The 57671-nt window shown below is 43.8% G+C and carries 58 protein-coding genes and 3 tRNA genes (1 of these 61 running past the window's edge); 50 read left to right on the top strand and 11 right to left on the bottom strand.

The genetic code is table 11. From position 1 onward, the window contains the following. The 11 genes from spoIIP to mtaB form a co-directional block, all read left to right on the top strand. Positions 1-866, top strand: partial view of a stage II sporulation protein P gene (gene spoIIP, locus ACE1TF_RS18035; protein ID WP_375018861.1) — the 3' portion only. The gene continues 274 nt to the left of window position 1, outside the view; the window shows 866 of its 1140 coding nt (coding positions 275-1140); the start codon falls outside the window, past its left edge; it ends in the stop codon at positions 864-866. Beyond that, positions 863-1132, top strand: coding sequence for a hypothetical protein (locus ACE1TF_RS18030; RefSeq protein WP_042401061.1), 270 nt, complete (start codon positions 863-865; stop codon positions 1130-1132). Before spoIIP ends, ACE1TF_RS18030 begins: the two co-directional genes overlap by 4 nt. A gap of 127 nt (positions 1133-1259) precedes the next feature. Next, positions 1260-3086, top strand: coding sequence for a translation elongation factor 4 (lepA, locus tag ACE1TF_RS18025; RefSeq protein WP_375018859.1), 1827 nt, complete (start codon positions 1260-1262; stop codon positions 3084-3086). Positions 3087-3104: 18 nt separating this feature from the next. Beyond that, on the top strand, positions 3105-4262 hold the full coding sequence (gene hemW / locus ACE1TF_RS18020) for a radical SAM family heme chaperone HemW (protein ID WP_375018857.1): 1158 nt from the start codon (positions 3105-3107) through the stop codon (positions 4260-4262). 78 nt (positions 4263-4340) lie between these two features. Beyond that, a complete protein-coding gene (gene hrcA / locus ACE1TF_RS18015; protein ID WP_042401064.1) occupies positions 4341-5378 on the top strand; it encodes a heat-inducible transcriptional repressor HrcA in 1038 nt (345 codons plus the stop codon). Positions 5379-5422: 44 nt separating this feature from the next. Further along, positions 5423-5980: a nucleotide exchange factor GrpE gene (gene grpE, locus ACE1TF_RS18010; RefSeq protein ID WP_042401066.1), complete on the top strand. Its 558-nt coding sequence runs from the start codon at positions 5423-5425 to the stop codon at positions 5978-5980. A gap of 52 nt (positions 5981-6032) precedes the next feature. Further along, entirely contained in the window at positions 6033-7886 is a 1854-nt protein-coding gene (gene dnaK, locus ACE1TF_RS18005) for a molecular chaperone DnaK (RefSeq protein WP_375018854.1), read from the top strand. Positions 7887-8018: 132 nt separating this feature from the next. Continuing rightward, on the top strand, positions 8019-9134 hold the full coding sequence (gene dnaJ, locus ACE1TF_RS18000; protein WP_375018852.1) for a molecular chaperone DnaJ: 1116 nt from the start codon (positions 8019-8021) through the stop codon (positions 9132-9134). Positions 9135-9202: 68 nt separating this feature from the next. Beyond that, a complete protein-coding gene (gene prmA / locus ACE1TF_RS17995) occupies positions 9203-10159 on the top strand; it encodes a 50S ribosomal protein L11 methyltransferase (RefSeq protein WP_375018850.1) in 957 nt (318 codons plus the stop codon). Between the two features lie 4 nt (positions 10160-10163). After that, complete coding sequence (locus ACE1TF_RS17990; protein WP_375018848.1) at positions 10164-10916, top strand: RsmE family RNA methyltransferase; 753 nt, start codon at positions 10164-10166, stop codon at positions 10914-10916. Between the two features lie 6 nt (positions 10917-10922). Then, complete coding sequence (mtaB, locus tag ACE1TF_RS17985; RefSeq protein ID WP_375018846.1) at positions 10923-12257, top strand: tRNA (N(6)-L-threonylcarbamoyladenosine(37)-C(2))-methylthiotransferase MtaB; 1335 nt, start codon at positions 10923-10925, stop codon at positions 12255-12257. 47 nt (positions 12258-12304) lie between these two features. Here the strand turns inward: mtaB and ACE1TF_RS17980 are convergent, their stop codons facing one another. Beyond that, the gene (locus tag ACE1TF_RS17980) at positions 12305-13228 is read right to left on the bottom strand and encodes a Na/Pi symporter (protein ID WP_375018844.1); all 924 of its coding nucleotides are present in this window, start codon (positions 13226-13228) and stop codon (positions 12305-12307) included. A gap of 180 nt (positions 13229-13408) precedes the next feature. Here ACE1TF_RS17980 and rpsU point away from each other — a divergent pair, with 180 nt between their 5' ends. The 23 genes from rpsU (at position 13409) to ACE1TF_RS17865 (ending at position 35327) form a co-directional block, all read left to right on the top strand. After that, positions 13409-13582 (top strand): 30S ribosomal protein S21, encoded by a 174-nt coding sequence (gene rpsU, locus ACE1TF_RS17975; protein WP_042401074.1) that lies wholly within the window; start codon positions 13409-13411, stop codon positions 13580-13582. A 206-nt stretch (positions 13583-13788) separates the two neighbouring features. Beyond that, positions 13789-15084 (top strand): NfeD family protein, encoded by a 1296-nt coding sequence (locus ACE1TF_RS17970; RefSeq protein ID WP_042401077.1) that lies wholly within the window; start codon positions 13789-13791, stop codon positions 15082-15084. A gap of 32 nt (positions 15085-15116) precedes the next feature. Continuing rightward, positions 15117-16130, top strand: coding sequence for a flotillin-like protein FloA (gene floA, locus ACE1TF_RS17965; RefSeq protein WP_375018842.1), 1014 nt, complete (start codon positions 15117-15119; stop codon positions 16128-16130). 31 nt (positions 16131-16161) lie between these two features. After that, positions 16162-16758 (top strand): hypothetical protein, encoded by a 597-nt coding sequence (locus tag ACE1TF_RS17960; protein ID WP_375018840.1) that lies wholly within the window; start codon positions 16162-16164, stop codon positions 16756-16758. A 109-nt stretch (positions 16759-16867) separates the two neighbouring features. Continuing rightward, the gene (yqfC, locus tag ACE1TF_RS17955; protein ID WP_375018838.1) at positions 16868-17161 is read left to right on the top strand and encodes a sporulation protein YqfC; all 294 of its coding nucleotides are present in this window, start codon (positions 16868-16870) and stop codon (positions 17159-17161) included. 1 nt (position 17162) lies between these two features. After that, positions 17163-18350 (top strand): sporulation protein YqfD, encoded by a 1188-nt coding sequence (yqfD, locus tag ACE1TF_RS17950; protein ID WP_375018836.1) that lies wholly within the window; start codon positions 17163-17165, stop codon positions 18348-18350. A 5-nt stretch (positions 18351-18355) separates the two neighbouring features. Beyond that, the gene (locus ACE1TF_RS17945) at positions 18356-19318 is read left to right on the top strand and encodes a PhoH family protein (protein WP_375018834.1); all 963 of its coding nucleotides are present in this window, start codon (positions 18356-18358) and stop codon (positions 19316-19318) included. Positions 19319-19354: 36 nt separating this feature from the next. Continuing rightward, positions 19355-21508 (top strand): HD family phosphohydrolase, encoded by a 2154-nt coding sequence (locus ACE1TF_RS17940; protein WP_375018832.1) that lies wholly within the window; start codon positions 19355-19357, stop codon positions 21506-21508. Then, on the top strand, positions 21505-21969 hold the full coding sequence (ybeY, locus tag ACE1TF_RS17935; protein WP_375018830.1) for an rRNA maturation RNase YbeY: 465 nt from the start codon (positions 21505-21507) through the stop codon (positions 21967-21969). The genes ACE1TF_RS17940 and ybeY overlap by 4 nt, the downstream gene beginning before the upstream one ends. Before the next feature lie 82 nt (positions 21970-22051). Beyond that, complete coding sequence (locus tag ACE1TF_RS17930) at positions 22052-22339, top strand: diacylglycerol kinase family protein (protein WP_375018828.1); 288 nt, start codon at positions 22052-22054, stop codon at positions 22337-22339. A gap of 15 nt (positions 22340-22354) precedes the next feature. Further along, complete coding sequence (locus ACE1TF_RS17925; RefSeq protein WP_375018826.1) at positions 22355-22753, top strand: cytidine deaminase; 399 nt, start codon at positions 22355-22357, stop codon at positions 22751-22753. Continuing rightward, a complete protein-coding gene (era, locus tag ACE1TF_RS17920; RefSeq protein ID WP_375018824.1) occupies positions 22740-23651 on the top strand; it encodes a GTPase Era in 912 nt (303 codons plus the stop codon). The genes ACE1TF_RS17925 and era overlap by 14 nt, the downstream gene beginning before the upstream one ends. 198 nt (positions 23652-23849) lie before the next feature. After that, on the top strand, positions 23850-23978 hold the full coding sequence (locus tag ACE1TF_RS17915; RefSeq protein WP_152549040.1) for a YqzL family protein: 129 nt from the start codon (positions 23850-23852) through the stop codon (positions 23976-23978). 9 nt (positions 23979-23987) lie between these two features. Then, positions 23988-24740, top strand: a complete 753-nt coding sequence (recO, locus tag ACE1TF_RS17910) for a DNA repair protein RecO (RefSeq protein WP_375018821.1) — start codon at positions 23988-23990, stop codon at positions 24738-24740. A 306-nt stretch (positions 24741-25046) separates the two neighbouring features. Next, positions 25047-25934 carry a glycine--tRNA ligase subunit alpha gene (glyQ, locus tag ACE1TF_RS17905; protein ID WP_042424635.1) on the top strand — a complete coding sequence of 296 codons (888 nt, stop codon included), beginning with the start codon at positions 25047-25049 and terminating at the stop codon, positions 25932-25934. Position 25935: 1 nt separating this feature from the next. Beyond that, positions 25936-28017 carry a glycine--tRNA ligase subunit beta gene (gene glyS / locus ACE1TF_RS17900; RefSeq protein WP_375018819.1) on the top strand — a complete coding sequence of 694 codons (2082 nt, stop codon included), beginning with the start codon at positions 25936-25938 and terminating at the stop codon, positions 28015-28017. Between the two features lie 47 nt (positions 28018-28064). Continuing rightward, positions 28065-28718 (top strand): transcriptional regulator CcpN, encoded by a 654-nt coding sequence (ccpN, locus tag ACE1TF_RS17895; RefSeq protein WP_375018887.1) that lies wholly within the window; start codon positions 28065-28067, stop codon positions 28716-28718. Beyond that, positions 28711-29523, top strand: a complete 813-nt coding sequence (locus ACE1TF_RS17890; protein ID WP_375018817.1) for a pyruvate, water dikinase regulatory protein — start codon at positions 28711-28713, stop codon at positions 29521-29523. The genes ccpN and ACE1TF_RS17890 overlap by 8 nt, the downstream gene beginning before the upstream one ends. Before the next feature lie 336 nt (positions 29524-29859). Further along, complete coding sequence (gene dnaG, locus ACE1TF_RS17885; RefSeq protein ID WP_375018815.1) at positions 29860-31704, top strand: DNA primase; 1845 nt, start codon at positions 29860-29862, stop codon at positions 31702-31704. A gap of 47 nt (positions 31705-31751) precedes the next feature. Then, on the top strand, positions 31752-32864 hold the full coding sequence (rpoD, locus tag ACE1TF_RS17880) for an RNA polymerase sigma factor RpoD (protein WP_042401104.1): 1113 nt from the start codon (positions 31752-31754) through the stop codon (positions 32862-32864). A gap of 194 nt (positions 32865-33058) precedes the next feature. Beyond that, positions 33059-33418 (top strand): c-type cytochrome, encoded by a 360-nt coding sequence (locus ACE1TF_RS17875; RefSeq protein WP_375018812.1) that lies wholly within the window; start codon positions 33059-33061, stop codon positions 33416-33418. 63 nt (positions 33419-33481) lie between these two features. After that, on the top strand, positions 33482-34222 hold the full coding sequence (locus tag ACE1TF_RS17870) for a tRNA (adenine(22)-N(1))-methyltransferase (RefSeq protein ID WP_052363815.1): 741 nt from the start codon (positions 33482-33484) through the stop codon (positions 34220-34222). Continuing rightward, positions 34206-35327, top strand: a complete 1122-nt coding sequence (locus ACE1TF_RS17865) for a Nif3-like dinuclear metal center hexameric protein (protein WP_042401110.1) — start codon at positions 34206-34208, stop codon at positions 35325-35327. Before ACE1TF_RS17870 ends, ACE1TF_RS17865 begins: the two co-directional genes overlap by 17 nt. A gap of 140 nt (positions 35328-35467) precedes the next feature. Here ACE1TF_RS17865 and ACE1TF_RS17860 read toward each other — a convergent pair whose 3' ends face one another. From ACE1TF_RS17860 to vrrA, 3 genes are all read right to left on the bottom strand, one after another. Continuing rightward, positions 35468-36445, bottom strand: coding sequence for a ring-cleaving dioxygenase (locus tag ACE1TF_RS17860; RefSeq protein ID WP_375018809.1), 978 nt, complete (start codon positions 36443-36445; stop codon positions 35468-35470). 90 nt (positions 36446-36535) lie between these two features. Further along, positions 36536-37495 (bottom strand): 4-hydroxy-3-methylbut-2-enyl diphosphate reductase, encoded by a 960-nt coding sequence (locus ACE1TF_RS17855; protein WP_375018807.1) that lies wholly within the window; start codon positions 37493-37495, stop codon positions 36536-36538. Positions 37496-37573: 78 nt separating this feature from the next. Further along, positions 37574-38059 (bottom strand): VrrA/YqfQ family protein, encoded by a 486-nt coding sequence (vrrA, locus tag ACE1TF_RS17850; RefSeq protein WP_375018805.1) that lies wholly within the window; start codon positions 38057-38059, stop codon positions 37574-37576. A 142-nt stretch (positions 38060-38201) separates the two neighbouring features. On the opposite strand from vrrA, the gene ACE1TF_RS17845 reads away from it, so the two are divergent. After that, complete coding sequence (locus ACE1TF_RS17845) at positions 38202-39491, top strand: DEAD/DEAH box helicase (RefSeq protein WP_375018803.1); 1290 nt, start codon at positions 38202-38204, stop codon at positions 39489-39491. A gap of 1 nt (position 39492) precedes the next feature. Continuing rightward, positions 39493-40401: a deoxyribonuclease IV gene (locus ACE1TF_RS17840; RefSeq protein ID WP_375018801.1), complete on the top strand. Its 909-nt coding sequence runs from the start codon at positions 39493-39495 to the stop codon at positions 40399-40401. On the opposite strand, the gene ACE1TF_RS17835 is transcribed toward ACE1TF_RS17840, so the two are convergent. Then, complete coding sequence (locus ACE1TF_RS17835; RefSeq protein WP_042401123.1) at positions 40396-40650, bottom strand: DUF2624 family protein; 255 nt, start codon at positions 40648-40650, stop codon at positions 40396-40398. The two genes, ACE1TF_RS17840 and ACE1TF_RS17835, sit on opposite strands and share 6 nt — an antisense overlap. A 179-nt stretch (positions 40651-40829) precedes the next feature. On the opposite strand from ACE1TF_RS17835, the gene ACE1TF_RS17830 reads away from it, so the two are divergent. Then, positions 40830-42209: a two-component system sensor histidine kinase NtrB gene (locus ACE1TF_RS17830; protein WP_375018799.1), complete on the top strand. Its 1380-nt coding sequence runs from the start codon at positions 40830-40832 to the stop codon at positions 42207-42209. On the opposite strand, the gene ACE1TF_RS17825 is transcribed toward ACE1TF_RS17830, so the two are convergent. After that, entirely contained in the window at positions 42185-43738 is a 1554-nt protein-coding gene (locus tag ACE1TF_RS17825; RefSeq protein ID WP_042401128.1) for a Ppx/GppA family phosphatase, read from the bottom strand. The two genes, ACE1TF_RS17830 and ACE1TF_RS17825, sit on opposite strands and share 25 nt — an antisense overlap. Positions 43739-43850: 112 nt before the next feature. Here ACE1TF_RS17825 and ACE1TF_RS17820 point away from each other — a divergent pair, with 112 nt between their 5' ends. From ACE1TF_RS17820 to ACE1TF_RS17810, 3 genes are read left to right on the top strand one after another with little or no spacing between them, the layout of a single operon-like run. Continuing rightward, a complete protein-coding gene (locus ACE1TF_RS17820) occupies positions 43851-44612 on the top strand; it encodes a metal ABC transporter ATP-binding protein (RefSeq protein ID WP_042401130.1) in 762 nt (253 codons plus the stop codon). Then, positions 44609-45442, top strand: a complete 834-nt coding sequence (locus ACE1TF_RS17815) for a metal ABC transporter permease (protein ID WP_042401134.1) — start codon at positions 44609-44611, stop codon at positions 45440-45442. Before ACE1TF_RS17820 ends, ACE1TF_RS17815 begins: the two co-directional genes overlap by 4 nt. A gap of 42 nt (positions 45443-45484) precedes the next feature. After that, positions 45485-45892 carry a Fur family transcriptional regulator gene (locus ACE1TF_RS17810; RefSeq protein WP_042401136.1) on the top strand — a complete coding sequence of 136 codons (408 nt, stop codon included), beginning with the start codon at positions 45485-45487 and terminating at the stop codon, positions 45890-45892. A 92-nt stretch (positions 45893-45984) separates the two neighbouring features. On the opposite strand, the gene ACE1TF_RS17805 is transcribed toward ACE1TF_RS17810, so the two are convergent. From ACE1TF_RS17805 to ACE1TF_RS17795, 3 genes are read right to left on the bottom strand one after another with little or no spacing between them, the layout of a single operon-like run. Next, entirely contained in the window at positions 45985-47124 is a 1140-nt protein-coding gene (locus ACE1TF_RS17805) for a M20 family metallopeptidase (RefSeq protein ID WP_375018795.1), read from the bottom strand. Between the two features lie 20 nt (positions 47125-47144). Beyond that, complete coding sequence (locus ACE1TF_RS17800) at positions 47145-48650, bottom strand: sodium:solute symporter family protein (protein ID WP_375018793.1); 1506 nt, start codon at positions 48648-48650, stop codon at positions 47145-47147. A 15-nt stretch (positions 48651-48665) separates the two neighbouring features. Continuing rightward, on the bottom strand, positions 48666-48890 hold the full coding sequence (locus tag ACE1TF_RS17795; RefSeq protein WP_042401140.1) for a DUF3311 domain-containing protein: 225 nt from the start codon (positions 48888-48890) through the stop codon (positions 48666-48668). A 259-nt stretch (positions 48891-49149) separates the two neighbouring features. Between ACE1TF_RS17795 and ACE1TF_RS17790 the strand changes: the two genes are divergently transcribed. Next, the gene (locus ACE1TF_RS17790; RefSeq protein ID WP_375018791.1) at positions 49150-49554 is read left to right on the top strand and encodes a DUF4190 domain-containing protein; all 405 of its coding nucleotides are present in this window, start codon (positions 49150-49152) and stop codon (positions 49552-49554) included. Between the two features lie 42 nt (positions 49555-49596). Here ACE1TF_RS17790 and ispG read toward each other — a convergent pair whose 3' ends face one another. Together ispG and ACE1TF_RS17780 are read right to left on the bottom strand one after the other, a co-directional pair. After that, positions 49597-50706 (bottom strand): flavodoxin-dependent (E)-4-hydroxy-3-methylbut-2-enyl-diphosphate synthase, encoded by a 1110-nt coding sequence (ispG, locus tag ACE1TF_RS17785; protein ID WP_375018789.1) that lies wholly within the window; start codon positions 50704-50706, stop codon positions 49597-49599. Between the two features lie 175 nt (positions 50707-50881). Then, on the bottom strand, positions 50882-51232 hold the full coding sequence (locus tag ACE1TF_RS17780; RefSeq protein ID WP_375018787.1) for a hypothetical protein: 351 nt from the start codon (positions 51230-51232) through the stop codon (positions 50882-50884). Between the two features lie 172 nt (positions 51233-51404). Here ACE1TF_RS17780 and ACE1TF_RS17775 point away from each other — a divergent pair, with 172 nt between their 5' ends. The 9 genes from ACE1TF_RS17775 to ACE1TF_RS17735 all read left to right on the top strand — a co-directional run. Continuing rightward, complete coding sequence (locus tag ACE1TF_RS17775) at positions 51405-52301, top strand: DUF1002 domain-containing protein (protein WP_042401142.1); 897 nt, start codon at positions 51405-51407, stop codon at positions 52299-52301. A gap of 212 nt (positions 52302-52513) precedes the next feature. Beyond that, the gene (locus ACE1TF_RS17770; RefSeq protein WP_042401145.1) at positions 52514-53167 is read left to right on the top strand and encodes an NfeD family protein; all 654 of its coding nucleotides are present in this window, start codon (positions 52514-52516) and stop codon (positions 53165-53167) included. A gap of 151 nt (positions 53168-53318) precedes the next feature. Beyond that, positions 53319-54977: a Na/Pi cotransporter family protein gene (locus ACE1TF_RS17765; RefSeq protein WP_375018784.1), complete on the top strand. Its 1659-nt coding sequence runs from the start codon at positions 53319-53321 to the stop codon at positions 54975-54977. Between the two features lie 19 nt (positions 54978-54996). Next, a complete protein-coding gene (locus tag ACE1TF_RS17760) occupies positions 54997-55488 on the top strand; it encodes a DUF456 domain-containing protein (protein WP_042401149.1) in 492 nt (163 codons plus the stop codon). A 65-nt stretch (positions 55489-55553) separates the two neighbouring features. Further along, positions 55554-55630 (top strand) — tRNA-Met (locus ACE1TF_RS17755). Positions 55631-55650: 20 nt separating this feature from the next. Further along, a tRNA-His gene (locus ACE1TF_RS17750) sits at positions 55651-55726 on the top strand. Positions 55727-55734: 8 nt separating this feature from the next. Continuing rightward, positions 55735-55811, top strand: a tRNA-Ile gene (locus ACE1TF_RS17745). A gap of 209 nt (positions 55812-56020) precedes the next feature. Further along, entirely contained in the window at positions 56021-56632 is a 612-nt protein-coding gene (locus ACE1TF_RS17740) for a superoxide dismutase (protein ID WP_042401152.1), read from the top strand. 183 nt (positions 56633-56815) lie between these two features. Further along, on the top strand, positions 56816-57671 hold an 856-nt coding region (locus ACE1TF_RS17735), incomplete at its 3' end, for an ISL3 family transposase (RefSeq protein ID WP_375018782.1).

The raw sequence follows: 57671 nt of genomic DNA, 5'->3' as shown, positions 1-57671 counted from the left end.
CGCTAGAACTCACAACACAATTGAACTTAGAAGATCCACGGACTTTTTTAGGCCGAGAAATTCCTGGTTTTTCGGCATTTGACGATCGTCTTGTCGTGGCAGGAGAAGGAACAGACTTAACGACAATGTCTATTGAGTCTTCACCTCCACCAGATGCTTTTACGACAACGGATGAAGAAGAGAGCGCTCCAGCAGAAGATGACAGTGAAGAGAGAAATCTTATGGATGAAGAAGCGATTGTGCATATCGTGCATACCCACAATCGAGAAGCGTTTCATCCTTATAGTGATGGTCAAGATTATGATACAGAAGACAATATTGTTGAAGTTGGCAAGCATCTTGGAGAGCAATTCCAAGAACACGGGATACCCGTCGAAGTAAACGAAGACGATATTCATGGCAGCCTCCTTGATCAAGGTTTACATTTTAGTCGATCCTATGACTTATCAAGAGATGTGCTTGTTGAAGCGATTGAGCGAAATGAAAACTTAGAATTTTTTCTAGATATTCATCGAGACTCTCAACCTCGTGACATTACAACCGCAACGGTTAATGGAGAGCCGATGGCTCGCTTGTTCTTTGTTGTTGGTACAGACCATCCAGAATATGAACGAAATCTTAATCTAGCAACAGAAATGCATTATCGTATTGAAGAAGAATACCCAGGCTTAAGTCGTGGGGTTTTAGAACGCGGAGGGTCTGGTGTAGATGGTGTGTATAATCAAGATTTATCGCCAAACGCGATGCTCATAGAATTTGGTGGCATTCAGAACAACTTTGAGGAATTAAATCGAAGTGCTGAAGCAGTAGGGGACATTATTGCTGACTACATTTATGAACAGGTGGAAGGAGAAGTGGAACAATGATGAAGATGAAGCGAGGGTTTCTTTCAATCTTTGCAGCACTAACACTCTTTTTATCTGGTATCCTTACTGGCCATTATTATGCGTACTATCAATGGGGAGAGATATATCATGAAGAACGAGATGTATCTGAAGAAGTGATGGTTGAAAGAAACGCAAGCTCTGAAGACACGAAAGATTTGATGGAACGGCAAGAGCAGTTGCGTGAGCAAGAATCAGGTAATTTTTTCTCGGATTTAGGAAAAACGCTTGGCGGATCTCCCCGCTAAGCGTTTCTTTTCTTAGGAATCACCGTTTAAGAATTGCTGTTAAGCTAGGGTATTGCTATAATGTAGGGTAGTTTTCATCGCGGGAACGAAAGCGTTTGTTGCTTGTTCCTGAATCAGGAGTGATTGTATGAATAATAATGAGCGCAAGACTCGCCAAGAAAGAATTCGGAACTTCTCTATCATTGCCCATATTGACCATGGGAAATCGACGTTAGCAGACCGAATACTAGAACAGACAAAAACCGTATCAGAACGGGAAATGCAAGATCAGCTCCTCGATGCTATGGATTTGGAGCGCGAACGAGGCATTACGATTAAATTAAATTCTGTGCAACTGAAATACGTCGCCAAAGACGGAGAAGAATACATTTTCCATCTTATTGATACCCCAGGGCATGTGGACTTCTCTTATGAAGTGTCACGAAGTTTAGCCGCATGTGAAGGGGCACTTCTTGTTGTTGATGCTTCCCAAGGAATTGAAGCGCAAACACTAGCGAACGTGTATCTAGCTCTTGATAACGATCTAGAAATCTTGCCGGTCATTAATAAAGTCGACTTGCCAAGTGCGGAGCCAGAACGTGTGAAACAAGAAATTGAAGATGTGATCGGGTTAGAAGCTGATGAAGCGGTGCACGCTTCCGGTAAAAGCGGGATCGGCATTACAGATATTCTTGAACAAGTGGTTGAGAAAGTACCTGCACCTTCAGGCGATCCAAACGGCCCTTTAAAGGCGTTAATCTTTGATTCGCTTTATGATTCTTATCGCGGCGTTATCGCTTACATAAGGATTGCTGAAGGAACGGTCAAAAAAGGCGATAAGATTCGCATGATGGCAACGGGTAAAGAGTTTGAAGTGACAGAGATTGGGGTTATGACCCCTAAACCAGTAGCTACAGATGAATTGACAGTAGGGGACGTTGGTTTCCTTACCGCATCCATTAAAAATGTCGGGGATTCAAGGGTAGGGGATACGATTACCCACGTCCATGAGCCAGCTCCTGAACCATTACCTGGTTATAAGCGGATGAACCCGATGGTTTATTGTGGGTTATACCCAATTGATGCGAGTGATTATAATGCGTTAAGGGATGCACTTGAACGTCTTGAGTTAAATGATAGTGCGTTGCAATACGAAGCGGAGACTTCACAAGCACTAGGGTTTGGTTTTCGTTGTGGATTCTTAGGGCTTTTGCATATGGAGATTGTGCAAGAGCGCATTGAGCGTGAGTACAACATTAACTTAATTACAACAGCGCCAAGTGTTATTTACCACGTGCATCAATTGGACGGTTCAATGGTGAAAATTGATAACCCGTCAAACATGCCAGACCAACAATCAATTGATTATGTGGAAGAGCCATATGTGAAAAGTACCGTCATGGTTCCGAATGATTACGTCGGTGCGGTTATGGATTTGTGCCAAAGGAAACGCGGCAATTTCATTGATATGACGTACATGGATGAAAATCGTGTAAATCTCGTTTATGAGCTCCCACTCACCGAGATTGTCTATGACTTTTTTGATCAATTGAAATCGAACACGAAAGGATATGCTTCTTTTGACTACGAGATGATTGGCTATCGCGAGTCTAAGCTTGTCAAAATGGATATTCTTTTAAACGGTGAGAAAGTCGATGCTTTGTCGATTATTGTTCATCGAGATATGGCGTATGAACGTGGAAAGATTATTGTAGATAAGCTAAAAGAATTGATTCCTAGACAACAATTCGAAGTGCCTGTGCAAGCAGGGATTGGAAATAAGGTTATTGCCCGTTCAACGATTAAAGCTCTTCGAAAAAATGTACTATCCAAATGTTATGGTGGGGACATTACGAGAAAAAGAAAGCTTCTTGAAAAACAAAAAGAAGGAAAACGTCGTATGAAGAACGTCGGTAACGTTGAAGTACCTCAAGAGGCTTTCATGAGTGTGCTGAAGATGGACGACCAAAAATAACAAAAAGGACGTGCTCGTTTGAAACAAGGATTGTACGTACACATCCCTTTTTGTAAACAGATCTGTCACTACTGCGATTTCAATAAAGTCCTTCTCGAAGGCCAACCCGTCGATGCGTATATTCGTGCACTGTCTACGGAAGGCAAATGGCGTGTGGAAAATGGAAGGTATCATGCCGATACGTTTTATGTTGGTGGTGGAACACCCACTGCCCTGAACAGTGAGCAATTGCAGCAGTTGTTCCTCGGTCTAAAGAAAGTGGGCGTCTATTGGGATGAAATGAGCGAAGTGACTGTGGAAGTGAACCCTGATGGGGTGACAGATGAGCAATTACGCGTATTGAAAGAAGCAGGAGTGAATCGCTTGAGCATCGGAGTGCAAACTTTCGATGCTGAGCTTTTGCAACAAATTGGGAGAACGCACGGAGCGGAAGATGTGGAGCGATTGATTCATCGGGTCCGAGATCAAGGGTTTAACAACGTCTCGATAGACTTGATGTATGCACTGCCTGCTCAAACGGATGAACAGTGGAAAGCGACGGTTGAAAAAGCCATTTCCTTAGATCCGGATCATATTTCCGCTTATGGGCTAAAAATTGAGCCAAAAACACAATTTCATAATTGGAAAAAAGCCGGAAAGCTAACGCCGGTGGATGAAGACGAAGAAGCGGATATGTATGAGTGGCTCATTAAGCGTTTAGCAGATGCAGGTTTCCTCCAATATGAGATTAGTAATTTTTCCAAGCCGAACAAAGAAAGTCGGCACAACTTGCTCTATTGGGAAAACGAACCGTATCTTGCTTTGGGCGCCGGTTCACACGGCTATATGGACGGCAGTCGGTACAGCAACATCGGGCCGATCCCTCACTATTTGAAGTCTATTGAAGAGAAGAAGCTGCCTACAAGAAAATCTGAAGCGCTCTCGATGACTGAGCAAATGGAAGAAGAAATGTTTTTAGGATTACGATTAAATCGAGGGGTTCGAGCCGATCGTTTTCGTGAAAAGTACGGCATTGACATGGCAGAACTGTACAGAAACGTCTTACCTGCACTCGTTGATGACGGTCTTGTTGAATGGCGCGACAATCATTTGCGGTTAACGGAACGAGGGCAGCTTCTCGGCAATGAGGTGTTTGAAAAGTTTTTGCTTCCTAAAGACACGCATCTCATTCGTTGACAAAGACAGAGCCATTTGATAAATTTGGAGTAGATTTAGCACTCGAACTGATTGAGTGCTAACAGAGGTGATGGACACATGTTAAGTCGTCGTCAGTTATTCATTCTGCAAGCCATCGTCGATGACTACGTCCAAAGTGCTGAGCCCGTCGGTTCAAGAAGTATATCAAAACGACCTGATGTGACGTTTAGCGCAGCTACGATTCGAAATGAGATGGCTGACTTGGAAGAGATGGGATTTTTAATTAAGCCGCATAGTTCTGCAGGCAGAATTCCGTCTCATCAAGGATACCGACTCTATGTTGACCAGCTATTATATGCCAATGAACCTCAAAGTCAACGACTTGATTTTGTGCAACATTTTTTTGACCAGAAAGTTTCTGAAGTCGAAGCGGTCATGAGAAAAACCGCTGCAATTCTCTCGGAGATGACGAATTACGTTTCCGTCGTTCTCGGGCCTGCGATATCAAACACGAAGTTAAAGCAAATTCAAATTATCCCGCTTTCTTCATCGCAAGCGGTTGCGATTTTAGTGACCGATTCTGGTCATGTCGAAAATCGAACGTTTGATATTCCAGAGAACATGAGTGCAACGGATCTGGAGAAATTTGTGAACATCTTAAATGAACAGTTGTCCAATAGTCCACTTGGTCAATGGGAAAGTCTAATGACTGTTGAAATTGAAAGGATTTTGGATAAACACGTTCATCATTATAAAGAGATGTTTCAGTTTTTGCACCGTGCATTTAAGCCAGGGAACGATGAACAGATCTTCTACAACGGCTTAATGAACTTGCTCGTTCAACCTGAATTTAAAGATGTTGATCGCGTGAGAGCCATGTTGCAATGGTTGGAAGATAGCGGTGAAGTATATTCATTTTTGTCTTCTGCGAATACGAGTGGTCTTACCGTAAAGATTGGTGAGGAGAACCACTTGAAATTATTTGATGATATTAGCATGATAACAGCCACGTATGCGATCGATGGAAAGTCTGTAGGTTCTATCGGGCTTATCGGCCCGACACGTATGGAATATGAGCGAGCCATTCGGATTATCAAACAAATGGCCGACGGGTTGTCAGCATCCTTGACGAAACTGTATCGGCATGATGGATAGGCGTATGCTCCGAGTGATTTCATGTGGCTTGGAGGTGTCAATGTATGACAGAACAAGATAAGAAAACAAACGAAGAAACAGAACCAACTGCAGAAGAGGTTGAAATTATTGAGCCTGACACAGAGGAATCGGTTCCGGATGAAGAAGTTGAGCAAAGTGAAGAAGACCGTCTTCAAAACGAGCTAAATGAGCTTAAACAAAAAGTGTTAAGGCAACAGGCGGATTATGATAACTTTCGCAAACGCACGCGTATGGAAAAAGAGTCCGATGCAAAGTATCGCTCGCAAAAGCTTATCGAGTCGTTGCTTCCAGCGATGGACAATTTCAAGCGTGCTTTAGATCATGCACCACAATCAGAAGAGGCAGAGAGCATCCATAAAGGAATGACAATGGTGTATGAGCAGCTGCAAGAATCGCTGCGCTCTGAAGGTCTTACCGAGATTAAGACTGAAGGAGAGCCATTTGACCCGAATTTCCATCAAGCAGTTATGCAAGTGGAAGAAGAAGGGTTTGAAAGCAACCAAGTTGTGGAAGAACTGCAAAAGGGATATCAACTTAAAGATCGTGTGATCCGCCCAGCAATGGTGAAGGTTAACGCGTAACGAATAGAAACAAATGGTTTGAGTTTAGAACGGAATCAAGGAGGATATAGCAATGAGTAAAGTAATCGGTATTGACTTAGGAACAACAAATTCTTGCGTAGCGGTAATGGAAGGTGGCGAGGCAGTCGTCATCCCAAACCCAGAAGGCAATCGTACAACACCATCGGTTGTTGCCTTTAAAGATGGTGAGCGTCAAGTAGGTGAGGTCGCAAAGCGCCAAGCGATCACGAATCCGAATACGATTCTTTCAATCAAACGACATATGGGAACAGACCATAAAGTTGAAGCAGAAGGAAAAGATTACTCACCACAAGAAATTTCAGCGATTATTCTCCAAAAGCTTAAGTCTGACGCAGAAGCTTACCTTGGAGAAACGGTTTCAAAAGCTGTTATTACCGTACCGGCGTATTTCAATGATTCACAACGTCAAGCAACAAAAGACGCAGGAAAGATTGCTGGACTTGAAGTCGAGCGAATCGTGAATGAGCCGACAGCGGCAGCGCTCGCTTATGGACTCGAAAAAGATGAAGATCAAACGATCCTCGTTTATGACCTCGGTGGAGGTACGTTTGACGTATCCATCCTTGAACTTGGCGATGGCTTTTTCGAAGTGAAATCAACTTCTGGTGATAACGAACTAGGTGGGGATGACTTCGATGAAGTGATTATTGACCACATGGTTGATGAGTTCAAAAAAGAGAACGGCATTGACTTAAAACAAGACAAAATGGCGATGCAACGCCTTAAAGATACAGCTGAAAAGGCGAAGAAAGATCTTTCAGGTGTGACACAAACACAACTATCACTTCCGTTTATTACAGCTGACGCTTCAGGACCGAAACACCTTGAAATGAACCTTACACGAGCGAAATTCGACGAACTTTCTTCTCATCTCGTTGAAAGAACGATGGAACCGACGCGTCGAGCGATTCAAGATTCAGGAGTTTCTGCATCTGAAATTGATAAAATTATTCTTGTAGGGGGTTCAACACGAATTCCTGCTGTTCAAGAGGGCATCAAACAACTTACGGGTAAAGATCCACATAAAGGCGTAAACCCTGATGAAGTCGTAGCACTAGGTGCTGCTGTGCAAGCAGGTGTTCTCGCTGGAGATGTGAAAGATGTCGTCTTGCTAGACGTGACACCACTTTCACTAGGGATCGAAACGATGGGTGGCGTATTTACACGCTTGATCGAGCGAAACACAACGATTCCTACGAGCCAGTCGCAAGTGTTCTCGACAGCTGCTGACAACCAGCCATCTGTAGACATCCATGTGTTACAGGGAGAGCGTGAAATGGCAGCGGATAACAAAACGCTTGGACGTTTCCAGTTAAACGATATTCCAGCAGCACCTCGTGGCGTTCCACAAATCGAAGTAAGCTTTGATATTGACGCGAATGGGATTGTCAATGTACGTGCCAAAGACAAAGGAACAAACAAAGAACAGTCCATTACCATTACTTCTTCTTCTGGTTTATCAGATGATGAGATTGAAGACATGGTAAAACAAGCAGAAGAAAATGCGGAAGCGGACAAACACAAGAAAGAAGAAGCTGAACTTCGCAATGAAGCAGACAGCCTCGTCTTTAACGTAGACAAAACGATTAAAGATTTAGGTGAAAATGTAGAAGCTGCAGACAAAGAAAATGCTGAAACAGCTAAAGCGAAGCTTCAAGAGGCGTTGCAAGGAACTGACCTTGAAGTGATCCGCACGGCGAAAGACGAGCTCCAAGAAATCGTTCATGCACTTTCTCAGAAAATGTATGAGCAAATGGCTCAAAACGCTGAGCAAGAAGGCGCTGCTGAAAACCAAGAGCAATCCGGTCAAGAAGAAGACGTCGTTGATGCTGACTTTGAAGAAGTGAAAGACGACGAAGAGAAAAAAGACGACAACAAACAATAGATAATCATTTCAAGAGATAAAGTCAAAGTCAGTTTCTCTAGGCTTTGACTTTTTTCTTGATGGTTGTTGCTGTCATCTTTAAACCAATGTAAGATGAGTGCCATGTAGTTACTAACGGGAGTGATTTGGACAATGAGTAAGCGCGACTTCTATGAAGTGCTCGGCGTCAGTGAGGGTGCATCTGCTGATGAGATAAAAAAAGCTTACCGTAAGCTTGCAAGAAAATATCATCCAGATGTCAATAAAGAAGATGATGCGGAAGAGAAGTTTAAAGAAGTAAAAGAAGCGTATGACACCTTAAGCGATTCTCAAAAGAAAGCCCACTATGATCAATTTGGGCATACCGATCCGAATCAAGGCTTCGGCGGCGGTGCTGGAGATTTTGGTGGCAGCGGTTTTGGGGATATTTTTGACATGTTCTTCGGGGGCGGGGGCAGACGAGATCCAAATGCACCTCGACAAGGAGCAGACCTTCAGTATACAATGACGTTGGAATTTAAAGAGGCTGTTTTTGGCAAAGAGGAAGAGATTGAAATTCCGCGGGAAGAATCTTGCCAAACGTGTTCAGGGTCAGGCGCAAAGCCAGGCACATCGCCTGAAACGTGCGGGAGGTGTGGCGGCAGCGGTCAACTAAATGTTGAACAAAACACGCCGTTTGGCCGTGTCGTAAATCGTAGAATTTGTGATCGTTGTGAAGGATCAGGCCAAACGATCAAAGATAAATGCAATACGTGCGGAGGCGACGGTCGCGTTGAAAAACGCAAAAAAGTAAAAGTACGCGTGCCTGCGGGTATTGATCATGGTCAACAAATGCGACAAGCTGGCCAAGGCGAAGCAGGTGTGAATGGCGGCCCTCCTGGAGACTTATACATTGTAATCAATGTGAAGCCGCATGAGTTTTTTGAACGTGATGGAGATCATGTAAGGTGTGAAATGCCACTCACCTTTACACAGGCAGCGCTTGGTGATGAGATTGAAGTTCCTGCTTTAAGTGGGAAAGTGAAGATTAAAGTACCTGCAGGTACACAGACGGGCAAACAATTTCGACTAAAAGGTAAAGGTGCACCAAATGTCCACGGACGTGGTACGGGTGATCAGTTAATCACGGTTCGAGTGATTACACCTAAGAAATTGTCCGATAAACAAAAGTCATTACTAAAGGAATTTGCCGATGAAAGTGGAGAAACTGTTGATGAGCATAGCGACAGCTTCTTCGATAAAGTGAAACGGGCATTTCGCGGAGATTAACACGAATGATGATGAAAGCTGGTTTCCTCTAGAGGAAACCAGCTTTATCGATGAGGAGGTTTCGATTAATGGAATGGACAGAATGTCGCTTACATACATCCCATGAAGCACATGAACAAGTCGCTGACCTGTTAAATGAACAGGGTGCGAATGGGATCGTTATCGAAGACAGTCGCGATCGTCAATACGAGCCTGAGTGGGGCAGTGATATTATCGGTAAGCCTTCGGTTGATCATTTGCCGACGTCTGGCGTCGTGTTGAAAGCATATTTTCCTATTGACGAGCGTTTGAATGAAACGATGAACGCCATTACAAGTGCACTTGAGCAATTGGAAAGAGAAAGTAGTTTGCCAGTAAAAGGGATAAACATCGAACAACAGACGATCCGTGAAGAAGATTGGTCAGAGGCATGGAAGACATATTATAAACCGATTGATGTGAGCAACACGCTTCGCATCGTCCCTTCGTGGGAGCCTGTCAGTGCAACGGATCACGAGAAAACGATCATCGAATTGGACCCAGGCATGGCATTTGGAACGGGCACACACGAAACGACGCTTTTATGCTTACGGGCGCTGGAGACGTTAATTCAACCTGGAGACCGCGTCATTGATGTCGGTACAGGTTCGGGTATATTAAGCATTGCAGCGGTGAAACTAGGTGCTCGTCACGTACAAGCATTTGACTTGGACCCGGTCGCGGTGAAGGTGGCCAAAGAAAACATCGAGCGTAATCAAACAGCTGAATCTACTGAAGTGACAGAACGAGACTTGCTCGCTGAAACAGCCTCAACAGAAAAAGCAGATGTAGTTGTGGCCAATCTGTTAAGTGACATCGTGATCCGCATGGTTCCATCGGTGCAAAATCACTTGAAACAAAACGGACATTTGCTCGTTTCGGGCATCATCTCATCAAAGAAAGCAGAAGTTATACATGTGCTCTCGCTGCACGGGTTCACCGTCATAGACGTTCATGAAATGAAGGATTGGGTCGCGATTCACGCACAACGAATGAGTGAGGTGTAGGGGGTTGCAACGATATTTCATCCAAAATGAAGACGTAGAAGGGGACCGAGTCGTTCTCCAAGGCGAACAAGCTCACCACATTGAACGGGTGATGAGAATGAGTGCAGGCGATGAGTTCATATGTGTAGATGAAAATGAAAAAGCAGGAAAGTTTACCATTACATCTGTACAAGCACAGAAGGTGACGGCACAGTTTTCAGAAACGATCGAAACATGCGCGGAACTACCCGTTCATGTTACAATCGCGCAAGCAGACATTAAAGGTGATCGGTTTGAATGGATGCTGCAAAAAGCAACGGAGTTAGGTGCTTTTGGGTTTATTGGTTTTGGAGGAAAGCATTCCGTCGTAAAATGGGACGAGAAGAAGCAAGACATGAAGCTCGGCCGCTACAAAAAGATCGTTCAAGAAGCTGCAGAGCAATCGGAAAGGCTGCGACTGCCAGCAGTTCAACACGTTGCTTCTGCAAAGGAATTATTATTAATAGCGGACCGTTATGATGTGGTGTGGGTCGTCTCGGAACAGTCGGGTCGAGGGACGAATCATCATGCGTTATACGAACAATTAGAAGCGCTTCATCTGCCTGTTTCTGTGCTCGCGATTTTTGGACCTGAAGGGGGCTTTAGTGAAAGTGAATTCCAGCTGTTTCAAGATGCAGGGCTTGCGTCTATAAGCTTAGGTCCCAGAATACTTAGGGCAGAAACGGCATCTACTGCTCTTCTTAGCATGCTCGGTTATGAATACGAAATTAAGAGGTGAAGACCGATGGCAAGCGTTGCTTTCCATACGTTAGGTTGCAAGGTCAACCACTATGAAACAGAGGCCATTTGGCAATTATTTAAAGAGGCGGGTTACACGCAGACCGCAGATGAGAACCCTGCTGATGTGTATGTTATTAATACGTGTACAGTAACAAACACAGGAGATAAAAAAAGTCGGCAAGTGATTCGCCGTTCAATCCGTAACAACCCCGATGCCGTCATTTGTGTGACGGGATGTTATGCACAAACATCTTCAGCGGAAATTATGGATATTCCGGGTGTTGATATCGTCGTTGGTACTCAAGATCGTAAAAAGATGATCGGCTACATTGAAGAATTTAAACAAACAAGAGAGCCAAAAAATGCGGTCGGTAACATTATGAAAACCCGTACGTACGAAGAGTTGGACGTTCCGGCGTTTCGTGATCGCACACGGGCAAGCTTAAAGATTCAAGAAGGATGCAACAATTTCTGTACATTTTGCATCATTCCTTGGGCAAAAGGACTGCTTCGTTCAAGAGAACCTGAACAAGTTCTTCAACAAGCAAAGCAACTCGTTGAGGCCGGCTATAAAGAAATCGTACTCACTGGAATCCACACAGCAGGATACGGTGAGGATTTTAAAGACTACAACTTTGCTAAGCTTCTACAACAACTTGAAGAAGTTGAAGGCATTAAACGACTAAGAATTTCATCGATTGAAGCGAGTCAAATTACTGATGAAGTCATTCAGGTTGTAAAAAACTCGAATAAAATTGTGAATCACTTTCACATTCCTTTACAAGCAGGTTCAGACACGGTTTTAAAACGAATGAGAAGAAAGTATACAACGCAATTTTATAAAGAGCGTGTGGCGAAGTTGAAGCAAATCTTCCCCGACTTGGCGATTACAACCGATGTGATTGTCGGGTTCCCTGGAGAGACAGAAGAAGAGTTTCAAGAGACGTACGCATTTATCCAAGAGATGAGCTATTCCGAACTGCACGTGTTCCCGTATTCTAAGCGTACAGGTACACCAGCAGCGAGAAGAGACGATCAAGTGGATGACAACGTAAAGCAGGCACGTGTGCAAAAACTCATTGCTCTGTCTGAGCAACTGGCAAAGCAGTACGTGTCATCATTTGAAAACGAAGTGGTCGAAGTGATTCCTGAGGAAGAAGCGAAAGGCGATTCGGGGATGTTTGTTGGATATACGAGCAATTACTTAAAAGTAAGAGTTCCAGCGACAAAAGAAATGGTCGGGCAAATTGTCAAAGCGAAAATCACTCGAGCAGGGTATCCTGAGAGTGAGGCAGAGTTTGTTCGCGTCATCGACCACGACGCAAAACAATTTGTGTAGTTAACGAGGGAAAGACGAAGGGGGGATGTTTCCCAATTCGTCTTTCTTTATTTTTCCCCAGTTACTCGTTCGACGAGTGAAGCAAAAGGATGGATGAAAGGTAAGAGTAACAGCGAGCATATGACGTTAAATAGCACAGAAGCATGAGCGACTTGAGTAGCGGGATCTGTTGTGAGTTGCATGACGAAGTAGGCAAATAGCGAAACAAATGGTAAAAAAAGTAACGCACCACCAAGATTTAGAAACACATTCGCCATAGCGGTTTGCATCGCACCTCGACCTGCTCCGAATGCGGCAAGAACAGCCGTAAGGCAAGTGCCGACATTGGCCCCCATCATAATACTAATGACAGCTTCGAGGCTGAGCACTTGATTGGCATACAACTGAATGCCAATCGCAATGGCAGCCGTACTGGATTGGATAATCGATGCGAGTACGGTTCCGCCGAGCATTGACACAAGGTTAGACATGTTGTGTTCGATCAGTGTGCTTGCAAACCCATGACTTGCAAAGGCTTCTCCCCACTCACCCATACCGTCCATGGCAAGAAACATACAACCAATCCCACAGAAAGTCATCCCAAATAAAAATAACGAGCGCTTTCTCGTGAGCAAGGCAACAACCCCGAGAACGAGCGTAACCATGCCGAGTGTTTCACCAGAGAAAACGAGAAGTTCAAGGGTGATGGTCGTCCCGACATTGCTTCCCAATATGATGGCAATTGTTTGTCGAAAAGGAATGACACGAGCGGCTACGAGGCTGACAGCAAGAACCATGACAGCGGTACTGCTCTGGAGAACAGCGGTAACTGCAAATCCGACAAAGAGTCCGGCTAATGGGTGGCTCGTACTTCTTTCAATTAACGATTTTACACGCGCAGGGGTTGCCTGCTCTAAACCAAGACGAATAATCGCAATTCCAAATAAAAAAATAAATATATAAACAACGATCATCATAAATGAATACTCCATAGCCCGTCCCCCAATGCTTATAGTTATGGCATGCCGAGGAGATTTATGAAGCGAGTTTGTGGAAATTCAAAGATTGGTGTTGCAAAACAGACGAATTTCCATTACAATTTACTAAAATGACATCATATTGTACAAGTGAATGTCATGATTGTGAGCGGTACTGCGGAGGGAGGGATTCAAATGGCTGAAACACGTATAAGAAAGAATGAGTCGCTCGATTCAGCATTGCGTCGTTTTAAGAAGAATGTTTCTAAAGACGGTACACTTGCTGAGGTCCGCAAGCGTAAACATTATGAAAAGCCAAGCGTTAAAAAGAAGAAAAAATCAGAAGCTGCGCGTAAGCGTAAGTTCTAATATTGGCTGAAATGAATCAACCCCTGGTGCAGATTTGCATCGGGGGTTTTGCATTTTTTGAAACCTTTGGGTCGACGCACACGTAATACTAGGCAGAAGGTGTGGATTACTTGTGTTCTAGCTTATATATTGTGTACACTAAATTATAGCGGTTACAATACGAGTAAGTTCGCAAATAAATGATCATCATGAAGGGGAGGGAGCAGATGGGAAAAAGAAGTCGTGTAATTCTTTTCCTCTTACTTCTCATCACGGGTATGGTATTGCCATTTCAGTCTGTGGCTGATAGCAATCAGTCCGTGCATGTGATCCCGGTTGAGCAAACCGTAGAACGTGGTTTAGAAGCTTTCTTGGATCGGGCGATCACGGACGCAGTTGAAGACGGTGCAGACCACATTCTATTAGAAATGGATACACCAGGCGGGGCAGTGAATGCCGCGACAAACATCGTGAATAAGATTCAAGCAACCGATGTTCCGATCTCTACATTCGTAAAGAATGAAGACCATGGAGCCATTTCTGCAGGTGCATACATTGCTCTTTATACGGACAACATCTTTATGCAACCCGGCGCACAAATCGGAAATGCAAGTGTCATTGATGGTGCGGGAAATGCTGCTGACCAGAAAGTCGCTGAAAACTGGGCGACGGAAATGAGAACAGCTGCAGCGAGCAGTGAACATGACCGGCCTCCAGACATTGCTGGACAGATGGTAAACCCTGACAATCCGATATCTATAAATGCAAACGAAGCGTTAAAGAACAATTATGCTGAAGGCATTGAAGAAGACCGAGAAGGCGTGCTAGCCGCTCTTGATTTAGCGGACGCAGAAGTCGTTGAGCAAGACCAAGCTTTAGCAGAAACGATGACACGCTGGATTACACATCCAGCCATGATCTCGATTCTTCTTGCTGTAGGTGCAGTTGGACTTATTACTGAATTCTTTACACCTGGTTTTGGCATTGCAGGAATTGTTGGATTATCATCACTTGGTTTGTTTTTCTTTGGGCATTTGTTTGCTGGATTTGCAGGTTGGGAGAGTTTAATCCTATTAATTATAGGAATTATCCTGATTGTTGTCGAAATCGTATTTACAGGCTTCGGATTGTTTGGTTTACTAGGGGTTGGGTCTATTATCGGCAGTATCTATCTTGCCTCTTTTGATACTTCACAAATCTTTCTTTCGATTTTGCTCGCTGTTGGAGCGGCAGGTGTCGCAGCATTCGTTATGTTCAAGTATTTTGGACGTATCGGCTTAATGAAGCGTCTTGTGCTCCAAGATGAGGTTTCAAGCGAAGAAGGAACACAGAGAAAAGCGGATAAAGAACGTTTGTTAAATGAAACAGGCGTGGCTCTTACACCGTTAAGACCTGCAGGTATTGGTGAAATAAATGATACCCAAGTGGATGTTGTGAGTGAAGGTAGTTTCATTGAGAAAGGTAAGTCGATTCAAGTTGTTCGTACAGACGGTGCGAGTATTGTCGTTAGAGAGATCAAATAAGCACGTAATTCTATTAAAGGGGGACTACGAAAATGGACATTATTAGTACAGGGCCGCTTTTGGTCATTGTCGTGATTGCCATTGCAATCATCTTGCTTTCTGTTCTATTCACATTTGTACCTGTTCGACTTTGGATTGCTGCAATCGCAGCGAATGTTAAAGTCGGCATCTTTCAACTTGTCGGGATGCGTTTACGTAACGTTGTTCCAAAACGTGTCATTAACCCGCTAATCAAAGCGAAAAAAGCGGGTCTTGATATTACAACAAACATGTTGGAAGGTCACTACCTAGCAGGTGGTAACGTCGACCGGGTTGTCAATGCGTTGATTGCTGCGCATCGTGCGAACATTGACTTATCATTTGAGCGTGCTGCAGCGATTGATCTTGCTGGCCGTGATGTGTTGGAAGCTGTACAAATGAGTGTAAATCCGAAAGTCATTGAAACACCATTTATTGCGGGTGTAGCGATGGACGGTATCGAAATTAAAGCGAAGTCAAGAATTACAGTACGAGCGAACATTGATCGCCTCGTCGGTGGTGCGGGTGAAGATACAGTCATTGCCCGTGTCGGTGAAGGGATCGTTTCCACGATTGGTTCTAACAATGATCATAAGAAAGTTCTAGAGAATCCAGATATGATTTCACAAACCGTTCTAACAAAAGGTCTTGATTCAGGAACTGCCTTTGAAATTCTATCCATTGATATTGCCGATATTGATATCGGGAAGAACATTGGTGCTGAGCTCCAGACTGACCAAGCAGAAGCAGATAAGAATATTGCACAAGCTAAAGCAGAAGAGCGTCGTGCGATGGCTGTTGCCAAAGAACAAGAAATGAAAGCTCGTGTTGAAGAAATGCGTGCGAAAGTTGTTGAAGCTGAGGCGGAAGTACCGATGGCCATGGCAGAAGCATTTAGAGCGGGTAACTTAGGTGTTATGGATTACGTGAACTTCCAAAACGTGCAAGCGGATACGGATATGAGAGAGAGTATCGGCAAAGCTTCGAAAGATGATGAAGACGAAGATCCGCACCGTAATCGAGGATAGTTTTTTGAATGGAAGAAAGGGGGACTGATGAATGGAGATTATTGGAATTATTATTCTCATGATGATCATTTCGAGCATTATGAACTTGTTTACCAATTCCAAAAAGACAAATGAACGCTCCAAACCAGGGACAGGTCCTCGTCCACAAGAAACTCAGCAGTCAGAACGTACGGAAACCTCGACACGTGAAAGTCAGGAAAGCCCATTTGGTGATCTTGGTAAGCAACTGGAGGAAATGTTTGGCGGTGGGTCAGAAGAGCAACAAGAGCGACCAACGAGCCGCCAGCCACGTGCGGACTCGACACTCAGTCAACCCGAGCAACAAGAGACGTCGTCTCCAGATTCGACTGTTGTGAGTAAAGAAATGCAGGAATTTGAAAAGCGTCGTGAAGAAGCGAGAAATCGTAAGAAACAAGCTGAACAGGAGCTCCAAGCAAAAACAAAGGAGTTACAAGCGAAGCAAAAACGCATCGCTACTCGTGTTGATGAAGGGGAGCTTGTCTCCTTCAAAAACATCTCCAGAAAAGATATCGTTCAAGGGATGGTTTGGTCAGAAATATTAACCGAACCTCGAGGCACTAAACCTCATCGAACGAATCCGCGAACACCTAAGCGTTATATGTCATAAGATAAAGCATCCTCCTTTGAGGGTGCTTTTTTTTTGGTCGGTTCTAAAACGTAATCGTAGTGATGATCGGACGTATTAGGACATACGTATAGTTGAGGAGGGAATGTTTGTGGCGTCCATATCAAGAAAGCTGAGAAAGCTTATGACTAAAAGCATGCAAATTCCTGCTGATGTGACCCTTGGTCTCAGTAGGGTAACGATGATCGGGCACGTCCATGTATATATCGAAAACCACCGAGGCATTCTTTCTTTCTCCTCTGACAATGTGCAACTTCGTTTAAGTGACGGGGAGCTTCTTGTTACAGGCAAAGAGATGATTATAAAAGCGATTTTGCCAGATGAATTAATTCTAGAAGGTCAAATTGATCAAGTGGCTCACATTCATAAAAAAGGAGAGAAGTAATGTGCAAAAAACAGATCGCAATTGGAAAGGGCAAGTTGAGCTTTCCCTCGATGGAGAACAAATTGAACCATTTCTTAATGAATGTATTCAACACGACATTTCTTTCGTGAATGTTGAAAGAAAGAATGTGGGTCACGTACAGGCGATCATGAACATCTCTGATGTGAAAAAGCTTCGAAAAATTGCAAGAAATCACCCAATCAAAGTGTCGTTTGGTGAGCGAAAGGGTATGTATTTATATAAACAAAAGAGCTTTAAACGTTTTGGATTTGTTGCAGGTATTCTCGTGTTCTTCCTCGTTGTTGGCTTGTTGTCACAAATGGTTTGGAGGGTGGATGTTGAAGGAGCTTCGCCGCAAATCGAACATGAAATCCGTGTATGGGCTAAGGATCAAGGTTTAGCACCAGGCAGTCCTCAATGGAGGATCGCTGCAGAATCGGAACTTCAGCAACGAGTATCTGAAGAAGTCCCGGGTGCGACGTGGATTGGTGTAGAGAAAAGGGGTACGAGCTACCAGTTTCAGGTCGTAGAGCAGCAATTGGCTGAGGAAAGAGAAGCATTGTCTCCAAGAAATTTAGTCGCAATGAAGAACGGTGTCATTCATGAACTTTACGTTGAAAATGGACGAGCAGCTGTCGCGTTAAATGACGTTGTCCAAGTTGGCGATCTGCTTATCTCAGGACTGATTGGACGTGAAGGGGAAGAGTCTGCAATTGCTGCTGAAGGAACCATTCGAGCAGAAACGTGGTACCAAGGGCAGATCCAAGTGCCGATGACACTAAGAGGAGAAACATACACTGGGGAGCGGGCGAGTCAGTATGAGCTTCGACTTGGGGATTTTGCATGGCAGTTTTGGGGCCGAGGAGTTGAGGAAGATTTCGACAACTTCCATGAGCAAACCGAGGCGGTAAAGCTTCCACTCGTGTTTACGACAATTGAATTACCGATTGAAAGAACGACGTATTCAGAACGTGGTCAAAGGGAAATCTCTTATTCCGTTGATGAAGCTAGTGAACGTGCAAAGCAAGTGGCTGACAGGGAATTAAGAAGACAATTAGGGCCAGACGCTGAAGTGATTTCTGAAAATATTTTACAGACACGAACCGACAATGGTAAAGTTACAGTATCCATCCATTATGAAGTGATCGAAAACATTGCTGAAGAAGCACCGATATCACAAGGAGAATGAGAATTTTGACAGAGAGAAAAGTCATCGATTTACATGTGCAAGATTCACTCGAGTTGCAATCCCTTTTTGGTCCGAATGATGTACATCTAAAACGAATGGAAGAAATTCTTGATGTGACCATTGTGACAAGAGGTGAAGCGCTCGTCGTTTCGGGAACTGAAGAGCATATTGACCGCGTGGAACGAGTGCTCATTAAATTGTTGCAGTTACTTCGTCAAGGAACAGATATTAGTGAACGTGATGTCATTTATGCTGTGCAGTTGGACGAAGAAGGCAAGCTTGATAAACTAAATCACATTTATCAAGAGACCATTGCGATTAATGCGAAAGGGAAACCGATTGTCGTTAAGACGCTAGGACAACAAACGTACGTATCAGCGATCCGCAATCATGACATGGTTTTTGGTATTGGTCCTGCTGGGACAGGTAAAACATATTTGGCTGTTGTTATGGCGGTGAGCGCGTTAAAAGCAGGCGCTGTCCAACGAATTGTGTTGACACGTCCAGCTGTTGAAGCTGGCGAGAACCTGGGCTTTTTGCCAGGAGATCTTAAAGAGAAGGTCGACCCGTATTTACGCCCTCTTTATGATGCACTACACGACATTTTTGGCACGGAGCATACGGCGAGACTAATGGAGCGTGGAACCATTGAAGTGGCCCCGCTTGCTTATATGAGAGGACGCACACTGGATGATGCGTTTGTCATACTAGATGAGGCGCAGAACACGACGCCTGAACAAATAAAAATGTTTCTTACCCGCCTTGGCTTTGGCTCGAAAATGATTGTCAACGGCGACCTTACGCAAGTTGATTTACCGAAAGGCAAAAAATCAGGATTGCAAGTGGCGACAGATATATTAAAGCCTGTGCGTGACATTGGTTTTGTTTACTTACAAGGAGCCGATGTTGTGCGCCACACGCTCGTAAAGCGTGTGTTGGAAGCGTATGACCAAGAAGGCAATGAATAATCGTCCATTGAATTTGCAAGCGTAGGAGTGCTGAACGTGAAAAACAAAACAAGAAATATGAGCCGACCTTTGCTTCGTTTAAGTTCCCGAACCATAAGGGTCGGCTTATTTCTCTTGCTTGCAATATTATTATTTGGATCGATGGTGTCAAATGTTGTTCCTGATCGCCTAGATATTTCACTATCAGAACCGGCTCCTGAAGATATACGAGCACCCATTACAGTAGAGCATGAGGAGCAGACGATTGAGCGACGCCAAGAGGCTGTTGCGACGATCGACCCTGTATACGTGCTCCGAAGTGACTATGCTCAGTCACAAACGGAAAAGGTGAACGCGATCTTTGGACTTGCGATCCAGTTGTCTTCAGACATGGAACGTGATGAAGATGAGCTCACAGAAGGAGATTCACCACCTGAATTAGAAGAACAAATGGAGTATATGCAAGAAGCAGTCAATCAAGACGTTGACCGTGATTTGACGATGTCTACGATCGAGACGTTGTTAACCTCAAGCTCTGAACAACTGCGTGTCGCTAGAGATATCGTTAGGAATTCGGTTTTTGAGGTGATGAATGAAGGGATTTCAGTTGATGAAGTGCCAGAGGCTCGCGATGAAGCTGAAGAACGTGTGTTGCACTCACTAAACAGTTCACGTCTACATGATGCAGTGACTGAGATTACGCGTTCACTCGTTATCGCCAATTATATTTATGACGATGAAGCGACGAGTGAGCAAGTTCAGCTTCTGCTCAGTGAAGTTGATCCTGTACTCATTAGAGAAGGGCAACTGTTGGCACAAGAAGGAGAGATTATTGGGCCTGCTGCTTATGAACAAATGCGATTGGTCGGTCTCTTAGATGAAACCATCACCCCGTACCCATACATAGGATTGCTCATTTTTACCATGGTGTTGCTTTTAATGTTTCGATTCTATACAGTGCAAACAAGTAGCCCAATTAAACATAGCAATCGTCATCTACTGCTGTATGTGATCGTGTTTTTCATTATGCTCGCATTGATGACTTTAATAAGTCTTTTGTCGGTATTAGACGTCCACGGGGTCATCTGGATCACACCGATCGCTTTAGGCGCGATGTTGCTTGCCCAACTGCTTAACTATCGGATTGCCCTGTTTTCAGTCGTATTATTGTCATTGTGCGCAAGTGTGATCTATAATGGGTCAGCGGCAGGTGCCTTTCACTCGTCGTTTCTTGTGTACGCAATTTTAAGCGGGTTTTCAGGTGTGTTCTTTATCGGAAAGAACCCTAGAACTGGTAAAATTTTGCAAGCGGGTGTGTACATCGCGCTTGTTAACGCCGCGATTGTGACCGTTCTACATGTGTTTAACAATCAACAGCTTGTACTCTCTACATTCGGCTTTGAAATTACTTTTGCAATTTTATCTGGGTTTTTATCGGCAGTGCTCACCTTAGGTTTGTTGCCGTTTTTCGAGACCGGATTTAATATATTGTCACAAACGAAACTCATTGAGCTCACGAATGCTAACCATCCATTGTTGCGTAAGATTTTGTTAGAAGCTCCAGGCACCTATCATCATAGTGTGATGGTGGCAAATCTCGCAGAAGCGGCTTGTGAGGCAATCGGGGCAAATGGATTGCTTGCTCGTGTTGGGGCATATTATCATGACGTAGGGAAAACAAAAAAGCCAGTCTATTTCATCGAGAATCAACTGCAGATGGATAACCCGCATGATCGCTTACCGCCTAAGAAAAGTGCAGCATTAATCATTGCCCATCCGTATGATGGTGCAAAGATGTTAGAAGCGCACCAGATGCCTAAAGAAATCGTTGATATTGCCAAACAGCACCACGGAACAACGATGTTAAAGTATTTCTATTATAAAGCGAAAGAAATGGATGAAGATCCTAAGGAAGAAGCGTACCGGTACCCAGGACCGAAAGCGCAATTTAAGGAATCAGCGGTCATTGGTATTGCCGACAGTGTGGAAGCCGCGGTCCGTTCGATGTCTGAACCGAGTGATGCTAAAATAAAAGCACTCGTAGATGCGATTATTCAAGATCGACTCGTGGACCAGCAATTAGACGAATGTGATATTACCGTTCGTGAGCTAGCAATCGTCGCATCTTCAATGTGTGAAACGTTACATGGAACATTTCACTCTCGAATTGAGTACCCAGATGAAGAAAAGGAGTCGAAATCAGCCCAATGAATTACCCGATCGACGTGATTGATGAAACCGAAGAACTCACCGTTGAACAACTAGAACTTGTAACTCAAATTCTAGGCAGTAGCTGCCAACGATTGCAACTTCCAGTGGAAACGGAAAGCTCCGTACTTTTCGTTTCAAAAACAAAAATTCAAGCGTTAAATCATGAATATCGAAACAAAAATGAAGTGACAGATGTACTTAGTTTTGCTCTAAATGATGATGAAGAGGACGATGGTTTCCAAGATGAACATCTGCTTGGGGACATTGTCATCTGTGTGGAGCGGATGAAAGAGCAAGCGAAGGAGTACAATCATTCAATCGAACGCGAACTCGGATTTCTAGCCATCCACGGATTGCTACACCTCATCGGTTATGATCATCAATCAGAGGCCGACGAAAAAGAGATGTTCGCGTTGCAGGAGGAATTGTTAACTGCCTATGGATTGGAAAGAGAAACGTAAAAAAACTGGCATAAGACGTCTAGGTTTTTCTTTTGTTTACGCAGCGCGTGGATTGTATTACGTCTATAAGCACGAGCAAAACATGAAAATCCATGTTTTTTTGACGTTGTTTATCGTATTGCTAGCGATCTCGCTAGATGTAGGCCTTTTGCAAATCGGTATGCTAGTCATTGTTATCGGCGGTGTGATCACACTTGAGATGGTCAACACGGCCATTGAGCGGGTGGTTGATCTCGTGTCCCCGACGTATCATCCCCTTGCAAAGACAGCAAAAGACGTAGCCGCCGCCGCAGTGCTCATCTATAGTATGATTGCTGTCATTGTTGGCATTATTGTGTTTTACGAACCGGTAATGAATTTATTTTTATAGAAAGGTGAATGATTCATGTCTGATTTACAAACACTTGCAGAAAAAGCAAGAAGCAACGCCTATGTACCTTATTCGAAGTTTCAAGTTGGAGCGAGTTTAGAAACTGAAGACGGGACAGTGTTTACAGGCGCAAATATAGAAAATGCATCGTATGGATTAACGAACTGTGCAGAACGAACGGCAATATTTAAGGCGATGTCTGAAGGCCATCGTAAAATAAAAAAACTCTATGTAACCGCAGATACAGACGGCCCTGTTTCACCGTGCGGCGCATGTCGACAAGTGATTGCGGAATTTATGGATTCTACAGGTGAAGTGATTTTAGGAAATTTAAAAGGAGAGACTCGGACAGTAACGATCGCTACATTATTGCCGGGTGCTTTTGAGGCAGGAGATATGAATGACAAGCAATAACCACTCATTCAAGTCAGGATTTATTTCATTAATTGGGCGCCCGAATGCAGGGAAGTCAACATTACTCAATCAAGTGATCGGTCAAAAGATTGCCATCATGAGTGATAAACCACAGACGACGAGAAATAAAATCCAAGCGGTGCACACTACAGCAGACGAACAGATGATTTTCTTGGACACACCGGGGATACATAAACCGAAGCATCGACTTGGGGAATTTATGGTGAGTCAGGCGCTAGATACACTAAAAGAAGTCGACGTGGTTCTTTTCTTTATTGATGTGTCCGAGAAGTTTGGCGGCGGTGAGGCTTATATTCTTGAATCATTACAACGCGTGAACACGCCAGTTTTTCTCGTGATGAATAAAATAGACAAAATTCACCCAGACCAGCTTCTGGAGAGAATTGATGAGTATCGTCATCATTACGATTTTAAAGAAGTCATTCCTATATCAGCGCTTCATAACCAAAATGTTGATGTGCTCACGAAAGAAATACGCAAATATCTTCCTGAAGGGCCTAAATATTACCCTGACGAGCAAATTACCGACCACCCCGAACGCTTCATCATTGCTGAATTGATTCGTGAGAAAGTGTTGGCTCATACGCGTGATGAAATTCCTCATTCCATTGCCGTTATCATTGACTCGGTAAAAGAAAGGCCGAATCAAAAGACGTATGTGCAAGCGACGATTGTTGTCGAAAGACAGTCTCAAAAGGGGATTGTCATTGGAAAGCAAGGAGCAATGCTGAAAAAGGTCGGTCAAGAAGCAAGAAAAGACATTCGCGTGCTTTTAGGCTCAGATATATTCTTAGAATTATGGGTGAAAGTGCAAAAAGACTGGCGCAATAAAGCAAGATTCCTGAATGAACAAGGATATAGCGACCGCGAAATGTAGATTTGACTCACATTTCCGCAGATGAGAGCGAAACAATGGTGTTTACATCGAACCCATTGTTTTTTTTATGGATGCTAACTATAATTATAAGACAATTCAATCATTGGCGTTTTATTTAATACGGTAACTATTACTACTCATGATTTCTTTTGTATATGTAAATTCTAATCATACGTTATAATGAAGGGGTGGAGATGGATGTTAAGTTATTGGAAGTTATTTTCCTTAACCGGTGATTTGGATACGTACCTTTTACACAAAGAGAATGAGCGATATAGTGAGGATGAGTTTACAGAGGACGAGAGGTTGCAAAACGAAGGGGATTGATTGTAACTCATGCTAGAGAAAGCTGAAGGGGTCGTCATACGCACGTTGCCGTATGGCGAGTCCCATCTGATTGTGAAAGTATTTACGAAGGAAAAAGGGAAACTGGCACTCATGGCCAAAGGTGCAAAAAAACCAAAAAGTCAATACGCAGCAATTTGTCAACCATATGCACACACGCTCCTCACGTTTTATATGGGCAAAAGTATGGGAACGTTATCTCAAGGAGAAATGTTGCACACATTCCGATCATTACGTGAAGATCTTGATATGTCGGCTTATGCAGCATACATTTTAGAGCTTTTGGACAGTAGTGTGGAGGAAAAGCAGGCGAGCCCGAATTTATTTGCACTCGTGCTTCGCTTGTTAGAGCGGTTGGAAGCGGGGGACGACCCTGTCTTATTGCGTCGGGTGTTTGAATGGAAGGTGACCCACCTTCTTGGTATACGACCCCAATTAAAGGCTTGTGCTAATTGTGGAGAAACAAATGGAATTTTCTCTTTTTCGATTAAAGAAGCGGGCTTCTTGTGTGATCGTTGCAAACACACAGACCAGTACCGACTCGCATTAACGGATGAAGAGGTTCGTATGCTGCGCGAATGGTTTTATGTTCGAACACCTAACATTGAGAACATCGAAGTAAGCCTAGCCATGAGGGATAAACTAGCATCGGTCATTGATACGTATTATGATCAATATAGCGGTCTTCGTTTGAAGTCAAAACGTTTTCTTGACCAGTGGGAGAATTGGAAGCCAAAAGATTGACTGTGAGTTGACAGCAGATTCGTTTTTATGTATGATTTCTCTACAGTTATTTACATACGAACATTACGTAGATGAAGAAGAGTACAAAGGGAAATGCATTTCATAGCGAATGCGGAACAGTGTAAGCCGCATAAATGTATCCTTTGGAAGGCGCTTTTGAGTAATGCATTGAACGAAGTGGTGCATGTTGCACAACTAGGGTGGAACCGCGGGCAAATCCCGTCCCTAGCTCATTAATTGGATTAATGGGCTAGGGACGGGATTTTTCGTGTGACGAACCTTTGAAAAATGAAAGGAGAACGAAAGATGAATGTACAACAAGTGATTTTAAAGTTGCAATCATTTTGGGCTGAGCAAAATTGCTTTATTATGCAACCGTATGATGTTGAAAAAGGTGCAGGAACGATGAATCCAATGACGTTTCTTAGAAGTATCGGCCCAGAGCCATGGAACGCCGCTTACGTGGAGCCTTCACGCCGACCATCTGATGGACGATACGGAGATAACCCAAACCGCTTGTACCAGCACCATCAATTTCAAGTCATTATGAAGCCTTCTCCACCGAATATTCAAGAGCTGTATCTTGAAAGCTTAAAAGCGCTAGGGATCGACCCTTTAAAGCATGACATTCGTTTTGTTGAAGACAATTGGGAAGATGCAACATTAAATGCGTGGGGTCTAGGCTGGGAAGTGTGGCTTGACGGGATGGAAATTACGCAGTTTACGTACTTCCAACAAGTTGGAGGATTGGATGCTGACCCGGTTGCTGTTGAGCTCACATATGGCCTTGAGAGGCTATGCTCGTATATTCAAGACAAGGAGAATGTGTTTGATCTTGAATGGGAAGCAGGTTACACGTATCGAGATATTTTTTACCAACCGGAATTTGAGCACTCCACATACACATTTGAAGTAGCAGACCATGACATGCTCCAAAAACTGTTCGTCACTTACGAGCAAGAAGCAGCTGCTGCCCTAGCTAAGAATCTCGTCTTCCCTGCGTATGATTACATTTTAAAATGTTCCCATACGTTCAACCTTTTAGATGCAGGTGGAGCGATTTCTGTTACAGAGCGAACCGGATATATTCGGCGCGTTCGTAACTTAGCAAGAAAATGTGCCTCTATTCATTACCAAGAGCGAGAGCGATTAGGCTTCCCGTTGTTAAAGGAAAAAGCAAAGGAGGAAGCATAATATGGCAAAGACATTGTTACTAGAATTAGGTCTTGAAGAAATCCCTGCGCAGTTTGTTGACATCGGGCGTGACAGTTTTGAGCAAAAGGTAACCCAATGGTTTAAGGATAAGCGTGTGAACTATTCGAGCATCAAAGCGTTTTCGACACCACGCCGATTTGGTGTGCTTGTTTTTGACGTAGATGAAGTACAGCCAGATACCGTTGAAGAATCAAGGGGACCTTCTGCAGCCATTGCAAAAAATGAGGATGGAAGCTGGTCAAAAGCAGCGATTGGTTTTGCTAAGGGCAAAGGGTTAGATGCGGACCAACTTGAAACGAGAGATACGGAACAAGGATCTTACGTGTATGCTGTCAAAAAAGTAACAGGTCAAAAAACGATTCACCTGCTACCAGAAGTTGTGCAGTTATACTTAGACGTATCTTTTCCAAAAAGCATGCGTTGGGGACATAGCAAAACACGATATGTTCGCCCGATTCATTGGGTGTGTGCACTATTCGGTGATGAAGTGATACCCGCAACTGTTACGAATATCCCGACAGGAAGAAACACGTATGGTCATCGCTTCTTAGGAACCGAAGTACAGCTCCAACAAGCAGATGATTATGAAGAGACGCTTCTTCGTGAGTTTGTGCTTGTTATGCCTGAGAAGCGGCAGGCAGCTATCAAGCAACAAATTGCTCTCCTAGAAGAAGAGCATGGCTGGACAATTGACCAACCAGCAGAACTTCTCCAAGAGGTAACAAACCTTGTCGAGTACCCTACGGCATTACACGGGGATTTCGATGAGAACTTCCTTCAGCTTCCTGATCCTGTCTTAATTACCTCAATGAGGGAGCATCAACGGTATTTTGCCGTTCATTCAGAAACGGGTGAGCTTCTCCCTCATTTTGTGACGGTGCGAAATGGCGATCACTTGCATCTAGACAATATTAAGCGTGGAAATGAAAAAGTGCTTCGCGCAAGATTGAGTGATGCGGTTTTCTTCTATAATGAAGATCAGAAACTGTCTGTTGATGAACTCGTGAAGCGGCTCGAAAGCATCGTTGAACAAGAAAAGGTCGGAACGTTAAAAGACAAGAGTGTAAGAACTGCCGCACTAGCGCTTTTATTTGCAGAAACACTCGGCGTGAGCGATCAAGACCGGGCTTTATTAGAACGAGCCACAGAGCTTCTTAAAGTAGACCAGTCGACACTCATGGTAGATGAATTTCCAGAACTCGAAGGATTAATTGGAAGTGATTATTTAGCGAGACGAGGAGAACATGAAACGGTTGTTTCAGCTGTGAGAGATCATTATTCTCCTCGATTTAATGGTGATCGGCTACCAGAATCTAAAATCGGAGCATTAGCGAGTATTGCTGACAAGCTTGATACGATTACGAGTGCTATCGCAATCGGTCAAAAGCCTTCGGGTTCGCAAGACCCTTACGGTCTCAGAAGACAGGCAGCGGCGGTTGTGACGTTGACCAATCATTTTGCTCTCAATATAACATTTGAACAAATGGTTGAGCTTGCTGTAGGTGTGGCTGAAAAAGCACCATACACGATTGAGAACTCGCATCTCCAAAAAGATATCGAAGAGTTTTTCTTATTGCGGATGAAAGCAGCATTAGAAGAAGCTGACGTACGTTATGACATTGTTGAGTCGCTTCTCGTATTGCCGCTAGGAAGAGTGGACACCGTATTTCAAAAAGCTTTCTTTTTGCAATCAATTCACGGAACAGAGGAACTAAAACAAGCAGCCGAAGCACTTGGACGTGTGAACAATATTGCTAAGCAAGATGAACAGTTATTACTTGACGTGAGCCCATCGCTTTTCGTAAAAGCTGAAGAACAAGACTTATATAAAGCGTACGAAGCTTTGCGAGAAAATATGGGATCCATGCTCGATCATAACGATGTGGATGGAGCGTGGCAGCAACTCGTGCAGCTTTCGCCGGTCATTCATCGCTACTTCGATGAAATTATGGTTATGAGTAAAGAAGAACATGAAAAGAACAATCGGTTAGCCCAGATGCGCTTGTTATCTGTTGAAATCAATCGTTTTGCGAAATTCCAATCTCTCGTGCTTCCTTCTTAAGCTTATAAAAAGAGAGGTGCATCTTTGTACAAAGGCGGTGATGCGTTATCGAATTGACGAATCGGCAAGAGCGGATCTTAGAAATCGTAAAGGGTGAAGGGCCGATTACTGGGGAGAAAATCGCAGACAAACTTTCTCTCACACGAGCGACGTTACGCCCGGACCTTGCTATTCTCACAATGGTCGGGTTTCTCGGAGCAAGGCCAAGAGTCGGGTATTACTACACAGGTAAAACAGGTGCAGAAATACCAATTGAACAGTTAAAAACATTAAAAGTAAAAGAATATCAATCCATCCCTGTCGTTGTGAATGAGTCAGATTCTGTATATGACGCGATTAGCGCAATGTTTCTTGAAGATGTAGGCACGCTGTTTGTCGTGAATGCCGATGCAAAGCTTGCTGGTGTATTGTCTCGTAAGGATTTGTTGCGTGCGAGTCTAGGCAATCAAGAGCTTGAATCCATGCCCGTGAGTATTATTATGACGAGAATGCCGAACATCACGGTTTGTTACAAAGAAGACATGCTCATAGAGGTATGCAAGCGATTGATTGAAAAACAAATTGATGCTGTTCCAGTCGTGAATCGAGGACCCGATGGGGGCTATGAAGTCGTGGGCAGGATTACGAAAACAACAATGACAAAATTGCTTGTGGATGTAATGAATCGTGATCTGCCAATGAAGGAGGAAACCCATGAATAAGTTTCAACTACACCCGATTGTTTACGTAGTATCGGATTCTGTTGGAGAAACGGCAGAACTTGTCATCCGTGCGGCTTCAAGCCAGTTTGGAAATACAACAATTGAAGTAAGAAGAATCCCTTACGTTGAAGATGAAGCGACAATAAATGAAGTATTGCAATTGGCAAAGGACGTAGGTGCCATGATTGCGTATACGCTCGTCGTGCCAGAGATTAAAGCGTACATGCAAATGGCGGCAGAGCGTGAAAAGGTTGAAGCAGTCGACCTGTTAGGACCGATTCTTGATAAACTAACGACACTTTTGCAGTTGCAGCCAAAATACGAACCAGGACTTGTATACCGCTTAGATGAGGATTATTTTCAGAAGGTCGATGCGATTGAGTTTGCGGTGAAGTATGATGATGGACGGGACCCACGTGGGGTGTTGCATGCAGATGTGGTGCTTATTGGCGTGTCAAGAACATCAAAAACACCACTTTCGCAATACTTGGCGCACAAAAGGTTAAAGGTTGCAAATGTGCCAATAGTGCCAGAGCTGGACCCGCCTGAGGAACTGTTCAAGATCTCTCCAGAGAAATGCATCGGTTTAAAGATTTCACCTGAGAAGTTGATAGAGATTCGTTCAGAACGGTTAAAATCACTCGGCTTAAAAGCTGAGGCGAACTATGCTAGCCTCGCTCGCATTGAAAATGAATTGGCCTACTCCGAAAGAATTATGGAGAAGATCGGCTGCCGGGTTATCGATGTATCAAATAAAGCGGTTGAAGAAACGGCAAATATCATTTCCAGTTATTTCAAGAAGTGATCATTTCTAAAGGCGAGAAAGGTCTGACTCGATCTCTCTCGCCTTCATTCGTGGGTTTTCGACGATATTCGTGTTTTTTTCGTGACGGGTGTAGTCAACGGTGGAAATATGAATTATAATAGGTAAATGTGTTGTTTAAGTTCGCAAAAGTTATAAATAAAAACCAAAGAAAAAAGGTTTTTCTAGTTTTATGTAGAAATGGTTTGCCATACGTCAGCGAGTGGTAAAGAATACGACACGACCGTCATGGAATGTGTCGGATTCTTTTTTTCACACGCTGGTCATTTTTTGTAAACCAAAACAATAAAATCGAACGATGCGGTGGTGATTGTACGATTGTCTAAAACTATTCCTGAGCCTCTAATTCGGGAAGTTCGTGAACGGACAGATATAGTGGACGTCATCGGAGAAGTCGTAGAGCTAAAGAAACAAGGGCAAGACCGTTATGTAGGGTTATGTCCTTTTCACGGAGAGAACACGCCGTCTTTCTCTGTTTCCAAAGATCGGCAGTTATATCATTGTTTTGGTTGTAAGGCATCAGGAAATGTGGTTTCATTTCTCATCGACCACGGGAAGTTATCGTTCCAAGAAGCAATCATGAAACTCGCGGATAATTTAAATATTGATACGCAGCACGTAGAACTTTCCCCCGAGCCAACATCCGAAGGGGAGAAGATGAGAGAGGGGCATTCATTGGCGGCTCGCTTTTATCATCACTTGCTTATGAACACAGAGCAAGGCAGAGCGGCCTATCAGTATTTTAAGGAGCGAGGCGTAAATGAAGAGGCGATGCTTCACTTTCGGTTAGGTTATGCACCTAGAGAGCGCTCATCTTTAAAAACATTGCTCGATAAGCGGGAGTTTGATCTCAAGTTGATGGCAAACGCCGGTTTATTGCAGGTGCCTGAAGATGGGAGAAGCTCTTATGATCGCTTTTCTGATCGGGTCATGTTTCCGTTGCATGATATTGGTGGAAAGCATGTTGGTTTTAATGCACGAGCACTCGTCAAAGACAACCATCCGAAGTATCTGAACAGCCCAGAGAGTGCATTGTTTAAAAAGAGCAACATGCTTTACGCATATCACCTCGCCAAGCCAGTAGCGAGAAAGAAAGATCAAGTCGTACTGTTTGAAGGCTGTATGGATGTCGTCTCCGCTTGGATTCATGGTATAGATAATGGGATTGCTACACTTGGGACTGCTATGAATCAAAGCCAAGCAAAGCGGATCCGAAATCTGACAGAAAATGTAATCCTTTGTTATGATGGAGATCAAGCAGGTGAGGAAGCGGCCATTAAAAATGCGGAGACACTGCAAGGGGTAGGTTGCGATGTGCGAGTTGTTCCTATGCCAGAGGGCAAAGATCCCGATGAATTTCTGACGGAGTACGGAAGCAAAGCATTTGTCCATCTCATTGAAAATGAAGCTACTGCAGTCTCTTCCTTTAAGATTGCTCGGTTAAGGCGAGAGAAAAACTTACAACGAGAAGGAGATCGACGCGAATATATCGAAAGAGTATTAGAGATTGTTCTTGGTGTTGAAAGTGCTATTGAACGAGAGTACTTTATGAAAGACCTTTCTCAAGAATTTGATATATCGTTAGATGCATTGCATCAAGAGTTAACGTCGATCGAACAACGAAGAAATCACACAGATTCTGTCCAGTCTCGCTCTTTTAAGCCGCGAGCCCAATCAGCCCCCCAAAAAGCTCAAGTGAAGCGTGAGTTATTGCCCGCGTTTCATCGAGCCGAGCGCATGTTAATTCGGGCAATGATTGATGACGAACAGTGGGCGGATGAAGTAAAGGACCACATTGGTGGAGAGTTTAATGTGGATCAGTATGCAGCGATCGCTGCGTACTTGTACGCCTTCTATGCTGACGGACACGAGGCGAGTAGTCATTCGTTTATCATGCATATGGATGACAGGGAACTTCAGCAGATTGCGACAGAAATTATGATGGAATCAGGCATGGAGATGACGAAAGAAGCGTTTACCGATTATATTGAGTTGGTTAAGAACTATCCAACTTGGGTAGAAATAGAAGGTAAAGAACATGAGCTTAAGGACGCTGAACGAAGAAAAGATATCGAGGCAGCCTTAAAAATAGGAAATGAAATCATCGCGCTTAAAAAGAGAATTGGCGGTAAGTTTCCGAAGAAGCGCACGAATGTGCGTTAAATACACGCAGTGCAACATGTTTTTGGAATTGGAAGGAGGGAGATCGAATGGCAGAGAAACCACCTCGCATCGCAGAAGGTGAAATGTCGATCGATCAAGTCAAAGAGCAACTCGTAGAAGTAGGTAAGAAACGCGGTGTGCTATCTTACGCCGAAATTACAGAAAAGCTAGCCCCATATGATCAAGATTCAGACCAGATGGATGAATTCTTTGAGTACTTGGGTGAGCAAGGTGTGGATCTTCTTAATGAAGGTGAAGAAGTGCCGAGTATGGACCAAGTTGAAAAAGAAACAGACCTTGACCTGAATGATCTGAGTGTTCCTCCGGGTATTAAGATTAACGATCCCGTGCGTATGTACTTGAAAGAAATTGGTCGTGTACCTCTTTTATCAGCGGAAGAGGAAATTGATCTAGCAAAACGCATCGAAGAAGACGATGAAGAAGCGAAACGCCGATTGGCTGAAGCGAACCTCCGTCTCGTTGTGTCCATTGCCAAGCGTTATGTAGGCCGTGGCATGTTGTTCCTTGACTTAATTCAAGAAGGCAACATGGGTCTCATTAAAGCCGTAGAGAAATTCGATTACAACAAAGGGTTCAAATTCAGTACGTATGCTACGTGGTGGATTCGTCAGGCGATTACGCGAGCAATCGCAGACCAAGCACGAACCATTCGAATTCCAGTGCATATGGTGGAAACGATTAATAAACTCATCCGTGTTCAACGACAACTTCTTCAAGATCTTGGCCGTGAGCCGACGCCAGAAGAAGTATCGGAAGAGATGGATTTAACGCCAGAGAAAGTTCGAGAGATCTTAAAGATTGCTCAAGAACCTGTATCGCTTGAAACACCAATTGGTGAAGAAGATGATTCACACCTCGGTGATTTCATTGAGGACCAAGAAGCATTGGCACCATCAGATGCTGCTGCGTACGAGTTGCTGAAAGAACAACTCGAAGATGTTCTTGATACGTTAACCGATCGTGAAGAGAACGTTCTTCGTCTTAGATTCGGTCTTGATGATGGGCGTACACGTACACTCGAGGAAGTCGGTAAAGTGTTTGGTGTTACGCGTGAACGAATTCGTCAAATTGAAGCCAAAGCACTTCGAAAGCTCCGTCATCCAAGCAGAAGCAAACGATTGAAAGATTTCATGGAGTAAGGGAAGCGGGTTGCGTTCCAACCCGTTTTTCTTTATCTTACTCACCTACAAGGTGAAATGCAAATTGATAGTCATTAGAAAATGACAATTTGCGAAAAGTCGGTCGTGTATGCTTTTCTTTTTTTCGCTTTTCGTATAAAATATAGAGCGAATCTATTACTATTTACATATCGTTACGATTAGGAGGAAACTTCATGAAAGGACAACCATTAATTCCACTCGCACTTATTGCAGGGGTTGGTATTTGCTTAATGCTCGTCTTTTCTTTTATCGGTTTAGGAGCTGGTGGAGAAGAGGGCGAAGAAGGCAATGGAAACGGTGAAGAAATCGATACAGATGATCCGATTGCGCTAGGCGAGCAGTTATTTGAAGATAGCTGTTTGAGCTGTCACGGTGATGCTGGTGCAGGCGGAACAGCTGGACCACCGGTAGCTGGTTTGGATATGGATGTAGTTATCCAAGCGATCGAAGAAGGTCCTGGAGCAATGCCAGATGGGCTCGTTAGTGGTGAAGAGGCTGAAGCTGTTGCAGAATACGTATCAAGCTTAGAATAATCATTAAAGGAGCCACGAGGCTCCTTTTTCGTTTTTATTGATAATGAGAAAAGAGGGTCTTCTTTGGAATCGATTGAACGATTGTCTGAACGTCTGAGAGTTATCGCCCTGGAAGTGGAAGTGGGGGCAGTACTCGCCGATATTGGCACCGATCATGCGCAGTTACCTGAGGCGCTTGTCCAAGCTGGAATCATTCAATCAGCGGTTGCAAGCGATGTGAATGCCGGTCCGTTTCAAACCGCGCTTAGAAATATCGAAAGTGCGGGTCTCTCAAGGCAAATATCTGTGCGCCACGGCAGTGGATTAGAGCCGCTGAGGCAAGATGATCACATATCAACCGTCACAATTGCGGGTATGGGCGGTAGCTTAATCAAAAGTATTCTTGATGAAGGTAGTAACAAGCTCGATGCAGTGGATACACTTATCCTGCAAGCGAATGTTGCTGCAGATCTATTAAGACAGTGGTTGTACGTACAAGGCTGGCAAATCGTAAAGGAAAAGCTTGTACGAGATGCTGACCATTTTTATGAGGTGATTGTCGCAAAACGGGGAGATAAGGAAGCACCTTTTTACCACACAGGCCTTGGATTTGAGGAAGAGATGATGTTTGGTCCGCTGCTTCTTCATCAAGGTGGGGAGGCATTCATCGCAAAGTGGGAAGGGGAATACGAGCACCTTAAACGGGTCAAAGGTCAGATCGCGATCGCCAATCATCAAGATCAGCAGGCAGATTCTGCGTATGGACGTATCGATCAGCAGTTAAAACGAATAAAGGAGGCACTCGCCTATGTCAAAAGCCGCTAAAGTAAAAGATGTAATCCAGTTAATGGATGAGTTTGCACCCAAATCATTAGCATTTGATAAAGACCCAATCGGTCTCATGATTGGCGATATAGAACAGCCTGTAGAGACGGTTTTAACGACTCTAGACGTTACTGAAGACGTCGTTGATGAAGCGGTCAATTTCGGAGCGACGCTTATTATTGCGCATCATCCTTTGTTATTTATGCCACTTTCAAACATTGATTTGAGCAGTCCAAAAGGCAGAGTCATTCAAAAATGTTTAAAGCATGACATTAGCGTCTATGCTTCCCACACAAATCTCGATATTACCGACGGCGGCGTGAACGATATGCTTGCTGAAAAGATTGGGCTAACCGATGTAAACGTACTCGTACAAACTGACCAAGAGCGTCTGTATAAACTCGTGGCATTCGTACCTGTTGAAAATGCTGAGGAAGTGAGGCAATGCCTAGGTGATGCTGGGACAGGTCACATTGGAGACTATTCTCACTGCTCATTTTCTAGTTCTGGGACAGGTGCTTTTCTTCCTGGCAATAATACGAACCCGCATATTGGCGAAGTAGGGAAGCCTACAAAAGTCGAGGAAGTTCGGATTGAAACTATTGTCCCTGAAATGTTATTGAACAAGGCGATTTCAGCATTACATCAAGCGCATCCTTACGAAGAAGTAGCATATGATCTGTACCCGCTAAGGTTGGAAGGGGAAAAGAAAGGTTTAGGAAGAATAGGCGAGTTGGAACAAGAAACGACTCTTAAAGCGTTTGCCGAAACGCTGAAAACGTCATTTTCCGTTGATGGATTACGTTTTTCAGGAGATGAAAACAAGCGAGTAAAAAAGGTAGCAGTTCTAGGCGGTGACGGTAATAATTATTGGCAAGAGGCATTGCAACAAGGTGCAGATGTATTCGTCACAGGAGACTTGAAATTTCATACTGCACAAGATGCCTTGTTAGCTGGATTATCTCTCGTTGACCCTGGTCATCATATTGAAGAAATTATGAAAGCAGGCGTTGAGCGTAAACTAAGAGAGCAGACGAATGAAGCGGGCCTAAACGTGACATATCGTGCTTCGACTATTAATACCGACCCGTTTACGTTTATCTAAAACGTGAAACAGAAAAAACCTCTCCAAAATGTAGGCTGCGGAGAGGTTTTTGTTTGATTTAGACGTATTAGCGCTTGGCTCATAGGAGTTCGTATTATAAATTGTTTCACCCTACAATTAGATCCAGCAAACAGAGGGTATTACTCGTTAGTCAAGTCTTTCGTGCTTCGTGTCGTATCAATATGGCGAACGGCGGCTTCTATTTCCTCGCGTTTTTCTTCAAGGAAAGGTGGCAATGATAGTTTCTCGCCTAACGTTTCATATGGCTCATCTCCCATGAATCCAGGGCCATCGGTCGCAAATTCAAATAAGATACGAGATGTCGCCCGAGCATATAAAGATTCGAAGAAATGTCGGTCTACGTGGCCTGAGTTTGGAATTTGGAATTGGTTAAGGCGCTCAATCCAATGGTTCAGCGCATCGCGGTCGTGAACACGAAATGCTGCATGGTGAACGGTGCCGAACCCTTGCTGAGCAGGAGGCAGCACCGTATTGTGTTCGACGATGACGCTTGCCCCGTTACCGCCTTCTCCGACTTCAAACAATGTAAAAGAGCCTTCTTTTCCTTGCTGCTCGAAACCAAGAACTTTTTGCATGTACAAAGAGAACGCTTCGATGTTGGTAACGCGTACAAAGATGGGGCCAAGCCCAGTAATTGCATATTCAACAGGGACGGGACCGTTTTGCCAAGCAGTTCCAGAAGCGACACCACTGTTATGCTCATCGGAAATGAGTTGGTATTGTTGGTCATCAAAGTCAACGAAAGACAGTGTCTTTATTCCCCATTGTTCTTTAATGCCGGTGTGAGAAACTTGGCGTTCGTTAAATCGTTTTTCCCAGTAAGTGAGAGCATCGTCGCTAGGTACTCGAAAGGACGTTTTGTAGATTTCATCATTTCCGTGTCTGCCTTTAGGGATGCCAGGGAAATCAAAAAAGGTCATGTCTGTCCCAGGGCTGCCTGTATCGTCAGCAAAAAAGAGGTGATACGTTTGAATATCATCTTGGTTAACCGTCTTTTTGACGAGTCTCATTCCGAGTGTATACGTAAAAAACTCGTAATTTTTTTCTGCGCTGCTCGTAATTGCCGTCACATGGTGCAATCCTTTGAGTGTATTCACGTTTACTCATCCTTTCAATTTCGATGTTTTTATCAGTTTAATATTAAACTAAAAAATTGTCAAATAAAAAAAGCCTGAGACCCAGGCTTTTTATCTTGCTCTTGATTTCATGTTCTTGCGAAGAGGGGGAAGGATTTTCGCCCCGTATATTTTGCGTTCGCGTGTCCACGTATCTTCGTCTTTCGGATCGTATTGATCTAAGAACATAATGACCTCTTTTGCAATGGCAGTAGGTGTAGACGCTCCAGCTGTAACAGCAACTTTGTTGACACCTTCTAACCATTCAAGCTTAAGCTCACTTACATCAGCAATTCGGTAAGCGTTCGTAGACGCGATGTCTTTAGATACTTGTGCAAGTCGATTGGAGTTGTTGCTCATCGGATCTCCAACAACAATTAACAGATCGGCATCCTTCGCTTGATCGCCAACGGCCTCTTGCCTCACTTGAGTCGCGTGGCAAATCTCATTGTGTACTTCGGCGTGAGGGTACCTTTCTAACGTACGATCCATAATGTTCTGTACGTCCCATTGGCTCATCGTCGTTTGATTCGTAATGATGATGTTGTCCCGTTTTAAATCTAAAGCTTCAACATCTTCGAGTGTTTCAATGAGGTGTACGTGCTCGGGAGCGACACCAATTGCACCTTCTGGTTCTGGATGCCCGCGTTTTCCGACATACACGATGTCATAGCCTTCACTCTTCTTATCAAGAATGAGGTCATGTGTAACCGTAACATCTGGGCACGTCGCATCAATAGTCGTCAAGCCTTTCTCATCCGCAAGTCTGCGAACTTCTGGCGAGACACCGTGAGCGGTGAAAATCACAGTTCCATTTTCTACGTTCTTAAGAATTTCTAAACGGTTTGGACCATCTAAAGAGATAATGCCTTCTTCTTCAAATGCATCGGTCACATGTTTATTGTGAACAATCATACCAAGAATATAAATCGGTCTTGGTAAACTGTCATCATTTGCTGCTTGGCGGGCGATGACCATAGCGTCAACAACACCGTAACAGTAACCTCGAGGGGTAATTTTTACAACTTCCATCGCCAAGTCCTCCAATATTATAGGCTACTTTGTATTATACAGGTAGACTGTAGGATTGAAAAGCAAAGCGAGGCAAAACTAGACGTATAGTTTTGGTGGAGGCTCGTTTCCTGTATATGAAGAAGGTGGCACGGGCGTCGTTACTTGTGTCGTTTCCACGGGTGTAGGAGCGGTTTCCACTACGGGTTCCTCTACAGCAACCGTTTGCGGGGCGGGGAGTTCGCCCTGTGTGTCTTCATTTTGCCCAGAACCTCGACGCATCTGATTCACTTGCCGAACAACACCAGGAATTTGGCGCACCATCGGACCGTATTTCCGAATAACAGGAATCCATTTTGCTCCGGTTTGAATCATCGGCATAAATCTTCCAATTGAACCGAGCATCCCTGAGCCACCAGATAGTGCGGCAGCACTTCCAATTCCAGGAGCAAGTCCGCCAGATAATGCAGCTCCTGGAGCTGCCATTGCCGAGCTTAACGGAAGTCCAGCTCCAATGGGTAAGGCACGCGAAAAAGAAGCAGCAGGCGGCCCCATCGGTAAGGGCATAGGAGGATAGCCATACATATGAACACATCCTTTCAATGAAATAAAGGGAATATAATTAAAGTATGCAGCTAGGCTCTTCAATGGGATGTATTCTTTTCAATGTTTGTTTATGGTAAAATTAAAGAATGTGTCTACCAAGGAAAAACTTGAGGTGATTTAAATGTCTGGTTTTCAAAAGCTCAACATTGAGCCTTCATTAATACAAGCTTTAGAAGAACAAAGAATTACACGACCAACAGAGATTCAAGAACGGCTAATTCCAGCGATCTTAAACAAAAATGATGTGATCGGACAATCACAAACCGGTACTGGAAAGACGTTAGCATTTGCGTTACCTGTACTTTCCAATATTGAAGTGAACAAAAATGAACTGCAAGCGGTTGTCGTTGCACCGACGCGGGAACTTGCAGAGCAGATTTATCGGGTGATGCGGACGTTGGCAGAGCGAGTAGGTGAAATTCGTGTGCAACGAGCGATCGGAGGAACTGATAAAGACCGGGCAATTGAACGATTGAAACGAGTGCCACACATCCTTATTTCTACGCCAGGCAGGCTCCATGATCTCGTAAGGCAGGAGCATGCAGTGTCCGTCCACCACGTAAGCACACTGATTATTGATGAAGCCGATCAGATGTTAGATATGGGATTTATTAATGAGATTGACCAAGTGGCTGGGCAAATGCCAGATGACTTACAAATGCTCGTTTTTTCAGCAACGATTCCTGAACAGTTGCGACCTTTCTTAAAGAAATATATGCAAGCCCCTAAGCATGTGCACGTCAAACCGGATACGCCGTCTCCGAAAGGGTTGACCCACTATTTGATCCCACTAAAAAGCCGGAGCCGGGAAATGCTTACGATTGAAATGGCAAAAGCCCTTAACCCGTATTTATGTCTAGTGTTTGTAAATACAAAAAAAGAAGCAGATTCGCTCACTCGTTTGTTCATTGAACATGGAATAGATACAGAGACGCTCCACGGTGACTTAAGCCCAAGAGAGCGTAAGCAAGCGATGAAAAAAATCAACCGTGCAGATGTACCGTTCGTCGTTTGTACTGACCTTGCCGCTCGTGGTATGGATATCGAAGGCGTATCACACGTCGTGAATGTATCAATCCCTCGTGAGCTTGAGTACTTTCAACACCGGGCCGGAAGAACCGCTAGAGCCGACTTGAGTGGAGAAGTGTATACGATTGTAGATAAGGAAGACTATCCGGCTCTTCATAAACTTCAACAACAGCGTTTCTTTTTCCATTACGTTGATCTTAAACACGGGGAATGGAAGGAAATTGAACAACTAGGTAGTGGTTATGCACCGGGTAAAGTACGAACGAAATCTACATCAAGTAAAAGCAGTTCACCGACACGTACGCCAAACAAGAAACAAAAAAACATTAAGCCAGGCTATAAGAAAAAGATGAAAGAAGAAGCGAGAAGAAGGAGAGGCTAACATGACGATCAACAAGATCGGTTCTCACGTATCGATGAGCGGTAAGAAAATGTTGCTTGCTTCAAGTGAGGAAGCGGCAGGGTACGGGGCAACGGCAATGATGATTTATACGGGTGCGCCACAGAATACGCGCAGAAAAGCGATTGAAGAGCTAAACATTGAAAACGGACAAGCACACATGAAAGAACATGGCATTGAAGAAGTTGTTGTGCATGCCCCGTATATTATAAACATCGGGAATTCTGTCAAGCCAGAAACGTATGACCTTGGCGTTCGTTTTTTGCGCTCTGAGATTGAACGAACAGAAGCGCTTGGCGGAAAACAAATTGTTCTACACCCAGGTGCTCATGTAGGAGAAGGTGCTGAGAAGGGGATTCAAAAGATTATCGAAGGGCTAAATGAAGTGATCCACCCCGATCAAAAAGTAAACATTGCTCTTGAAACGATGGCCGGAAAAGGATCGGAGTGTGGAAGAAGTTTTGAAGAGCTTGCACAGATTATCGATGGTGTGACCCATAACGATAAATTAACGATCTGTTTTGACACGTGCCATACCCATGATGCAGGCTATGATATTGTCAATAACTTCGATGGGGTCATGGAAGAGTTTGATCGTTTAATCGGACTGGACCGCCTTGCAGTTTTGCATGTGAATGATAGTAAAAATCCGCAAGGCGCCAGAAAGGACCGACACGAGAATATCGGATTTGGTCACATTGGTTTTGATGCATTGAATCGGATTGTTCGTCATGAGGCTGTTAAGGACATACCAAAGATCCTTGAAACGCCTTATGTCGGTGAAGATAAGAAAAACAAAAAACCACCGTATCAGTATGAGCTTGCCATGTTTAGAGCGGGTAACTTCGAAGAGGATCTGAAAGAAAAGATACTAGCAGGTGTTCGACTATAGTTTATGGCTATACTGAGCATATAAATCGTAAAGCAGCATCGCGTGAGACTTCGATGTTGCTTTTTCGACCTTATCAATAAACGCATAGACAGACGCCTTGTTTTTTAAATTCACTTTCTCAGTTCTCGCCAAGTACAGAAGCTTATCGGCTTCTTCATACGTCAGTTGAACTCCTCTAGATGCCGCCATTGACTGGAGTTCTTGAGGTGACATGTTCTTCACGTACTGATTAATTAATCCCATCCACATTACGATCACATCCTTTAATACAACGTATGATGGACTAGGCTTGTCATGTGACTACTATTTAATTTCAAATGAATTGGAAATATTATCTATTCAATGAATTTAAGTTTCGGTATAATGAAATTAAAGTTTAGTATGTTGAAAATTGCCAACGATTCGGTTGATGTAAGGAGCGTGTGAGCATGAAAGATTTCGCACAGGTGGAAGATGCTTATGATGAACAACGTGTATTCGAACAGTTAAGTAAGGAAATCCGGTTAATGATCCAGCAGGACGGTACCGTACAGTACAAGAATGAACATGCCAAAGAAGTGATGGATCAAACCCAACGATTTTTCGCTACTTTTTTAGGGTATGAATGGCGTAAGGCGATGGACTTTTTCAAGAAAATGTACGAAACGAAAGATTCCGAAGAGGTTGTCCTCACTCATTTTCTCGCTGGAAAAGAAATCCGTGTGTTTTATCGCGGAGCTTTTCAAGAAGATGCTTTCTATTTAATTGGTCAAGTTCAGTCTGCCACTGATGGAAAAAACCGTGAAGCGACAGGTCGCATGATGAAATCCCTTCCTTGTGGGTATGTTCGTGTCAATGAAAAGCTTACAATTGTTGAAATGAATCGTCGATTTGAAAAGTTAGTATTTATGAGAAACACTTTTTTATTGCCGGAATTAAAGCTCTCGTCCCTGCAATTTGAGTCAGATTATGGCAGGACGATTTACGAGTGTGTAATGAATGCCATTTCGACAAAGCAGCTCAGTGTTAAACGCTTTGACGCTGGCAATGAAGTCCGAATCGCTGCGTATGCCACGTACTTACCGGCAGACGACGAGATTGTCGGGTTTATTTTTGATGAAAGTGCAGAACTGAAATATGAAAACTTGCTCGCTTACCGTCAACAGATGGAATCCGTTTCGCATTTGGCAGCTGGAGTAGCCCACGAGTTGAGAAACCCATTGTCTGTTATTCGAGGGTTTCTTCAATTGTCGGAACTGACGGATAGTTTTCACAAGTATAGCCATACGATCTTTTCAGAAGTAGACAGAATGAATGTCATTATTGAGAACTTTTTATCTATGTCTAGAAAGAAATTTGAGCGAAGGTTACAAAATCCGATGGGGGTCATTCGTTCTGTTGAAGACATTATTCGATCAGAGTGCTTGCTCCATGACGTTCAATTCTCATCAGAGCTCGTTGATACAGAGCGGAAGATTTTTATGAATGAAACGATGATTAAACAAGTCATATTGAACTTGTTGCGGAATTCAGTTGAAGCGTATAAAGAAGATACGACGAACAAGTTGTTTACGTTAAAAACGGAGATGAAAGACAGCAGTTATGTAGTGACGGTTGGAGATAATGGGCAAGGAATTCCACCTGAGATTCTTAACAAACTCGGAGAGCCGTTTACAACAACGAAAGAGAAAGGGACCGGAATCGGTATTTCTCTTTCCAAAAAATTAATCGAAGATCATGGAGGAACGTTCCGGATTGATAGTGAAGTGGGGGCAGGTACGATCGTAACCCTTTCGCTCCCGTTTCATGAGGATTCTTCAGTAGGCTGATGTTCAACGAACAGCATGCGATACTTCGTCTTTGTAGCTCGCTCGAGTTGCTTTAGAGATAACGTCGTATGCTGTTGTTCAAAGTAATAAGGTTCTCCTTTTTTTACGTGGAAAATGAATTGTGGATGCCGGCTTCGACCGGTATTTTTTAATTCTATTTTCTCAATGACATCTCTGCCGGTTACATATAGCGATGTAGCCATACGTAGTATGGCACCCATAACTTCAAGCTTACGAACCGTTCGCCCGTTTAGGATGCGTTTATACTGGATGGCCCTTTTTCTCAACCGTTTAACAGACGTAAATGAACTGAGCAAAGCCATGGATATGCGCTCTTGGTGGGAAAATCCATCCAATGACCGATTCGTTAACACGTTTAGCGTATGAGCGTGTGCATGTTCTTCGTCAATATATGTGCCGAGCTGTCGAAGTAATGAGCTAAAGTAGAGGAGCTCTTCCATGTTTTCTTGATCTTCTTCTTGTTCATTTGCATAAATACAGTTGTACAATTCACGTGAAAGTGCATAAATGGCCTTGCCGTATTCGGTGGAGAGATTAAACTCCCTCATTAACTGAGTGATCGTCTCTTTCTTTACGTTCACGAAGCGGCGGGTTTGTCGATCACTCAGCAATGAATCATAAAGAAGCCCATCTCGAAGACCTTTGCGGCTAATGATAAGACGCTTTCCTTTTGTGTAATGCATGAGCTCAGAAATAAACAACCCAGCGGGTACGATTGAACTCGCACGATCTTCAGATAGCCCCGAAACTTCTCCTCGTTTAATACGCGGGATTTTCTTTAAATAGTGGTACGTATCCAGTAGTTGGGTGTCGTTCATTTCATATTGATGTAGACCGGACACAGGGTATTGGTGGCGACGGCGTTGAACCGCAGCGATTTGTCTGACGCTCCCGCCAATGCCAATAAGAGGAACGTTAAGGTTTTGTAACCATGGGATGGAAGCAAAGGCATCGTGTGCAAGCTTTTTTACACGCTTGATGGATGCAGGATCGTCACTCCAAAGTTTTGCAAGTGTGAGTGCACCAATCGAGAAGCTGTGCGAGTGGACGAGTTCACGGTCTTTAAAGTAAGCAACCTCAGTACTGCTGCCCCCCATATCAAAAATCAGCCCATCTTTTAATTGAATCGAGTTTACTGTAGCTAAATATCCGTAATATGCTTCTTCTTCACCGGTAATGACATTGATTTTTATAGCTGTCTTTTCATAGATGCTTTCTAATATTTCACTGCGATTTTGTGCTCTTCGGATGGCTGCTGTTGCGACTGCTTTTACGTCACTCACTTCGTGGGCGCGTAAAACGGCATTAAATTGAACAAATACTTGATCGAGAACGCGAATGCCTTCCGGTCGTAATACATCGTGTTCGTCTAAGTATTCGCTTAGCCTGGCAGCGATCTTAAAGTTGTACAGTGAACGGTATCTTCTTTGCTCATCAATGGCATAGATGACAAGGCGAATGGAATTAGACCCTACATCAACGACGGCCATTCGCTTTGTTTCATTCATGAATTACCCTCCGTTCATAAGCCGCATTTACAAGAAACGAAAATTACGCTATACTGTTTCATGTAAATCGTAATCATTCTGTTTTGAAACGTATTGTTTGGGGGAAAAGCTCATGTCGAGCATTATTGAAGTCAATAACTTAACTTATCAATATACTGACATCCCAGTGTTAGAAAATCTAAACCTTTCGATTGAACGTGGCTCGTTCCTTGGGCTAGTTGGACCGAACGGTTCCGGAAAATCTACATTAATCAAGTGTATACTGGGGCTCGCAAAACCGCAAGCTGGAACGCTCTCTATGTTCGGAAGTGAAATCAACAGATTTTCCGAATGGGGGAGAATTGGATATGTCTCGCAACGGGCGAATCGCTTTAATGCAGGATTTCCAGCAACTGTTTTTGAAGTTGTCTCCATGGGATTGTTCGGGCAAGTTGGCTTGTTTCGTTTTATTAAAAAGAAAGACCGAAACAAAGTGTACGATGCCTTGCAAACTGTAGGGATGGAGAATTTCGCTAAACAACCGATCGGTAAACTTTCTGGTGGACAGCAGCAAAGAGTACTTATTGCCAGGGCGCTTGTGAGTGAGCCGGAGTTGCTCATTCTCGATGAACCGACTGTAGGTATTGATGCTGTATCCGCACGGAAATTTTATGATTTACTCGGTCAGTTAAATCGAGAAAAAGGATTAACGCTCTTATTAGTAAGTCATGATGTCGGAACGATGACAAAATATGTGACAGATGTGGCTTGTTTGAACAAAACCATTCATTTTCACGGAACAGCCCATGACTTTGAGGCAGACAAAAACTTATCCACTTTATATGGTTATGATGTCCAACAAATTATTCATGAACACGAGGAAATCGCGAAATGATCGAAGTTTTTTTCCAATATGATTTTTTACAAAATGCTTTAATTGCAGGGATATTAATTGGGTTTATTGCGCCGATGCTCGGTGTTTTTCTCGTCGTTAAGCGTATGTCACTCGTTGCCGATGCGCTTTCACACATTACCCTTACAGGCATTGCCTTTCATTTGATGCTTGCCAATGTGTTTGCGGTATTAAGCGCGTATGATCCAATTTTTATGGGGATGGTTTTCGCTGTCATTGGTGCTTTAATTATTGAACAGCTTCGAAAGGTATATACCCATTTTAAAGAGATGGCGATTCCAATTATTCTTTCAGGCGGTGTTGGACTTGCGGTGATTTTTATTTCACTTGCAGATGGGTTTAACACTGATTTATACGCTTATCTGTTTGGAAGCGTAGCCGCTGTTGGTCAGGCAGATTTGAACACGATCATCATTATTACGATTATCGTTGTGACGTTGCTCATTCTCTTTTATAAAGAGTGGTTTTTTATCTCTTTTGACGAAGAGCAGGCGTCCATTTCAGGTATTCGGGGTCGATGGTTGGAGCTTTTGTTTGCTGTTCTTGTGGCGCTCGTCATTGCGGCAGCGATGCGCATTGTTGGTATTTTACTCGTATCTGCATTAATGACGTTGCCTGTTGCTGCTGCGATGCAGTGGGCGAGAAGCTTTAAACAAATGTTTTTCTACAGTATCGTTTTTGGTCAAATTGCTGTACTTACGGGTATTTTCCTCGGCTTTCACCTTGATTTAGCACCCGGCGGTGTGATTGTCGTTGCAGCAATTCTTTTGTTAGTGATAAGCTTTCTAAAAAACAAAATCCGACGTTTTTGATATAATAGACGTAACGAAGATGATAAACGATGGAGGTAAATGATGAACGTCTCAACTGCAATTTCCTCATTGAAATCTTCAGGGTACAAGTATACCGACAAGCGTAAAGACATTTTAGAGTTCTTTGATGCTAAAGATGGCTATATTCCAGCAAAACGAGTACTCGGGTATATGCAGGAACGTTATCCTGGACTTAGCTTTGACACCGTTTATCGAAACCTTTCCTTGTTTGCTCAACTAGGTATACTAGAAGCGAGTGAGTGGGAAGGGGAGAAACGCTTTCGTCTTAGCTGTGAGGGCGAACACCATCACCATATGATCTGCTTAGCGTGTGGAAAGACAAAGCATATTGAAGCGTGTCCATTGGAGCAAATGAAACTCTCGACTGATGATTTTAATGTAACGAGTCACAAGTTTGAGATTTTTGGATATTGCGGGGCATGTGGGTAACGAATTTACGTGGACAAGCGATAATAAAACCGACCTAGCGGGAATTGCTGGTCGGTTTTATTATTTAAATCATACGCTGTTCGACAAAGTTACTAAACTTGCATTAACGATGATAACACTTTGGTGCACGCCTCGATCTGCTCCACTTCAACATATTCATCGATGGCGTGCGCTTGCTCCAAATTACCAGGCCCAAATACAATTAAATCGCGCATACCCGTTTTCAGGCCAATCATCGAAACATCTGTATACGCTGGGAAGCCCGCTTCTTTCATTTGTGAGCCGAGCGTTTGTTCGTAAGCCGTTTGCAATCGTTCAATAACCTCTGCCTCTTTGTTTGATTCGATCGGAGGGCGCGCATACCCGTAATGCTCAGCGGAAAAGTCTGCGCCTACAACTTCGCACCCCTCAGATACAGATTGTTGGACGAGTTTGTCGGCTTCTTCTGCGCTCATAGGGGGCACGAGGCGAAAATCAAGCTCAAGACGAACAGAGCCAGCAACCATATTCGTTTTGTCACCCCCGTGAATCGTGCCAACCGATAATGAAGGTTTACCAAAAATATCATGATGATAAGAAAGTGCCTCGACATTCTTCTTTAGGCGAACTATGGTCTCTGCAGCGGCGTGGGCGGCATCAATACCTAACTGAGCATTTCCGCAATGAGAACTTTTTCCGAGGATGTTTATTTCGTACCATATCGTACCTTTATGAACAGTAGATAAGTGCAAGCTCGTTGGTTCTGTAGCAATGAGCTCGGCATCTTCTGGAATCAGCCCTTCATCAATGAGTGCACAAGCGCCCTTCATAAACGGCCCTTCTTCATCGACGGTCGCAATCACGTATAGATCTCGTCTGTTCGCATGATTGGTGCCCTGTTTCAAAGCGGTCATTGCAGCGGCGAGACCACTCTTCATGTCACATGCTCCGCGCCCGTACAACTTCCCGTTAGCAATCTCACCAGCGAAAGGATCAAACGTCCATTTTCCTTCAACCGGTACGGTATCCATATGAGCTAAAATTACGAGAGGCCGTAACGATGGGTCCGATCCGGTACGCTTTGCAATGACATTTGTGCGTCCTTCCTCGACGCGTTGGACAGAAACATCAATATCTTCGATTTCACGTAGCCAACGTTCGACGTACGTTGCACAGTCTTTTTCAGAGCCGACAGGGTTTTCAGACGGAATTTGTACGAGTTTTTGTGTTAACAAAATTGCTTCATGAGTCATTGTTCGTGCCTCCTTAAGCATTACGCGCTTTTTGAATGAGGTGATGACGGAGTGTTGCCTTGCTCTTCGTCTTTAAAGTCAGACAATGCATTTTTAAAGCGTTCCACCGCTTCGATTGGACGAGGTTCGGTTAGAAGACTAACACCAATGAATAACACCGTATTTGCCAAAAGACCATACATGGCGGCGCTAAACCCAAAAGGTAACAGCATAGGCGTGAATTGAAGTAGCACAGTAATAAAGATACCGCCAACTAAACCAGCAATTGCGCCTTTAGCATTGGAACGTTGCCAGAATAGGGCACCGATTGTTGGGACGATTAATTGCGCGGTACCTCCAAAAGCAACGAGTCCAACAGTTACAAGCAAGCCAGGTGCGGTTAAAGCAAGGACGTAAGCGATCGCTGAAAATATAATTAAAAAGTAACGACCGACTTGGATTAACTGCTTTTGAGTTGCGTTCGGATTTTTGTAACGCTGATAAAAATCCTTTGTCATAACTGTAGATACTGCGTGAATTTGACTGTTCGCTGTACTCATCGCAGCTGAAGCCCCGGCTGCTAAAACAAGGGCTGCAATAATAAACGGTGCATATTCCATCAGCATAAGAGGTAAGATTTGATCAGCATTTTCTACACCAGGCATTTCAAGTACAGCCGTCCAGCTAACGAGAAGGGAGCCTACGTAACAAAACGCAATAATTGATAAAAGAAATGGCATGAGATTGAAGATTCGTCCATCTTTCACCGAATACATTCGTAACCAAAGTTGTGGGCCCATAAGCGCACCGATTGCGGTGATAAAGCACAAGCTTACCCACATCCCATACCCGGCATCGCCGTCGGGTCCAGGAAGAACCATGTGCTCAGGATGAAACTGTTGCATTTGTTCAAACATGGCGATCGGTCCACCGACAATTTGCGACAGATAAACGCCAGCATACAACAAACCAAATAACAAAATGCCGCCGTAAATAATATCGGTCCAAGCGATGGCTCGAATTCCGCCCACCCATACGTAGATAAGAATAACAACATAAAACATTAAAGCAGCCATCCAGAAGGGGATGAGTCCACCTGAAGCAACTTCTATCAAGTAGGCGCCACCCGTTAATTGAATTTGTAAGTAAGGAATCGTAAATATGACGACGATCGCGCCGACGATTAAACGAACCTTTTCACTCTGAAAGAAATCGCCAAGCAAATCTGAAGGAGTCACATAATCAAACCGTTTTCCTAAGTACCAGATTCGTTTACCGACGACAAAATAAAGAACGCCAAACAAGATATTCCAAGCAACAGCTGTTAAATATACAGGTCCTTCGGTATAAAAAGAAGCGTTCGAACCGAGGAAAGCGAATGCACTCCACCAAGTTGCAGATACGGTGAAGAATGTTGCGACCGACCCCATCCCTCTACCTTGAATAAAATAATCGTTGCTAGATGATTGCGCTCGTGTTGCGGCAATCACACCAACAATTAAAGGAATGACCATAAAAAGAACAATGATAACAACACCAGCAATCATACGTTCACCTCATTATTATTCGTTAGATGCCGTTCGTTTGTATCCCCAATTTAATTTATAAGCAATAAATAAAAAGATTGTTAAAAATGCCCACCAGGAAAAAATCCAAAAGATGAGAAACGGGATTCCGAAAATCATCGGTTCTACTCGATTTACTAAGAGAAGTAGCGGGCTTTGCAGCATGGCAAGTCCAACAATTACAACAAAAAATAACCAAAACCGTTGCCGAGGCATTTTCATAAAAGCGCCGTCCTTTCCTTTCGAAATGAATGATTGACTATAACTATAGCAAATATTCAGTAATTATTATTTGGACATAATGTTGCATCTTTTATTTGAAGCACATACAAAGTGTACATCGGCACGTGAACCATGTAAGGAAAATTCACATGAATAGGAGGGAGGCATAAAACACTTTTTCCATCATTTAACGGGATAGCTTTAGCGTGAGTGCACATAATAGAAATGCCCGCTCACGCCGGGTAAGGAGGGAATGTAGGTGGCAGATGATGAAAAACACAGTCGACGTCTTGAAGAAAGACGTGAAATGACTGATCCACTCATCGATAACTACAACCAAGGATATATGGAAGAAACCTCCGCGGAAGTCAGCTCGCCTGATCTCGATTACCGTATGGACCGGAGCGGTCCAGGTGATTATGAAGCTGATTACGACACAGTGGATGAGGAAACGAGTGATAGCTCTTTAGGAGCAGGTCTTGGTACAGCAGCGATTATTATGTCGATTGTATCGCTCTTTTTTCTTCCCGTCATTCTGGGTGCAGCAGGGGTTGTAACAGGCTTCTTTGCACGCCAAAAAGGCGCTGTCGGACTCGGCTGGTCGGCAATTGGGATTGGTGCACTCTCAATTCTAATGACTTTCTTATTCGCACCGATGATGTAAAACAAAACCCTCCCGAAATGGGAGGGTTTTGTTTTACGATTATTACGTTGTAGATGCAGCTTCTTGTTTTTGTTTTTCGTAATGCTCTTCGGCAAGTTTGTCGACTTCTTTTTTCAGTTCATCAACCATGATCTCTTCAGGTACTTTGCGGATAATTTCTCCGTGTCTAAAGAGTAACCCTTCGCCTTTCGCACCAGCAATGCCGATATCTGCTTCACGTGCTTCTCCTGGACCATTAACGGCGCAACCGAGAACAGCAACTTTAATCGGTGCTTTAATGGTGGAGATATAATCTTCAACTTCATTGGCGATACTAATGAGGTCAATCTCAATTCTTCCGCAAGTCGGGCAAGAAATGAGTGTTGCCGCGTTTGATGCTAAACCAAATGACTTGAGTAGCTCTCGAGCGACTTTTACTTCTTCAACAGGGTCTGCACTTAATGAAATTCGAACCGTATTTCCGATGCCCATGTTTAAAATAGTTCCAAGGCCTGCCGCACTTTTAATTGTGCCGGCAAAAAGTGTCCCTGATTCAGTAATGCCGAGGTGCAACGGGTAGTCAAATGCTTGCGCTGCTTTCTCGTATGCTTCGATCGCTAGGTCAACATTGGATGCTTTCATTGACACGATGATGTCATGAAAATCGAGCTCTTCGAGAATTGAAATGTGGTGAAGGGCACTTTCGACCATCGCATCAGCGGTTGGATACCCGTATTTTTCTAATAGATGACGTTCCAATGATCCTGCATTTACACCGATACGAATTGGAATGTTTTTTTCTTTAGCTGCTTTGACGACAAGTTCAACTTTATCCCGTTTTCCGATGTTCCCTGGGTTAATCCGGATCTTATCTGCACCAGCTTCAATGGCTTTTAGTGCGAGACGATAATCAAAGTGAATATCAACAACGAGTGGAATGTTTATTCTGGATTTAATTTCTGCCAATGCATCGGCAGCTCTTTGGTCCGGACAAGCGACGCGAACGACTTGGCAGCCCGCTTCTTCAAGACGGTGAATTTCTGCAACCGTTGCCTCCACATCGTGCGTTTTCGTTGTAGTCATGCTTTGGATAACGACTTCATCATTACCACCGATCACAAGGTTGCCTACTTTAACTTTTCTCGTATTCGTTCGATGGGTTAGTTTACTCATAATCTATTCGCCCCTTTAGACGCATTTCTTGACGGGTGCTGAGTGCATCCATCATCATACTCACAAAAAGGAAGCTCATACGCTAGAAGCAAATGAACTTCTCACTTGTTCCATTGTAGCAATGGGGAGTTCACATTGGCAAGGAAAGTCGACCAGTCTTAACAATACGTACATATTAGTTTTCATAGATTGGAAATGTGTACACATCTCCAGCCCGAATTTCATCAGAAAGGATGCCATCATTTAAGTACTCAAAATCAGACTTTACATGGTCAACATGTTCATCGTATCCATCTTCGTGCAACTGTTCAATGATGGTAAGTAGCGATTGTCCAGGCTCCACTTCGATTGCGACAGTATCATCATAAAAGACGTCTTCATCAAGATCTTCGGCTTCCTCGTCATCCACTTGTTCTTGAACGGTTGTTTCCTCAGAACCGACAACCGGTAAACTTCCCCTTGAGAGGTCATAATACACAGCAACAATAATCGCTAAGATCGCAAGGATCCATATCCACTTTTTCATTCCGTTGTAACCTCCCGATTCTAAAAACGACTGTTATTACATAAGTTTATGCATGTCCTGTGAAAAAATGCTGGGAAATTAACAAAAAGCGTAGATTTTCTTTAATTTTCACAACGTTTGTGGTAACAATCAAGATAAAGTTTTTCAGGAGAGAGAAGGGGGAGTTTTCTTCATGAGAAAAACCAATCGATTTGGATTAGCGGTGATGCTCGTTAGTGCGGGTCTATTTGCACCGCTAACAGCGAATGCGGATGCAGGTCCTGGAGACGTCATCGTCACGTTAGGGGAAGATTTGAGTCCCGCACAGAGAGAGAGTCTTCTTTCAGAGATGGGCACCGATGAAAGTGCGAATATTATAGAAGTGTCTAACGCCGAAGAGCATGAATATCTAGGCGACTATATTCCAGCGGGACAAATTGGAAGCAACGCCTTGTCATCGGCAAAGATTACGATTGGTGAACCGGGCTCTGGTGTTGATGTAGAATCGAATAATATTACGTGGGTGGCTGAAGGGATGTATGCGAATGCCCTCGTCACTGCAGGTGTGGAAGACGCTGATATTTATGTGACTGCGCCTTCACCTATTTCAGGAACGGGTGCGTTGACGGGTATACTAAAAGCGTATGATGCAGAAGCAGAAGGTCTATCCGAAGAAAGAATGCAAGTAGCGAATCAAGAAATGGTCGAAACCGGCAATCTCGGGGACCGAATTGGCATTGAGGAAGCAACCGAGCTTGTGACACAAATAAAAGAAACGATTGCGGAAGAGAATGTCGAGAATGAAGACGATTTGCGTGCACTCATTCAGAGAATCGCATCAGACTTAGGGATTGAATTAACCGAAGAAGAGCTTGACGGTCTCGTGTCTTTATTTTTAAGAATGCAAGACTTAGATATTGATTGGAATCAACTTGGGGATCAAGTCAATCAAATTCGTGACAATATTGGCGATTGGCTAGAACAAGAAGAAACGCAAAACTTTTTACAATCGGTTATGGATTTCTTTAGTGAACTTATCGACACCGTCGCTGGATGGTTCGGTGGAGGAGAATCAGAGTCGGGATCATAATGGTTCGTGCAACACGAATAGGCGGGGCGTGCCGTAGCTTTTAAACGGTGGGCTTCGCCTATTTATGTCTAATGAATGTTCACAATTCCTCATCTTCGTTTAAACGTTCATTCTTTATGGAAATCTGTTATACTAGGGGCAGATGCGAAACCGCTCAAGCCATCTGTACGTAGTAGAAGTAGACGCTTTACGAACAGGAGGGATGTACAGCTATGGCCTGGTTAGATATTAGTATGATTGGTTTCATTGTGGTGCTTCTTGCAACCATGTTATTAATTGGCGAGTTGTTGGTCAAATCACGAGGAATCTTTGGAATTGTCGGGGTTGTGCTTATTACGTTGTACTTTACTCATCACCTAGATAGTGTTACGAACATTTGGGTCGTTGTAACGTATGCCTTAGGTTTAACACTAATTCTCATTGATGGAAAAGTGTTTGGTGATGGCCTTGTATCTGCACTCGGTGTCATTCTTATGATTGTTGGTCTTGCGATTCCAGCACCTGACCTCGTGTACGCCATTCTTGTCGGAATTGCTGTACTCGCTGGTGGAGCCGCTTCATTTTTGTTTATGAAAGTATTTCCTAGAAGAGATCTATGGACAAAAATGACGCTTAAAGATACGCTTTCCAGTGAAGAAGGATACAACTCGATGAACGATAGCTATCGTGACTTGGTTGGTGAACATGGCGATGCAATCACTGATTTTAGACCAACTGGAACAATTGAAATTGACGGGAAACCATACTCTGCAACAACAGGTGCAGGCTGGATTAAGGCTGGTACACATGTGCGTGTGAAGTCCGTCGACGGCACACGAATTCTTGTCGAAGAAGTAAAAGAAACGAAAAAGGCGAATGATGAATAATCCATTCGCCTTTTTCGTTTGCGTACAACTGGATAGGAACCGAGTGACTGGAGAACCTAACGTTTGCAATGAAAAAATTATCTCAAAAAATCTTTACATAATCTTTACAAACATTTGATGTTCCTTTAATAATTAACAAGTATGATCTTGTATGGGAACGAAAACAGCAATTGAAGGGATGAGGGGTTTGGAAGTCAGAGATCTCCTGTTTCTATTTCTCGGAGGTATAGGAATTTTCTTGTTTGGTATGAAGTTTATGAGCGATGGTCTTACAAAGATCGCAGGGGATCGGTTGCGAGACTTGCTTGATCGCTTTACTTCAAATCCATTTAAAGGAGTACTTGTCGGTATTGTCGTAACCGTGTTGCTTCAATCAAGTACAGCAACCATCGTCCTGACCGTCGGACTTGTTAATGCGGGTTTTATGACGTTAACACAAGCGATCGGTGTCATTATGGGAGCGAATGTAGGAACGACGACAACCGCTTTTATTATCGGTATTAATATTACAGATTACGCATTGCCTATTATGTTCATAGGAACATTCTTTATCTTTTTCTTTAAGAGCAAAAAGCTCAATAACATCGGACAAGTTGTCTTCGGTTTTGGTGCTCTTTTCCTCGGTTTGGAGTTAATGGGGGATGGCGTTGAGCCATTGAAAGATAATGCGTTTTTTGCTGAGCTTACGTTGAGCATGAGTGATAACCCAATTCTTGGGGTTATTGTCGGAACGGTGTTTACAGCCATCATCCAAAGCTCAACAGCGGCAATCGGTTTGTTGCAAAGCTTTTATGATTCAGGAGCAATGAGCCTAGATGCGGCATTGCCTGTATTATTCGGTGATAACATTGGAACGACGATTACAGCAGTTATTGCATCGATTGGAGCTAGTGTGGCAGCGAAGCGAACAGCACTCAGCCATGTGATCTTTAACTTAATTGGTGCGACCGTCGTACTCATATTGCTACAACCATTTACGGCATTAATTGAATGGTTTGAAGCGACGTTGGACTTATCTGCGCCAATGACGATTGCCTTTGCCCACGGAACGTATAACGTGACAAACTTGCTTATGCAAGTCGCATTTATTGGGTTGCTGGCCACCGTTGTGACGAAGCTTATTCCAGGAAAAAATGAAGAGATTGAATATAAAGCGAAGCATCTTGACCCAACCTTTATCCAACGAGCGCCATCGATTGCGCTTGGTCAAGCGAGGGAAGAGACGTTGCGAATGGCGAACTTTGCTGAATCAGGTTTGGATGAAGTATTCGAGTACTTGCATACGAACAATCGCAAAAATGCGGAGCGAACGATACGTTACGAAGAAGCAATTAACAATCTAGACAAGACGATTACAGAGTACCTCATGCAGATTTCCAATCGTTCATTATCTACGGAAGACTCCTTTACGCATACGATGCTTCTGGATACGGTTCGAGATATTGAGCGCATCGGTGACCATATGGAAAACATTATGGAATTGGTTGATTATCAGATTAAAAATAAAGTATCATTATCTGATGAAGCGAAACACGATCTGGATGAAATGTTTGATCTAACGAGACGAACGTTGCAAGATGCGATTTATGCAATGGAGCATCATGATATTGATGCTGCGAAAGCGACCGAAAAGCAAGAAGATGAAATCGATAAGATGGAACGTAAGATGAGAAAGAAACACATTTTACGAATGAATGAAGGTCGTTGTTCAGGATCAGCAGGAATTGTGTTTGTCGATATTGTGAGTAACTTAGAACGAATCGGCGACCATTCCGTGAATATCGCAGAAGCAGTTTTAAACGAAAAATAATTTTAGAGGAGTGAGTGGCATGGATATTTTATGGATTGCGCTTGCGGTCATTATGTTTGCATTGGCGATAATTGGAGTCGTCTACCCAATCATTCCAAGCGCCCCAGCGTATATCTTGTCGCTCATTTTTCTTGCTCTTTACACAGGATTTGACACGTTTAACACCTTCTATTGGGTTGCCCAAGGCATTCTCGTTGTGTTCATGTTCGTCATTGATTTTTTGACGAGTTATTTCGGGGTGACAAAGATTGGTGGATCAAAAGCAGCGGTTTGGGGGAGCATGATCGGGTTAATCGTTGGTCCGTTTATCATCCCTCTCCCTCTTTTTAACTTATTGATTGGCGCTTTTGTTGGAGCAGTACTCGGTGAACTTATTGCTGGAGGCTCTAGCTTAAAGAAACTTTCAAAAGTCGGCCTCGGTTCTCTTCTCGGATTCATCGCGGGTGTGCTCGGGAAGTTTGTACTCATATTTATCGGTGTTGCACTCGTCGCCGTTGGCTGGATTTGGTAGTTTTCCTATGAAAACTATTGCAGACATTTAGTTTCTATGATATATTATCAAATGTCCTTAACAATGGCGGTGTAGCTCAGCTGGCTAGAGCGTACGGTTCATACCCGTGAGGTCGGGGGTTCGATCCCCTCCGCCGCTACCAATTACATAATAGTTCTTATGGCGGCTGTGGCGAAGTGGTTAACGCACCGGATTGTGGTTCCGGCATTCGTGAGTTCGATTCTCATCAGCCGCCCCATTGACTGAGGACCCTTAGCTCAGTTGGTTAGAGCAGACGGCTCATAACCGTCCGGTCGTAGGTTCGAGTCCTACAGGGTCCACCATTCATTCAATGAATCCCCTCGCTAAATGCGAGGTTTTTTTCATTTCAAATGTTTACTGTTGTGAAAAGCAGGGTACGGATAAGTATAGGCAAAGCCTATTCCCTTGCTAAATAAAGTCTGCTTTGCTACTGTAAAAATGAAGCAAGTTGACAGAACGGTTGTCAACGGCTTTTAACAAAACGAGAAATCAACCTAGGAGGCGTTTTATTATGACAAACTATCAACTTCCTGATCTTCCGTATGCGGCGAATGCATTGGAGCCACACATCGATGAGACGACGATGAACATTCACCACGGGAAGCATCACAATACGTATGTGACGAAGCTTAACGATGCTCTTAAAGGCCACGAGCAACTTGCGAGCCAAACGGTTGAAGATCTTGTAACGAACTTAGAAAAAGTTCCAGAAGATATTCGCACAGCTGTCCGTAATAACGGTGGCGGTCACGCGAACCACACGCTTTTCTGGACAATTTTAAGCCCAGAAGGTGGCGGAAAGCCAGCGGGTGAACTTCTATCTGCCATTGAAAACAAATGGGGAACGTTTGATGCATTCCAAGAAGAATTCACGAATACTGCGCTAGGCCGCTTCGGTGCAGGCTGGGCTTGGCTCGTTGTAAATAACGGAAACCTAGAAATTCAAAACACGCTTAACCAAGACTCTCCACTTACAGAAGGAAAGATTCCTGTTCTTGGTATTGACGTTTGGGAGCATGCGTATTACTTGAAATACCAAAACCGCCGTCCAGATTATGTTGCGGCATTCTGGAACGTCGTTAATTGGCCAGAAGTTGCGCGTCGTTATAAAGAAGCGCTATAAGCGAGTGATTTATGTTATAAAGACCTGAAGTAATTACTTCAGGTCTTTTTTTGATCTTAAAAATCGGCTCTACACTAAATGTTGGGGTGGAAAAACAACTGAGGCAAAATAAAATACGCAGGCTCCTTTGTCCTCTATACTTGAATTTGCGGAAACAAGTTATAGACAAGGAGCTGCGTATCCATGCATTTTATCACATCATTCCCGGGACTGGAAACGATGACGGTCACCGACGCTCAAATTATCGAAGACACGTGCCACTTGCACGTGGAAATGGAACGCAAGAAACATCGTTGCCCAGCGTGCGGGGAGAAGACGAACAAGGTTCATGATTACCGACTGCAGAAAATCCAACATTTGAAACTTTTTGAGCGCAATACCTTACTGTGGTACCGGAAACGGCGGTATGTGTGTGCCTGTGGCAAGCGGATTCCGGAAGCGTGCCCAGTGGTGGAGCACGATCAGCGCCACAGCGTGGAGTACATCCAAGCTTTGGGGCTGCGCGTCATACAAGGCAAGAACTTTAAAGACACCGCAAAACAGCTGTTCACCTCTCCAACAACGGCAATGCGACGTTTTGGTCAGCTCGCTCCACGGATGCTGGAAGAAGTGGTGGCGTTGCCAGAAGTGATCGCCATTGATGAGTACAAAGGTGACACGAATGGCGAACGTTTTCAAGTCCTGATTGCCAATGGAGAGACCGGTGTGCCTCTGGATATTCTGCCGAATCGAAAAGCCAAGACCCTTAAGCGCTATCTTCAGGAAAAAGGCGGGGGTGTCAAGATGGTTGTGATGGATAGGAGCCCTTCCTTCAAATCCTCGGTGAACCAAGCCTTGGGTCGTCCGATCATCATTGCCGATCGTTTTCATTTCTGTCGCTATATTTATTGGGCGCTAGACCAAGTGCGGCGCCGCGTACAAAAAACGTTTCACGAGTATGATCGAAAGAAGTGCAAGCAGATGCGCCATGTCTTTCATAAGCGTCCGGAAAAGCTAAGCGAGAAGCAAACGTGGTACTTGAATCGCTACCTGGAGTTAT

The organism is Geomicrobium sp. JSM 1781026, assembly GCF_041949955.1.
Taxonomy (GTDB): domain Bacteria; phylum Bacillota; class Bacilli; order Bacillales; family Marinococcaceae; genus Geomicrobium_A.
The sequence above is the reverse complement of the archived record's forward strand: the minus strand, read 5'-3'. Positions and strand labels throughout refer to the sequence as shown.

What these genes read in the sequence shown, in the direction of transcription:
- ACE1TF_RS17960 (WP_375018840.1), top strand. Translation starts at nt 16,162, where the DNA reads ATGGAGATTATTGGAATTATTATTCTCATGATGATCATTTCGAGCATT.
- ACE1TF_RS17770 (WP_042401145.1), top strand. Translation starts at nt 52,514, where the DNA reads ATGGCCTGGTTAGATATTAGTATGATTGGTTTCATTGTGGTGCTTCTT.
- ACE1TF_RS17855 (WP_375018807.1), bottom strand. Translation starts at nt 37,495, where the DNA reads ATGGAAGTTGTAAAAATTACCCCTCGAGGTTACTGTTACGGTGTTGTT.
- mtaB (WP_375018846.1), top strand. Translation starts at nt 10,923, where the DNA reads ATGGCAAGCGTTGCTTTCCATACGTTAGGTTGCAAGGTCAACCACTAT.
- ACE1TF_RS17845 (WP_375018803.1), top strand. Translation starts at nt 38,202, where the DNA reads ATGTCTGGTTTTCAAAAGCTCAACATTGAGCCTTCATTAATACAAGCT.
- ACE1TF_RS17865 (WP_042401110.1), top strand. Translation starts at nt 34,206, where the DNA reads ATGTCAAAAGCCGCTAAAGTAAAAGATGTAATCCAGTTAATGGATGAG.
- lepA (WP_375018859.1), top strand. Translation starts at nt 1,260, where the DNA reads ATGAATAATAATGAGCGCAAGACTCGCCAAGAAAGAATTCGGAACTTC.
- ACE1TF_RS17840 (WP_375018801.1), top strand. Translation starts at nt 39,493, where the DNA reads ATGACGATCAACAAGATCGGTTCTCACGTATCGATGAGCGGTAAGAAA.
- recO (WP_375018821.1), top strand. Translation starts at nt 23,988, where the DNA reads ATGCTAGAGAAAGCTGAAGGGGTCGTCATACGCACGTTGCCGTATGGC.
- floA (WP_375018842.1), top strand. Translation starts at nt 15,117, where the DNA reads ATGGACATTATTAGTACAGGGCCGCTTTTGGTCATTGTCGTGATTGCC.
- ACE1TF_RS17740 (WP_042401152.1), top strand. Translation starts at nt 56,021, where the DNA reads ATGACAAACTATCAACTTCCTGATCTTCCGTATGCGGCGAATGCATTG.
- era (WP_375018824.1), top strand. Translation starts at nt 22,740, where the DNA reads ATGACAAGCAATAACCACTCATTCAAGTCAGGATTTATTTCATTAATT.
- dnaK (WP_375018854.1), top strand. Translation starts at nt 6,033, where the DNA reads ATGAGTAAAGTAATCGGTATTGACTTAGGAACAACAAATTCTTGCGTA.
- ACE1TF_RS18030 (WP_042401061.1), top strand. Translation starts at nt 863, where the DNA reads ATGATGAAGATGAAGCGAGGGTTTCTTTCAATCTTTGCAGCACTAACA.
- prmA (WP_375018850.1), top strand. Translation starts at nt 9,203, where the DNA reads ATGGAATGGACAGAATGTCGCTTACATACATCCCATGAAGCACATGAA.
- ACE1TF_RS17890 (WP_375018817.1), top strand. Translation starts at nt 28,711, where the DNA reads ATGAATAAGTTTCAACTACACCCGATTGTTTACGTAGTATCGGATTCT.
- ACE1TF_RS17970 (WP_042401077.1), top strand. Translation starts at nt 13,789, where the DNA reads ATGGGAAAAAGAAGTCGTGTAATTCTTTTCCTCTTACTTCTCATCACG.
- grpE (WP_042401066.1), top strand. Translation starts at nt 5,423, where the DNA reads ATGACAGAACAAGATAAGAAAACAAACGAAGAAACAGAACCAACTGCA.
- ACE1TF_RS17760 (WP_042401149.1), top strand. Translation starts at nt 54,997, where the DNA reads ATGGATATTTTATGGATTGCGCTTGCGGTCATTATGTTTGCATTGGCG.
- ACE1TF_RS17820 (WP_042401130.1), top strand. Translation starts at nt 43,851, where the DNA reads ATGTCGAGCATTATTGAAGTCAATAACTTAACTTATCAATATACTGAC.
- ACE1TF_RS17800 (WP_375018793.1), bottom strand. Translation starts at nt 48,650, where the DNA reads ATGATTGCTGGTGTTGTTATCATTGTTCTTTTTATGGTCATTCCTTTA.
- glyS (WP_375018819.1), top strand. Translation starts at nt 25,936, where the DNA reads ATGGCAAAGACATTGTTACTAGAATTAGGTCTTGAAGAAATCCCTGCG.
- ACE1TF_RS17835 (WP_042401123.1), bottom strand. Translation starts at nt 40,650, where the DNA reads ATGTGGATGGGATTAATTAATCAGTACGTGAAGAACATGTCACCTCAA.
- ACE1TF_RS17825 (WP_042401128.1), bottom strand. Translation starts at nt 43,738, where the DNA reads ATGAATGAAACAAAGCGAATGGCCGTCGTTGATGTAGGGTCTAATTCC.
- ispG (WP_375018789.1), bottom strand. Translation starts at nt 50,706, where the DNA reads ATGAGTAAACTAACCCATCGAACGAATACGAGAAAAGTTAAAGTAGGC.
- ACE1TF_RS17875 (WP_375018812.1), top strand. Translation starts at nt 33,059, where the DNA reads ATGAAAGGACAACCATTAATTCCACTCGCACTTATTGCAGGGGTTGGT.
- ACE1TF_RS17980 (WP_375018844.1), bottom strand. Translation starts at nt 13,228, where the DNA reads ATGGAGTATTCATTTATGATGATCGTTGTTTATATATTTATTTTTTTA.
- ACE1TF_RS17765 (WP_375018784.1), top strand. Translation starts at nt 53,319, where the DNA reads ATGGGAACGAAAACAGCAATTGAAGGGATGAGGGGTTTGGAAGTCAGA.
- ACE1TF_RS17930 (WP_375018828.1), top strand. Translation starts at nt 22,052, where the DNA reads ATGAAAATCCATGTTTTTTTGACGTTGTTTATCGTATTGCTAGCGATC.
- ACE1TF_RS17805 (WP_375018795.1), bottom strand. Translation starts at nt 47,124, where the DNA reads ATGACTCATGAAGCAATTTTGTTAACACAAAAACTCGTACAAATTCCG.
- ACE1TF_RS17915 (WP_152549040.1), top strand. Translation starts at nt 23,850, where the DNA reads ATGTTAAGTTATTGGAAGTTATTTTCCTTAACCGGTGATTTGGATACG.
- ACE1TF_RS17775 (WP_042401142.1), top strand. Translation starts at nt 51,405, where the DNA reads ATGAGAAAAACCAATCGATTTGGATTAGCGGTGATGCTCGTTAGTGCG.
- dnaJ (WP_375018852.1), top strand. Translation starts at nt 8,019, where the DNA reads ATGAGTAAGCGCGACTTCTATGAAGTGCTCGGCGTCAGTGAGGGTGCA.
- glyQ (WP_042424635.1), top strand. Translation starts at nt 25,047, where the DNA reads ATGAATGTACAACAAGTGATTTTAAAGTTGCAATCATTTTGGGCTGAG.
- vrrA (WP_375018805.1), bottom strand. Translation starts at nt 38,059, where the DNA reads ATGTATGGCTATCCTCCTATGCCCTTACCGATGGGGCCGCCTGCTGCT.
- ACE1TF_RS17795 (WP_042401140.1), bottom strand. Translation starts at nt 48,890, where the DNA reads ATGAAAATGCCTCGGCAACGGTTTTGGTTATTTTTTGTTGTAATTGTT.
- ACE1TF_RS17780 (WP_375018787.1), bottom strand. Translation starts at nt 51,232, where the DNA reads ATGAAAAAGTGGATATGGATCCTTGCGATCTTAGCGATTATTGTTGCT.
- ACE1TF_RS17810 (WP_042401136.1), top strand. Translation starts at nt 45,485, where the DNA reads ATGAACGTCTCAACTGCAATTTCCTCATTGAAATCTTCAGGGTACAAG.
- rpoD (WP_042401104.1), top strand. Translation starts at nt 31,752, where the DNA reads ATGGCAGAGAAACCACCTCGCATCGCAGAAGGTGAAATGTCGATCGAT.
- ACE1TF_RS17830 (WP_375018799.1), top strand. Translation starts at nt 40,830, where the DNA reads ATGAAAGATTTCGCACAGGTGGAAGATGCTTATGATGAACAACGTGTA.
- ACE1TF_RS17925 (WP_375018826.1), top strand. Translation starts at nt 22,355, where the DNA reads ATGTCTGATTTACAAACACTTGCAGAAAAAGCAAGAAGCAACGCCTAT.
- hrcA (WP_042401064.1), top strand. Translation starts at nt 4,341, where the DNA reads ATGTTAAGTCGTCGTCAGTTATTCATTCTGCAAGCCATCGTCGATGAC.
- ACE1TF_RS17815 (WP_042401134.1), top strand. Translation starts at nt 44,609, where the DNA reads ATGATCGAAGTTTTTTTCCAATATGATTTTTTACAAAATGCTTTAATT.
- rpsU (WP_042401074.1), top strand. Translation starts at nt 13,409, where the DNA reads ATGGCTGAAACACGTATAAGAAAGAATGAGTCGCTCGATTCAGCATTG.
- ybeY (WP_375018830.1), top strand. Translation starts at nt 21,505, where the DNA reads ATGAATTACCCGATCGACGTGATTGATGAAACCGAAGAACTCACCGTT.